Raw genomic sequence first — 57,259 nt, 5'->3', positions numbered from 1 at the left:
GGTCGACCCGTACACGTCTTTTGCGGTGTTGTGCTGTGACGGTCGCCGGACCTGGGATCTGCCGCCCGGCTCGCAGGTGACGGTCGAAAGGGGTCAGCTCCCGGTTCGTCTGGTCCGGCTGGCGCCGCGTCCGTTCACCGACACGCTGGTCGCGAAGTTCGGTCTGCCGGTCGTCGGATGGCGCGGGAATCGACGCTGATCAGACCTCCGCCGTTGGGCAATTGTCGGGGGCTCCCGATACTGTCTGGCTGTGCTGGAGGAACTGCGCATCACCGGGCTCGGCGTCATCGACGACACGACGCTGCGGCTCACGTCGGGAATGAATGTGATCACCGGCGAGACCGGCGCCGGTAAGACCATGGTGGTGACCGGTCTCGGGCTGCTCTTCGGTGGCCGGGCCGACGCCGGGCGGGTCCGCGCCGACCCGGGCCGGGCCGTGGTCGAGGGCCGGCTGAAACTGCGCGGCACCCTGGGTGACGCGGTGCGGACCCGGGTCACCGACGCCGGCGGTGAGGTCGACGACGACGGTTCGATCCTGCTGAGCCGCACGGTGACGGCCGAGGGCCGGTCCCGGGCACACGTCGGCGGCCGGAGCATGCCGGTGTCGACGCTGAGCGAGCTGGGCGAGCAGATCCTGGCCGTGCACGGCCAGTCCGACCAGCTGCGCCTGCTGCGCCCGTCGGAGCAACGGTCCGCGCTCGACCGGTTCGCCGGCCCACCGCACGAGAAGCTGATCGACTCCTACAAGGAGGCGTTCAGCCGGTGGCGGGCCGTGGTGGAGGACCTGGCCGATCGCCGGCGCAACGCGCGGCAGCGCTCGCAGGAGGCCGACCTGCTCAAACTCGGTCTCGACGAGATCACCCGGGTGGATCCGCAGCCCGGGGAGGACGACGATCTGCGTAACGAGGTGCAGCGGCTGGAGCACGCCGAGGGGCTGCGGGTCGCGGCCATCCTGGCGTCGCAGGCGCTGACCGGCGGCGTGGAGGCGGCCGACGACACCCCCGACGCGACCCAGCTGCTCGGTCTGGCCCGGCGGACCCTGGAGGGTCAGTCGGCGGTCGACTCGTCGCTCGGTGACCTGGCCGCCCGCCTGGAGGAGGCCGCCACCCTGGTCGGTGACGTCGCCTCGGAGCTGTCGGCCTACCTGGGCACGCTCGACGCCGATCCGGCCCGGCTGGAGGCGATCTACGAGCGGCGGGCCGCGCTGCGGGCCCTGACCCGCAAATATGCCGACGACATCGACGGCGTGATCGCCTGGGCGGAGAACGCGCGGACCAAGCTGAGCGTGCTGGACTCCTCCGACGAGCTGCTCGATGAGCTGGACAAGGAGCGGCAGCGGCTGGAGGCGACGGTCGGCGAGCTGGCCGGGCGGCTGACCGCGGCCCGTCGGGAGGCGGCCGGACGGTTCTCCGAGGCGGTCAGCGTCGAGCTGGCCGGGCTGGCGATGCCGCATTCGCGGGTCGAGGTGGCGGTGCTCACCCGGGCGCCGTCGCGGGACGAGCCGGCCGTCACCGTCGACGGCGAGACCCTGGCCGCCGGGCCGGACGGCGCCGACGAGGTGGAGCTGCGGCTGCACGCCCACCCGGGTGCCCCGGCCCTGCCCCTGCAGAAGGGTGCGTCCGGTGGTGAGCTCTCCCGGGTGATGCTGGCCATCGAGGTGGTGTTCGCCGGTGCCGGCGGGCCGCCGACGCTGGTGTTCGACGAGGTCGACTCGGGTGTCGGCGGGACGGCCGCGGTGGAGATCGGGCGGCGGCTGGCGCGGCTCGCACGTACCCATCAGGTGTTGGTCGTGACGCACCTGCCGCAGGTCGCGGCGTTCGCCGATCGTCACCTGGTGGTCGCGAAAGACACCGGTGGGGCGATCACGACGAGTGGTGTGCGCATTGTGGAAGAAACGGAACGAGCCCGGGAATTGTCCCGGATGCTAGCTGGTCTGCCCGATTCCGACCTGGGCATTGCGCATGCCGAGGAGCTACTCTCCGTGGCCGCACGGGAGAAACGCGCCTGATAAAGGTGAGCTGGCGCATGTCGCGGGGGCCCCGGGTGCGGGGGCATGTCAGGATGGCCGGGATGCGACTTCCCATTCCCACCCTCCGCCGGACTAGGAGCGTCGACCCTGGTCCGGTCTCCGGCGTGGTCCGGCTGGACCGGCGGACCAAGCGCCTGACCGGCCGGCTGCGCCCCGGTGAGATCGCCGTGATCGATCACGTCGACCTGGACCGGGTCGCCGCCGACTCGCTGGTCGCGTCCGGGGTCATGGCGGTGCTCAACGCGAAGCCGTCGATCTCCGGGCGGTATCCGAACCTGGGTCCCGAGGTGCTGATCCAGGGCGGGGTGATCCTGGTCGACGAGCTCGGCGAGGACGTCTTCGCCCGCCTCCGCGAGGGGCAGACGGTCAGCATCGAGGGCGATGTGGTGCTGCTCGACGGCGAGCCGGTCGCCACCGGTGTCCGGCAGGACGCGGAGACCGTCGCCAAGTCCATGGCCGACGCCCGCGAGGGCCTGTCGGTGCAGCTCGAGGCGTTCGCCGCGAACACCATGGACTACCTGAAGCAGGAACGTGATCTGCTGCTCGACGGTGTCGGCGTGCCCGATGTGCAGACCCGGATCGGCGGGCGGCACGTGCTGATCGTGGTGCGCGGCTACGACTACAAGGAGGACCTGGAGGTTCTCCGGCCGTACATCCGGGAGTACAAACCGGTCCTGATCGGTGTCGACGGCGGCGCGGACGCGCTGGTGGAGAACGGCCACACCCCCGACATGATCATCGGTGACATGGACTCGGTCACCGACGACGTGCTGCGCTGCGGCGCCGAGATCGTGGTGCACGCCTATCCCGACGGGCGGGCCCCCGGGCTCAAGCGGGTGGAGAATCTGGGTGTCGACGCGCTGACCTTCCCGGCCGCGGCGACCAGTGAGGATTTGGCGATGCTGCTCGCCGACGAGAAGGGCGCGTCCCTGATCGTGGCCGTCGGCACGCATGCCAACCTGGTCGAGTTCCTGGACAAGGGGCGCGGCGGCATGGCGTCGACGTTCCTGACCCGGCTCAAGGTGGGCGGCAAACTGGTCGACGCGAAAGGTGTGAGCCGGCTCTACCGGCAGAGCATCTCCGGGTCGGCGGTACTGCTGCTGGTGCTGTCCGCGATCGCGGCGATGGCGTCCGCGGTGGCGGTGTCCACGGTGGGGAAGGCATACCTCACCGTCGTGTCCGAGTGGTGGGACAATCTGCTCTTCCAGCTCGGCAATCTCTTCTGAGGGCGTTGTGATCAACTTCCGGTACCACGTGGTGTCGCTCACCGCGGTCTTCCTCGCGCTGGCGATCGGCCTGGTGGTCGGCACCGCCGCGCTCAACGGCCCGGTCTCGGAGAACCTCCGTAACAACCTGGAGGCTCTCAACAAGGACAACAATGTCCGCCGGGAGCAGGTCAACCAGCTCAACGAGTCGGTCAACCGCAGCCAGGAGTTCGCCAGTCAGATCGCGCCGGGCCTGCTCAGCGGCAAGCTGACCGGCCGCAAGATCGCCGTGGTGGCGCTGCCGGGCACCGAGGACCACACCGAGGGTGTCGTCAAGATGCTCACCGTGGCCGGTGCGACGATCACCGCCCGGGTGCGGGTGGAGGACAAGTTCTTCGACCCGAAGACGATCAACGATCTGCTGCTCCTGGTCGACGAGCTGTCCGAGCCGAGCATCTCGACGGCCAACCTGCCGCTCAACAGCGACGGTGTCGAGACGGCCAGCGCGATGCTCGCTCTCACCCTGTTCCAGGGGACACCCAGCACGCCGAGCACGCCCGCGCCCGGCACGCCCACGGCTGAGGACGTGACCGCGGTGCTGGCCGCCTTCGCTCAGTCCGGCTACCTCACCGCCGAGGACGGCGCGACCGGCGGCGCCGAGGCGATCGTCCTGATCGCCGGGGTGCCCGCCACCGACAACGAGGCGGAGAAGAAGAGCCGGTACGCGTTGACCATGGCCGAGCAACTCGGACTGACCCCCCGGATGCTGGTGGTCGCCGGGGACAACGCGGGAGAGGGAAATCTCGTCTCCGGGATCCGCAACGATCCGAAGCTGGTCCAGGAGATCTCCACGGTGGACAACGTGAACACCGTGCAGGGACAGGTCACGACCGCCCTGGTCACGGTCGAGCGGGTGGTGCAGAACAAGGTCGGGCAGTACGGTCTGGCCGCGGGCGCCACGTCGATCGTGCCTTCGGCCGCCCCCTAGCCGGTCCGGTCTAGACTCTGCGGCCATGGCCTACCTCCGTTCCTCCGCCCTCGGCGCCCTTGTCGCACGTAGCGTGCTCGGCTGGGTGCGCCGCGATCCGCAGGCCCGTGAGCTGGAGCGGACCAACTTCCACGGCCGTACCGTGACGCTCGCCGGCGGCCCGGCCCTCGCGGTGGGTGCCACCGTCGGCGCCGTTTCGGGCGCGGCCACCGGCCGGCTCGGCGCGGCGGCGGCCATCGCCGGAGCGGTCAGCGGCGCGGTCGGTTTCTACGACGACGTCGCCGGCAACCGGCCCGAGCAGAAAGCGGCCAAGGGCTTCGCCGGTCACCTGGGCGCGCTGCGCGAGGGCTTCGTCACCAGTGGTCTCGTCAAGATCGTCGGAGTGGGCGCGGCGGGTCTCGCGGCGTCCGCGCTGATCGGCAGCGGCCGCCGCACCGGGTTCGGCCGTGGTGTCGACGTGCTCCTCGGCGCCGGTGTGATCGCCGGCTCCGCCAACCTGATCAACCTGCTCGACCTGCGGCCGGGCCGGGCGCTCAAGGCCGGCGCGGTCCTCGGGGCGCCGCTCGCGGTGGGCCGTAACGCCTCGATGACCGCGGGCATGCTCGGCGCGGGTGCCGCCCTGCTGCCGGACGACCTCGGCGAGGAGATCATGCTCGGCGACGCCGGGGCGAACGCGTTCGGCGCGCTGCTCGGGGTGGCGTTCGTGGCCCGCAGCGGGACGGCCGGGCGGGCGGCGGCGCTCGCCGGACTGGCCGCGCTCACCGCGGCCAGCGAGAAGGTCAGCTTCACCAAGGTCATCCAGGACACCCCGTGGTTGCGCGCCCTCGACGATCTCGGCCGCCGTCCCCGGTGACGCGGCCCTCCGACACCGGCGCGGCTGCCGCGTCTCCGGCTTCGTCCGGGCCCCCGGTCACTTCCGGACCCTCCAGGGGTACGGCGGGCAGGCTCGCCGGTGCCGCCGCGCTGATCTCGATCCTCACCATCCTGGCCAGGCTCGCCGGCTTCGGCCGGACCACGGTGTTCCTCTACACGGTCGGCAACGGTGAGGTGGACGGCGGCCTCGCCAGCCTCTACCTGGCCGCCAACCTGATCCCGAACATCGTGTTCGAACTCGCCGCCGGCGGGGCCCTGGCCAGTCTCGTGGTGCCGCTGCTGGCCGGTGCGGTCGCGACCGGGGACCGGGACCGCGCCGACCGGATCACGTCCGCCCTGCTGACCTGGGTGCTGGTGCTGACCGTCCCGCTGACGGTGGTGCTGCTGCTCGTGGCGGGCCCGGTCGCCGGACTGCTCGGCGACGTGCCGCCGGAACAGCAGGAGGTCGCCGCGCGGATGCTGCGGATCTTCGCACCGCAGCTGCCGCTCTACGGCGTCGGGATCGTGCTGACCGGTGTCCTCCAGGCGCACCACCGCTTCGCCTGGCCGGTGATCGCGCCGCTGCTGTCGAGCCTGACGGTGATGACGGCCTACCTCACCTATGCCGGGATCGACGGGGCGCGGAGCGGGTTCGCCGGCCTGAGCCGGGCCGGTGAGCTGACGCTGTCGGTGGGCACCACCCTCGGGGTCGTGGCGCTCAGCCTCTGCCTGGTGATCCCGGTGAGCCGGCTCGGGCTGCGGCTGCGGCCGTCGTTCCGTTTCCCCGGCGAGGAGGGGCGGCAGGCGGTACGGCTCGGCTGGGCCGGTGCGGTGACGGTCGGAGCCCAGCAGGTGGTGGCCGCACTGATCGTCGGCCTGGCCGCGCTGCAGATGACGCCCTACAGCACGGCGCAGACCCTGTTCCTGCTGCCGTGGGCGGTGCTCGCGGTCCCGCTGGCGACCGCGGTCTATCCACGGTTGTCCGCGGCGGTCGCGCGGGGTGACGAGGCGGGTTATGCCACCTCGCTGGCCGGTACCGCCCGTTCCGTGGTGCTGCTGGCCGGCCTCGGCATCGCCGCGCTGGCCGGTCTCGCCGTCCCGATGACCGCACTGATGGGCGCACCGAACGCGGCACCCGGCGTGATCGGGTTCGCGCCCGGCCTGCTCGGCTACGCACTGTTCGCGCTGCTGTCCCGGGCCCTCTACGCGCGGGGGGCGACGGTGGCCGCCGCGGTGGCCTCGGCCGTGGGATGGCTCACCGCCGCTGCGGTCGTGATCGTCGTCACGGCGGCGCCGGTTCCGGGGGGCGAGGTGTTCGGTCTCGGGCTCGCCAACGCGATCGGCATGACCGTGACCGGACTGCTGCTGGTCCTGGCCGTCCGCCGCGCCGCCGGGCCCGCCGCGCTGGCCGGTCTCAGCCGGGCGCTGATCACCGCGGTACTCGCGGCAGCCGCCGCCGGCGCCGCCGGGTGGGGTGCGGTGGCCGGTCTGCGGGCGGCTTTCTGGCCCACCCCGGGCGTGCTGGGCAGCCTCGTTGAGGGCATGCTGGGCGGTGTGGCGGTCGCCGTGGTGTTCCTCGGCGTCGCCTTCGTGCTGGACCGGCGTGATCTCGGCCCACCGGCGGCGGCCCTGGCCGGACGGCTCCGCAGATAGGGGACGGACAGCCGGGTTCCCGGGCGGCACGCCGACCCGGATGCAGGATCCCGGCCGGCGGGGATGGGGATCCCAGCCGGTGCGGAGGCAAGATTCCGGCCGGTGGGGATCGGGATCTCGGCGGGTGCGGATGCAAGATTCCGGTCGCCGGGATCAGGATTCCCTGCGGTGCGGATGCAAGATCCTTGCCGGTACGGAGGGGGATTCCGGACGGTGCGGATGCAAGATCCTGGCCGGCGGTACCGGGGGGTGCGGGATCCTGCCCGATCCGGGTGCGAGATCCTGGCCGGGCCTTGGTAACGGACGAGAGGGGTTGGCGGGTCGTGAGCAGCGACGGGGAGTGGCGCGGCTCGGTCGTGCTGGTGGTGGCGTCCAGTACCGGCGGGATCGGCCAGCACGTCGCCTCCCTGGCCCGCGGTCTGGTCGCCACCGGCTGCCGGGTGCTGGTGTGCGGGCCGTCCGCGGTCGACCAGCACTTCGGGTTCACGGCGAGCGGCATCGACTTCGCGGTGGTGGAGATCCCGGCCGACCCCGGCCCGCAGGACTCCGGCGCGATCCGGCAGCTGCGCCGGGCGATCACGGGACGTGACGCCGAGGTGATCCACGCGCACGGGCTGCGGGCCGCTTTCGTGGCCTCGGTCGCGCGGACCGGCGTACCCCTGGTGGTCACCTGGCACAACGCGGTCCTCGCGCGTGGGCTGAAAGGCCAGGCCGGAGCCCTGCTGGAGCGGATCGTGGCGCGCAACGCCATGTTGACCCTCGGCGCCTCCGACGACCTGGTGCACCGGGCGGTGGCACTCGGCGCCCGCAACGCCCGGCTGGGCCCCGTCGCGACGTCCCAGCTGGCGCCGCCCAAGCGGACCCGGTCGGCGGTGCGTGCCGAGTTCGGGCTGCGCGGCGACACCCCGCTGATCCTGTCGGTCGGCCGGCTGCACCCGCAGAAACACCACGACCTGCTGATCGACGCCGCCGCCCGGTGGCGTGACCTCACCCCGGCCCCGGTCGTGGTGATCGCCGGCTCCGGGCCCAGCTACATGCCGCTGGCGCAGCGCGCGTCGATGCTGCACGCTCCGGTTCACCTGCTCGGGCACCGTACCGATGTGCCAGATCTGCTGCTCGGCGCCGACCTGGCGGTGATCACCAGCGACTGGGAGGCGCGGCAGCTGTTCGCGCAGGAGGCGCTGCACGCCGGGGTGCCGCTGGTCACCACGGCGGTCGGTGGGCTGCCCGGCCTGGTCGGCGACGCGGCGGTGCAGATCCCGCCGAATGATCTCGACGCGCTGGACGAGGCGGTCCGGCGGCTGCTCGGCGATCCGGCGTTGCGTGCCGACTACGCCGCCCGCGGGCCGCGACAGGCCGCCGGCTGGCCGACCGAGGAGGACGTGGTGGCGGACGTGCTGTCGGGCTACGCAGAGGTCGCGGCGGTCCGCCGGTGACCGTGAACCCGGACCCGAACGGAACAGACCCGAATCAGACTGAACCGAACAAATCGGATCCGAGTAAGCCGGAGCCGAGCAAAGCGGAGCCGACCGAAAATGATCCGGCCGCATCGGGGCCGGAAGGGTCGGGGCCGGACCGGCCGGATCCTGGGAAACGGGAACCCGGACCGGCGCGACCCGCGGAAGCCGTCCCGGCGGTGAAGGCGGAGACGCCAAGGACCCTGCTAGACCGGTTACGGCGCGTCCGGAAACCCGGCACACCGCGCCGGCCGTTGGTAGCGGCGTGGGTGCCGTACCTGATGGTGGCTCTGGTCGCGGCAGCCAGCCTCGCCGTGCTCGCACTCCGGCCGGCCGAGCGGCAGCACGGCGGCGACGCCGACTACGTGGTGGTCGCGGCCGCGGCCGGCCTGCGCTGGGAGGACCTGGACCCGCAGCGCACCCCGGCACTGTGGCAGGAGGCGTCGAAAGGCTCGGTGGGCTGGCTGTCGGTGCGGTCGGCGCACGCGGTGACCTGCCCGTCGGACGGCTGGCTGACGCTGGGCGCCGGCAACTACGCGGCCTGGGACACCCGGGCCGTCTCCGGCCGCTGTCCGGCCGCGGAGCCGAGACTCGTCCGGCCGGACGGGATCGGCGCCAACCTCACCGACCAGCCGACCGTGGTCCGGACCAACCAGGACCGGTTGCCGTACGGTACGACGCCCGGCGCGCTGGCCGAGTCGGTGCGCTGCACGGTCGCCGTCGGCCCGGGTGCGGCGATCGCCGCGGCCCGCCCGTTCGGCCGGGTCGACCGTTACGTCCCCGAGCTTCCGGCCGAACCGGCCAGGCTGCTGCGCGACTGTGTCCTGAGCATCGTGGACCTGGGCACGATCAACGGTGCCGGTGCGGAGCGCCGGGCCGCGGTGGAGGCCGCCGACCGTACCCTCGCCCGGGTCCTCGCCGCCCGCCCTCCGCACTCGCTGATGCTGATCGCCGGGCTCGCCGACACCGAGGCCACCTCCCGCCTGCACGTGGCGATCGCCGAGGGTCCGGGCTGGGAGACCGGCTGGCTGACCTCGGCCGGCACCGGCCGGGAGGGCTACCTCCAGCTGGTCGATCTGGCCCCGACGGTGCTGGCGGCGCTCGGCAGGCCGGTGCCGGAGAAGCTGTTCGCCGGTTACCCCGCGGCGGTCTCGCCGGGCCGTACCGTTGATCCGGCCGGGGCCATGCAGGGCGGGCAGGACGCCGACCGGCGGGCGATCGCCCAGCGTGGTGTCGCCGAGATCTTCTTCACCGTGCTGGCGATCCTTCAGGCGGTCCTCTTCGTGGCGGTGATCCCGGTTCTGGTCCGGGCCCGCCGGCACGCCGGTCCGCTGGGCCCGCCGCTGCCGCCGCGCCGCCTGGTCGACCTGGCCGAGGCGGCGTTGCTGGCGGGTGGGCTGGCGATCCCGGCGGCGCTGCTCGCCGACGTGGTCCCATGGTGGAGCAGCGCGCATCCGGCCTGGATGTTCGGGTCGGCGACGGCCGCGCTGATGATCCTGGGGACGCTGCTGATCCGGCTGGCGCCGCGGTATCCGCGCACGTTGTGGCCGATGGCCGCGGCCGCCGCGGTGGCGGTGCTGGTGGTGACGGTGGACCTGGCGACCGGGGCGCGGTTGCAGCTGAACGGGGTGGCCGGCTATTCGGCGGTGCACGGCGTTCGTTATGCCGGGCTCGGCGGTGTCGGGCTGGGTGTGTTCGTGGCCGGGTTGTTCCTGCTGGCCGGCTCGCTGGCGCAGTGGGTGACCCGGCGCTGGCGGCCGCTGGTCATGGTGATCTTCGGTGGCCTGGGTGTGGTGATGGTCGGCAGTGGCCACATGGGCGCGGATCCGGTGGGCGCGATCGCGGTGACCGCCGGGGCGTGTGTGGCGGCGGCGATCAGCACCGGTGGCTGGCTGACCTTCCCGCGGATCGCGTGGGCGGCGCTGACCGGTGTCGTGGTGACCATCACGTTCGCGGTGCTCGACCTGCGGCGGGCGCCGTTGGAGCAGGGCACGCTGGGCCGGTTCCTGACCTCGCTGGCCGACGGTACGGCCGGGCCGTCGGTGCAGCGGGCCGCGGCCGCGAACGGGCAGGCGCTGGTGGACAGTCCGCTGACCCTGCTGGCTCTGCTGGGCGCGGCGATGCTGGCGTTCTGCCAGTTCTCCCCGTGGGGCGGCCTGAACCGGGTCTACGGCCTGCATCCGGCGGTCCGGGGCGGGGTGGCCGGGACCGCGGTGGCGACGGTGATCGCCGGGGTGCTCGGTGGCACGGCTCTCGGATCGGCCGGTGCGGCGGCCGCCGCGGCGGTGCCGGTGGCGGTGCTGACGGCGCTGCGGGTGCTGTTGCACGCCGCCGACCGGACGCCGCCACCGGGTGAGACGGACGGGCCGGGCGGGCCGTTACTACGTAAATCCGACGATGATCCGGTAACCGTCTCATGACACGCACGCCCACCAGCCCGAACGTGGAGCTGCCGACAAACAGTGTTACGGTGAACTCCCGTGGATGGGGTCCTGCCCCGGCCGCAAGAACCGATGAAACGGCGACCACGGGAGCGGGCCTTGGCCTCAACAGTGCGCGACACGCGGCACATCTTCGTCACCGGGGGCGTCGCCTCCTCGCTGGGTAAGGGCCTCACCGCCTCCAGCCTCGGCAATCTGCTCACCGCCCGCGGTCTGCGCGTCGTGATGCAGAAGCTGGACCCCTACCTGAACGTCGACCCGGGGACGATGAACCCGTTCCAGCATGGTGAGGTCTTCGTCACCGAGGACGGGGCGGAGACCGACCTCGACGTCGGTCACTACGAGCGATTCCTGGACCGTGACCTCTCCGGCAAGGCGAACGTGACGACCGGCCAGGTCTACTCGGCGGTCATCGCCCGGGAGCGGCGTGGCGAGTATCTCGGTGACACCGTCCAGGTCATCCCGCACATCACGAACGAGATCAAGAGCCGGATCTTCGCGATGGCCGACCCGGACGAGAACGGCAACGTCCCGGACGTGGTGATCACCGAGGTCGGCGGCACGGTCGGCGACATGGAGTCCCTGCCGTTCCTGGAGGCGATCCGTCAGGTCCGCCACGAGGTCGGCCGGGACCACGTCTTCTACCTGCATGTGTCGCTGGTGCCCTACCTGGCCCCGTCGGGTGAGCTGAAGACCAAGCCCACCCAGCACTCGGTGGCCGCGCTGCGCAACATCGGTATCCAGCCGGACGCCCTGATCTGCCGCAGTGACCGGGAGATCCCGGAGAAGATGAAGCACAAGCTCGCGCTCTACTGCGACGTCGACGTCGAGGCCGTCATCGCCTGCCCGGACGCGCCGAGCATCTACGACATCCCGAAGGTGCTGCACGACGAGGGCCTGGACGCGTATGTGGTGCGCCGTCTGGGGCTGTCCTTCCGGGACGTCAACTGGAAGACGTGGAACGACCTGCTGGAGCGGGTGCACCACCCGAAGCGCACGATCACGATCGCGCTCGTCGGCAAGTACGTCGATCTGCCGGACGCGTACCTGTCGGTCAGCGAGGCGATCCGGGCGGCCGGCTTCGGTAACACCGTGAAGATCCAGCTGCGGTGGGTGCCGAGCGACGACTGTGTCACCCCGGCCGGCGCCGCGGCCGCTCTGAAGGGCGCCGACGGCATCGTCATCCCGGGCGGCTTCGGCGTGCGCGGCATCGAGGGCAAGGTCAACACGTCGCGGTACGCCCGGGAGAACCGGATCCCGATCCTCGGCCTGTGCCTGGGTCTCCAGTGCATGACCATCGACGCCGCCCGCAACCTGGCCGGGCTCGCCGGTGCCAACTCGGTCGAGTTCGACGAGAAGGCGTCCTACCCGGTCATCTCGACGATGGCCGACCAGGAGGACATCGTCGCGGGCAAGGGTGATCTGGGCGGCACGATGCGGCTCGGCGCCTACCCGGCGAAGCTGAAGGAGGGCTCGATCGTCGCCGAGGTGTACGGCGCGACGAGCATCTCCGAGCGGCACCGGCACCGCTACGAGGTGAACAACGACTTCCGCGACAAACTGGCGCAGTCCGGTCTGGTGTTCTCCGGCACGTCCCCGGACGGGCGGCTGGTCGAGTTCATCGAGCTGGACCGGGAGGTGCACCCGTACTTCGTGGCGACCCAGGCGCACCCGGAGCTGAAGAGCCGCCCGACCCGGCCGCACCCGCTCTTCGACGGCCTGGTCAAGGCGGCGATCGTGTATGCGGCGGCGGACGAGCTGCCGGTCGAGATCGACGTCCCCGAGGCCTCCTGAGATGGGTTTCGCCCACGAGACGGTGTCCCGGGCCGAGCGGTACCACGGCGCGATCTTCTCGGTCTACACCGACCAGGTCACCATGTCCGACGGCAGCACCGCGGCCCGCGACGTGGTGGAGAACCGCGGCGCCGTCGTCGTGGTCGCGCTCGACGAGCAGGACCGGGTGGTGCTGATCAAGCAGTACCGGCACCCGGTCGGCCGGCACCTGTGGGAGCTGCCGGCCGGGCTGCGTGACGTGGTCGGTGAGGACGAGACGCTCACCGCGGCCCGGGAGCTGGCCGAGGAGGTCGACCTCACGGCCGGCCGGATCGACCGGCTGATCGATCTGCACACCTCGCCCGGCTTCGCCGACGAGTCGGTCCGGGTCTTCCTCGCCCGCGACCTGGCTCCGGTGCCCCCAGCGGACCGGCACGAGCGGACCGCCGAGGAGGCCGACCTGGAGGTGCGCCGCGTCGACCTGGACGAGTGTGTCGCCATGGTCTTCCGCGGCGAGATCACCAACGCGGCCGCGGTCGCCGGCGTCCTGGCCGCGGCACGGGCCCGCGACACCGGCTGGACCGTCCTCCCGGCCGCCTGACGTCACGCCGCGGCGTTCCCGTACCGGCACCGCGCCGGCCTACCTGAGCGCCGCGGCGTTCTCCACGAGCGTCGCGGCGTACCCGGCTCCGCTGTTGGCTCGTAGTTCCCGGCTGATCCCGGCGCTCGCCCGGCGTACCTCCGGGTCGTTGATCAGGTCCTGGAACGTCTCCCGCAGCTGCGCCGCGCTGATCGCGGTGTCGATCTGCCGGGCCACCCCCAGTTCGACCAGTCGTTCGGCGTTGCCGAACTGATCGGCGGCCTGCGGCGCGACGAGCATCGGCGTGCCGCAGTACAGACCTTCGACCGAGCCGCCCATGCCGCCGTGGGTGAGGAACGCGTCGGCCTGGCGCAGGATCCGCAGCTGCGGCACCCAGCGGTGGACCTCGACGTTGGCCGGTACCTCACCGAGCACCGCCTCGTCGACGTGTCTGCCGATCTGGAGCACGATGTGCCAGCCGGGCAGGCCGGCGAACGCCGTCACACAGGTGCGGTAGAAGTCCGGGTGGTCGGTGAACGTGGAGCCGAGCGAGACGAGCAGCACGTTCTCCGCGTCCGCGGGCCGGGTCCAGTCGCCCTGGTCGGCGCGGTCGCCGAGGATCGGGCCGGCGAACCGGAAGACCTTCTCGTCGACGCGGTCGGCGTACGGCTGCATGGCCCGGGGGATCAGGACCAGCCCGCGGTCGGGGCGGCCCTGGAAGACGGCGCTGTCGGTGATCGTCGACTTCTGATCGGTCAGCCACCGCTCGAACCGCTCGTAGTAGGCGGCGCCGCGCGGGTCGGCCCGCATCTGCTCGATCATCGGTCCCATCTCCCGCTCGTAGCCGTCCCAGGCGACGAACGTGGGGGAGACCTGCATCGACGGGATGCCCCACTGCTCGGCCAGCAGGCGGGCCGGTGCTCCGGCGATGTCGTAGAGGAACAGGTCGGGCCGGTCGCCGGAGTAGGCGTCGCGCAGCTGCGGGAGCATCGCGATCGCGTCGTCCAGGAACAGTGTCAGGTGGTCGATCATGTCGCCGTCCCAGTCGTCGCCGGCGGGAAGCCTCGACCGGTACGGCTTGAGTTCGGCGCCCACCGCCTCGACGGCCGCGGCCCAGGACGGATCGTTGGCGTAGGTGACCCGATGGCCGCGGGCGACCAGCTCACGGATGACCTCGATGCTCGGGTTGACGTGGCCGGGGAACGGGATGCTGACCATGGCGATGTGCACGGGAACGGTTCCTTTCAATGAACGAGACGAGACGTAGCGTCTCGTTAAATCCCGCCACTGTCAAGACGAGACGTTGCGTCTCGTTCTGCGATACGCTCGGCGCCGTGCCCACTCCCGATCCCGGCCGTCGCAGCGAACGCGCCCGCAAGGCGATCCTCGACGCGACCCTCGCCCTGCTCCACGAGTCCGGCTATCCCGACCTCACGGTGGAGAAGATCGCCGCCCGCGCCGGTGTCGGCAAGCAGACCATCTACCGGTGGTGGTCCGGGCGCGGTGCGGTGGTCCTCGACGCCCTGGTCGAGGAGATCGGCGAGGCCGGGCCGCCGGCGCTGCCCGACACCGGCGACCTGGAAGCCGACCTGCGCCTCGTCGTCCGTGCCATCGTCGCCGAACTCGCCGACCCGCGGCTCTCGGTCACCACCCGGGCCCTGACCATCGAGACGCTGTCCAGCGAGACGTTCGCCACGACGATGCGCGACCGGCTTCTGCGGCCCCAGCTCGACACCATCAAGGACAGACTGCGCGGGCGGGTACGCGAGGACGTCGACCTGGACCAGGCCGTCGAGCTGCTAATCGGGCCGATGTACCACCGCTGGATGATGCGCACCGGCCCGCTCACCGAGGCGTACGCGGACGGGATCGTCGACCTGGCGCTGGCGGCACTGCGGCCCCGGTGAGTACGCATCAACATCCTGGCGGGTGGGTACGCCCGGAGGTATGACCGTGCCGAAGCTCCGGGCCTTCGTGCTCGACACCACCGACGCCCGCAGGCTCGCCGAGTTCTACCGCGAGCTGCTCGACCTGGAGTACCGCGAGGGCGACGAGCCGCCTCCCGCGGGCTCGGACGATCCGCGCGGCCGCGACTGGTTGCAGCTGCGGGCCCGCGACGGCGGCTTCCAGCTGTCCTTCCAGCAGACCACGGGGGTACGCCCGACGAGCTGGCCGGGCGACGAGATCCCCCAGCAGGCCCACCTGGACACGTCGGTGTCCTCCGTCGACGAGCTGAACGAACAGCACGGCCGCATCCTGTCGCTGGGTGCCACGCTCCGCTTCGACCGTTCCGACGACCCGGAAGAGCCCCTGCGCGCCTACGCCGACCCCGACGGGCACATCTTCTGCGTATTCGTCGGCTGACCCGTTGACCTCAACCTAGATCGAGGTTGCAGGCTGGGCGGATGACCTTCACCGCGCTGGAACTCGAATATCTCGCCGGGCAGGCGCTCGGCCGGCTGGCCACGGTGCAGCCGGACGGGACGCTGCAGGTGAGCCCGGTCGGGTTCGCCTGGAACCCGGACACCTCCACGATCGACATCCGCGGCTTCAACATGGCGGCGAGCCGCAAGTTCCGGAACGTGGCCGCCAACGGCCGGGTCGCCTTCGTCGTCGACGATCTGCCGTCGACCGACCCGTGGCGGGTCCGCTGCGTGGAGATCCGCGGCCACGGCGAGGCCGTCGACGGGCCGGACGCGATCATCCGCATCCACCCGCGGCGGGTGATCTCCTTCGGTGTCGGCGAGCCGGACACCGAACCGCACCGCCTGACCGTGCACAGGCGGGACGTCAGCGCTTGACGGCTATGCCCCCGGACATCTGGACGTGGAAGTCGTCGGGGGTGGGGCCGGTGGGGCGCCACCGGCTGACCAGGGTCACACCCGGGTCGACCAGGTCGAGGTCGCGGAACAGGCGGCGGACCTCGTCGTCGGTGCGGGGCCTGGCCGGGATGCCGCGGGCCGTGTAGGCCTTCGCGCCGAGGACGGCCTGCTCGTTGTGGGCGGTCACGGTGGAGATCGCGAGGGCGCTGCCGGGGGCGAGGGGCTCCAGGAGAGCGTCGATGATCCGGTACGCCTCCGCATCGTCGGTGATGAACTGCAGAATCGCCAGCAAGCTGATCGCTATCGGACGGCTGAAGTCGAAGGCGCGGACCTCGGGACAGGACAGGTCGGCGTCCAGATAGGCGGTGGAGCCGTGCGATGACGAGGTGAGCAGGGCGCGGGCGTGCACCAGGACGATCGGGTCGTTGTCGACGTAGACCACCCGTGAAGCCGGGTCGACGCCCTGCACCACCTCGTGCAGGTTCGGTGCGGTGGGCAGGCCGGTGCCGATGTCGAGGAACTGGCGGATGCCCAGGTCGGCGGCGATCGACCGCCATGGCAGAAATCTACCTGGCCCCCTGCGTTCCGGGCAAAATCGGTCAGCGCAGCTCTACGTCGACTCCGGAGTCGGCCAGGTAGACGAGCAGGTCGTCCATCGTGACGGCCGGGGTCCACCAGCGCCGGTCGTAGCCGGGCACCAGGTGCCTGCGCGCCACCTCGGAGTCGTGCCAGACCAGCCGGAACCCGGGGGCCGCACCCCAGCCGCCGTTGGCGCAGTCGTGCAGGGCGCCGAGGTTCCACCCGAAGTAGCCGCCGGGGCCGTTGACCGCCTCACCGATGGCGCAGAAGAACCCCTCGACGTCGGTGATGTGCCGCCCGGCCATGTGATAGCGGGTGCCCGCCGGCCGGTCGGGACGCTGCTCGTGATGGGCCAGGGCGACTCCGGCCCACTCGTGGCGCAGGTCCGCGTCGTACTCGGCCCACTCACCGTGCACGTCCGGGCGCCCGGCCCGCCAGCGCTGCCAGACGGTGCGCGCCCCGGCCGGGCGGGGACCACCGATCGCGTCGCCGTAGGTGGGCTGCAGGGTGACGTCGACCAGGCCGTCGCCCAGACGCGACGGCCGTACCTCCGCGACCTCGGCCCCCAGGCCCGCACCGACCATGCCGACCGCCGTACCGTCCCGGTCGACGCTGAAGATCGAACCCTGGATCCAGCGGCGCCGCGGGGCCGCGCCGCGGCGCAGCGCGTCGAGGGCGCGCTGCAACGGCGGCTCCGGCCGGCAGCCGATCAGGGAGGCACCGCGCGGCGCCGGTGCCGGACGGGACCGGAACACCCCGGCCACCTCACGGCACAGCCCGAAGTCCTCCTCGCCGTCACCGGTGACGCCGACCAGCAGATACCCGTCGGCGTCCGGTGCCTTGTCGGCGCCGCGGGCGAACCGGGCCAGTTCCTCGATCCGCAGCCGGCCCTCCAGCGTCACGTCGAGCAGCCCCCGGCCCAGGGCGGACGGGCGGGTGTCCAGGACCGTGATGTCCAGCAGCTCCTCGGCGCAGTGCCAGCAGTGGACCGGATGCTTGGACTGCGGCGGATGGATGGCGTCCAGGCCGACGTTGCCCAGCCAGGCGGGGCCGTCGCCGTCGCACGCCGCGGCCAGCCGGCCGGCCGGCTCGCAGCCCAGCAGGGTGTACCGCTCGACCGGTGGCCGGGGCACCTCGACGAACAGACCGTCGATGTCGGAGCAGGCGGCGATCACGAGTTCACCGTCGTCGGTGTTCTGGTCCACCAGAAGCCAGGGAAAGCCGCTCATCGGGTGGAACCGTACAGCCCGGACCGCCGACCGGGGGATACCGGTGCACGAAACCGCATGCAGCAGCAGGTCAGGGGTAACGTCCGGCAGATGAAGGTCGGCATTCCCTCCGAGGTCAAGAACAACGAGTTCCGGGTGGCGATCACCCCGGCGGGCGTCTACGAACTCACCCGTAACGGTCATGACGTGGCCGTCCAGTCCGGAGCCGGGGCCGGCTCCTCGATCAGCGACGCCGACTTCCGGGCGGCGGGGGCGGTGATCCTGCCGGACGCCGACGAGACGTGGGGTTTCGGCGATCTGATCCTCAAGGTCAAGGAACCGGTGGCCGAGGAGTACCACCGGATGCGCCCGGGCCAGGTGCTCTTCACCTACCTGCATCTGGCGGCCTCGAAGGAGTGCACGGACGCGCTCGTGGAACGCCGGGTGACCGGGGTGGCGTACGAGACGGTCGAACTGCCGGACCGCTCGCTGCCACTGCTCGCCCCGATGTCCGAGGTCGCCGGCCGGCTCGCCCCACAGGTCGGGGCCTATCACCTGATGCGGCAGGGCGGCGGGCGCGGCGTGCTGATGGGCGGCGTCCCCGGGGTGTACGCGGCGAAGGCCGTGGTGATCGGGGCGGGCGTGTCCGGGCTGAACGCGGCCGCGATCGCCCTCGGTATGCAGGCCGAGGTGCTGCTGCTGGACAAGAACGTGGCCCGGCTGCGGGCGGTCGACGCGGACTATCGCGGGCACATCCAGACGATCGCGTCGAACGCGTACGAGATCGAGAAGGCCGTGCTCGACGCCGACCTGGTGGTGGGCGCGGTGCTGGTGCCCGGCGCGAAGGCCCCGAAGCTGATCTCCAACGACCTGGTGTCGCGGATGAAGCCGGGCAGCGTGCTCGTGGACATCTCCATCGACCAGGGCGGCTGCTTCGAGGACTCACGGCCGACCACACACGACGACCCGACCTACCGGGTGCACGAGTCGATGTTCTACTGCGTCGCGAACATGCCCGGGGCGGTGCCGCACACCAGCACCTACGCGCTCACGAACGTCACTCTGCCGTACGCTCTGGAACTGGCCAACCGCGGCTGGCGCGGCGCCCTGCGCGCCGATCCCGCGCTCGCCGCCGGTCTGAACACGTTCGACGGCGAGGTGGTCTACGGGCCGGTCGCGGAGGCACACGGGATGCCCTCGATACCCCTGACGGAGGTGCTCCGCTGAGTCTCGAGCGGGCGATCAAGAGCTATCTGGACCACCTGACCGTGGAACGCGGGCTGTCCCGCAACACCCTCGCGTCCTACCGCCGAGACCTGGACCGTTACGCCGAAGGGCTGGCGGCCGAGGGGATCGGCGACCTCGCCGGCGTGCGGCCCGCGCACGTCGCCGGGCATCTGGCCCGCCTCCGCGAGGAGGGCCTGGCGTCGGCGTCGGCGGCGCGGGCCATCTCGGCGGTCCGCGGGCTGCACCGGTTCGCGGTCCGCGAACGGCTGGCGGCGACCGACCCGGCCGCGGAGGTACGGCCACCCGCCCCGCCCCGGCGGCTGCCCAAGGCCCTGGACGTCGACCAGATCGGCCGGCTGCTCGCGGTTCCCGACGCCGACTCACCGCTCGGCCTGCGCGACCGGGCGCTGCTGGAGTTCCTCTACGGCACCGGGGCGCGGATCTCCGAGGCGGTCGGCGCGGACATCGACGACCTCGACCTGGAGACCGATCCGGCGGTGATCCTGCGGGGCAAGGGCGGCCGCACCCGGGTGGTCCCGGTCGGCGGTTACGCGCGGGCCGCGGTGCAGGCCTATCTGGTACGGGCCAGGCCCTCGCTGGCCGAGTCGGGCCGGGGCACGCCCGCCGTGTTCCTGAACGCCCGCGGCGGACGGCTGTCCCGGCAGAGCGCGTGGACGGTCCTGCACCGCTGCGCCCTGGCCGTGGGTCTTCCGGTGGACGGCCCGTACGCGGTGAGCCCGCACACGCTGCGTCACTCCTACGCGACACATCTGCTCGACGGCGGCGCCGACGTACGGGTGGTGCAAGAACTGCTGGGACACGCCTCGGTCACCACGACGCAGGTGTATACCCTGGTGACCGTCGAACGCCTCCGCGAGGTGTACGCGACCGCACACCCGCGGGCTCGTTAGAGGCTATGGATGCGTGGGCGCGACACGCCGAACGGCTGAACCCTTTCGGGGCGGGGCGCGTGGCGTACAGTCGGGCATCGGCTCCGGCTGCGAGTCGAAGGGGGGCGAGGAACATGTCAGGGAACGGCCAGCGTGCGGAGGCCTGGACCTCCGCCCTCCGCGAACAGCAGAATTCCCTGGATCTCGGTGCCGACCTGGGTCCCGCCGACCCCACGGCCTACACCATGCGCCGCCCGATCCCCGAGCCGATGCCGAAGGACCGGCACGGCCCGGCCCGCATCATCGCCCTGGCGAACCAGAAGGGTGGTGTCGGTAAGACGACCACCACCATCAACCTGGGCGCGGCGCTCGCGGAGTACGGGCGCAAGGTCCTCCTCGTCGACTTCGACCCGCAGGGTGCCTGCTCGGTCGGCCTCGGTGTCAACCCGCACAACCTGGACCTGAGCGTCTACAACCTGCTCATGCAGGACGACGTCGCCACCGAGGACGTCATCATCAAGTCCGATGTGGCCGGGCTGCACCTGCTGCCCGCCAACATCGACCTGTCGGCGGCCGAGATCCAGCTGGTCAACGAGGTCGCCCGGGAGATGGCGCTGGCCCGCGCGCTGCGCTCGGTCCGTAAGGAGTACGACTTCATCCTGATCGACTGCCAGCCCTCCCTGGGCCTGCTGGCGATCAACGCGCTGACCATCGCGCACGGGGTGCTCATCCCCCTGGAGTGTGAATTCTTCTCCCTCCGTGGTGTGGCGCTGCTCCTCGACACCATCGACAAGGTGCGCGAGCGGCTCAACTTCGACCTCGAACTCGAGGGCATCCTCGCCACCATGTATGACTCCCGCACCACCCACTGCCGCCAGGTGCTCCAGCGTGTGGTGGAGGCGTTCGGCGACAAGGTGTACCAGACGGTCATCACCAAGACGGTCAAGTTCCCCGAGTCGACCGTGGCGGGCGCCCCGATCACTACGCTGGACCCGGCGTCGTCCGGCGCCCGTAACTACCGCCAACTCGCTCGCGAGGTCATTGCCGCCCAGGCAGATCGAGGCTAGGTCACGTACCGTGCTCTTCGCTCTCGGCGAACCCGTGGCGTTCGTCGCCCTGGTGTTCTCCTTCCTGCTCGGCCTGGCGCTGCGTGCCGTCGCCATGAGGTTCACGGCCCGCGTCGTCGGGCTCGGTGACGGCCGCCCACTGGTCCGGTTCAGCCCCCGCCACGACATCGACCCGTTCGGGGCGGTGGCGGCCGCGATCGGTGGCATGGGCTGGGGCCGCCAGCTGACGGTCGACGAGGTGCCCCGCTGGCGTGGCCGGGGCCGGGCCGCCGCGGTGTTCGCCGCCGGGCCGGTCGCGTGCATCCTCGCCGGTGAGCTGATCATCGCCGGGTTCGCCCTGGTCCACCCGACGTTGGCGCTGGCCGTGCTGAACCCGGGGGAGATCCTGCGCGGCTCCCCGATGCCGATCGCCGAGCAGGTGGCGCTGTCACTGGGCACCGGGTTGCTCGCGTTCGGCCTGCTGGCGCTCATCCCGATCCCGCCGCTGGACGGTTTCGGCATCCTGTGGAACGCGCTGCGTAAACCGGGCCCGAGCATGGCCTGGATGCGGCTGTGGTTCGAGGACAAGAACATCGGCGCGCTGATCCTGCTGGTGTGCGCGTTCTTCCCCACGATGTACCCGATGCTGATGAGGATCATCGATCTCCTCGGCATCCTCTTCCTGCGAATCTGGGCCTGAAACCGCCTCCGATCCGTGGTTTCCGTGCCGCACGGCCGATCGCTCTGCTGATTTCTCCGTCGCCGGGTTACTGTGTGAGCGATGTCGATGTCACTGGCTGTCGCTGTGCTGCTGCTCGGCGTGGCCGATTCGATGGTCGGCTCCTACTTCGTCCTGTTCGTGACCGAGGTCGTCGGCCTCACCCCGTTCCAGACCGGCGCCTTCGTGTCGGTGCACGGCGCCGGCGGCATCCTGCTCGCGTGGCTGGCCGGGCGCGGGTACGACCGGCGCCCCTCCCGTGGATACGCGGCCGCCTCCATGTTCTCCGGGGCGATCGCCCTGTGGCTGCTGACCGTCGTCCGGTCGTACGCCTGGCTGTTCGTGCTCGCCGTCACGCTCCTCGCCGCCCTGGCCGCCGCCTTCCCGCAGCTGTTCGCGCTGGGCCGGCACCTGCTCGGTGACACTCCCCAGGCCGGCCGCTCGGTGCCGCTGCTGCGCTCGGTGTGGTCGCTGGCCTGGGCAGCCGGCCCGTTGATCGGCGCCGTCGTCCGCACCGCCGCCGGGTTCGGCGCCATCATCCGCACCGCCGCCGTGGTCCTCGCCGTCGCCGCGATCTGGGTCCTGGTCGCCGTGCCCCGTCCCGGCCCGCACCACCCACCCGACCTGCCCGGCGGCGAACCCGTCCCCAAGGTCCCGCGGACCGTCACGGTCCTCCTCACCACCGGCATCACCCTGTTCTTCACCGCGATGTTCGCCGCCTCCGTCGCCATGCCGCTCTTCGTCACCAGGGAACTGGGCCAGAACGCCTCGGCCGTCGGCGTCCTGTTCAGCGTCTGCGCCGCCGCCGAGGTCATCGCCGCCCTGCTGCTGGCCGCGGTACCGGCCCGGATCAGCCAGCGCCTGATCATCCTCACCGGCATGGGCGGCTTCGTGTTCTTCTTCGCCCTCACCGTGCTCGCCGACGACATGGGCCTGCTGGTGGCCGGCCAGGTGGTCCGCGGCATCGCGATCGCCGTCGTCGGCGCCGCCGGCATCCGCTGGTTCCAGGACGTGATGGCCCCCGCCACCGGCCGCGCCACCACCCTGTTCGCCAACGCCACCACCGCCGGCATGGTCCTGGCCGGCATCGTCGGCGGCGGTGCCGTGGCCCTGCTCGGCTACACCGGCACCCTCCTGCTGTGCGGCGCCGTCACGGTGGCCGCGACCGTCGCCTTCACCCTCGGCACCGCCCCCCAAGCCGGCCGCCCACCCACACCCCCGGCCCGTCACCCGGTCCCGCCCGCACCCCCTGCCCCGGCCCGTCGTCCGGTACCGCCTCCACGCGGCCCGGCCGACAGCGAAACCCGATCCCGAGCCGATCGAGGCTAGCGAGCGCCCGCGGCCGGGCTCTGCCGCCCGGCGGCTCCGCCCGCCGGGCTGGCTGTCACCGCTGTCTCGCGGCGCTTGAGGCAGCGGTGAGGTCCAGCCCGAAAGGGGCGGCTGGTTGTCACCGCTGTCTCGCGGCGCTTGAGACAGCGGTGAGGTCCAGCCCGAAAGGGGCGGCTGGTTGTCACCGCTGTCTCGCGGCGCTTGAGACAGCGGTGGGGCCCAGCCCGAAAGGGGCGGCTGGCTGTCACCGCTGTCTCAGCGGGCTTGAGACAGCGGTGGGGACCAGCCCGGGTACGTCGGGGGCTGGGGCCGGGTTGTTGTGGAGCGCGTCGGGTGGAACCGGCCGACGGTCGCGTGGTGGTACCGGGCCTCGCGGGCGGAGGGAGAAACGGCGGTGGTGCTCCGGCGTGCGTCCTCGCACGCCGGAGCGGACCGGTCAGGCGGCGGTGGCCAGGGAGGTGCGCCGCAGGGTGGCGTCGGCGGTGGCGTCGTCGGGCTGTTGCTGGGCGGCGAGTTCGGCGATGACACGGGACTCGTAGGCGTCGGCCTCGCGGGAGGCGTCGGCGGCGGTCCAGCCGAGGACCGGCGCGATCAGGGCGGCGGCCGCGCGGGCTGCCGCGACGCCGCGGTCCGGGGTCTCGAAGGCGATCCGGGTACGCCGGGACAGCACGTCCTCGAGGTGCCGGGCGCCTTCGTGGCTGGCCGCGTAGCGGATCTCGGCGCGCAGGTGGCCGGCGGCGCCGTCCAGGGGCAGGCCGAGGGACGGGTCCTCCTCGATCAGTGTCAGCACCTCGTCGATCAGGGTGCCGTAGCGGTGCAGCAGCTGCTCGATCACGGTGACGGTGAGGCCGGACTCGCGGGCCAGGGCGGCGCGGCGGTTCCAGGCGGCGCGGTAGCCGTCGGCGCCGAGCAGCGGGACCTGGTCGGTGCAGGAGGCGGGGACGCGGGCGGCGAGTTCACCGACGGCGGCGTCGACGGCGTCCTTGGCCATCACCCGGTACGTCGTGTACTTGCCGCCGGCGACGACGATCATGCCGGGGACCGGGTTGCCGACCGCGTGCTCGCGGGACAGTTTCGCGGTGCTGGCCGCCTCGGCCGACAGCAGTGGGCGCAGACCGGCGTAGACGCCCTGTACGTCGTCGCGGGTCAGTGGCACGGCGAGAGCCTTGTTGACCTCGTCGAGCAGGTAGTCGACGTCCTTTCCGGACGCGGCCGGGTCGGACTTGTCCAGGTCCCATGCGGTGTCGGTGGTTCCGATGATCCAGTGCTGGTTCCAGGGGATCACGAACAGGACGCTGGTGGCCGTACGCAGGATAATGCCGGTGCGGCCGGCGATGCGGTCGCGCGGCACCACCAGGTGGATCCCCTTGCTCGCGGTGATCGTGAATTCGCCGCGTTCGCCGGTGAGCATCGCCTGGCTGTCGCCGGTCCACACGCCGGTCGCGTTGATCACCGTGCGGGCGCGGATCGTCAGTTCGGCGCCGGTCTCCAGGTCGCGGGCGGTGACGCCGACGACCCGGCGGCCCTCGCGGAGGAAGCCGGTGACCTCGGTGCGGGAGGCGACGTGCGCGCCGTTGGCGACCGCGGTGCGGACCAGGAACATGGTGTGCCGGGCGTCGTCGACCTGCGCGTCGTAGTAGCGGATCGCTCCGACCAGGGTCTCCGGGCGCAGCGACGGGAACGCCTTGAGCGCTTCGACGCGGCTCAGGTGCCGGTGCATCGGCACGCCGGCCCCGCCGCCGAGGGCGAGGATGTCGTAGAGGGCCACGCCGGCACCGACGTACAGGCGTTCCCAGGCGCGTTTCTGCAGCGGGTAGAGGAACGGCACCGGCCGGACCAGGTGCGGGGCGAGTTTCTGGATCAGCAGTCCGCGTTCCCGCAGCGCCTCCCGGACCAGGCTGAAGTCCAGCATCTCCAGGTAGCGCAGGCCGCCGTGGATGAGTTTGCTGGACCGGCTGGAGGTGCCACTGGCGAAGTCCCGGGCTTCGAGGAGGCCGACGGAGAGGCCGCGGGTGGCGGCGTCGAGTGCCGAGCCGGCGCCGACCACGCCGGCGCCCACGACCAGCACGTCCAACTCGGGGCCGGACGACATGGCGGCGAGGGCCTTCGTACGGGCCTGGGGCGAGATCACTCCGGTTTTCATCTCTGATCCTCTTTTCCGGCGGGTCAGCCGACGCTGACCCAGTCGAGGGTGCGGTCGATGGCCGCACTCCATCGGGTGATGCCTTCGCTGCGCCGGGCCGCCGACCAGGACGGCTGCCAGCGCCGGTCCTCGTGCCGGTTGGCGCGCAGATCGTCCAGGGAGTTCCAGAAGCCGACCGCGAGCCCGGCCGCGTAGGCGGCTCCGAGCGCGGTGGTCTCGGCGACGGCCGGCCGGCTGACCGGGACGCCGAGGATGTCGGCCTGCAACTGCATGCAGAGGGCGTTGGCGGTGACCCCGCCGTCGACCTGGAGACAGTCCAGGGCGGTCCCTGAGTCCTGGGCCATCGCCGCGACGACGTCCCGGGTCTGGTAGCAGATGGCTTCCAGGGCGGCCCGGGTGATGTGGGCGGCGGTGTGGAAGCGGGACAGGCCGACGATGGCGGCCCGGGCGTCCGGGCGCCAGTAGGGGGCGAACAGACCGGAGAACGCCGGTACGAAGCAGACGCCGGCGCTGTCCTCGACCTGCCCGGCCAGGGTTTCGCTGTCTCCGGCCGTCTCCAGGACACCGAGCTGATCACGCAGCCACTGGACGGCGGCGCCGCAGGCGGCGATCGACCCTTCCAGGGCGAAGACGGGGGCTTCGGTCCCGAAGCGGTAGCCGACCGTGGTGATCAGTCCGTGGCTGGAGCGGACCGGGGTGGTGCCGGTGTTCATCAGCAGGAAGCCACCGGTGCCGTAGGTGCACTTGGCCTCACCCGGCTCGAAACAGGTCTGCCCGAACAGGGCCGCCTGCTGGTCACCGATGGCGGCGGCGATCGGCACCCCGGGGAGTACGGCCTCCGCCGTGCCGTAGACCTCCGCCGACGACCGGATCCGCGGCAGCATCGTCCGGGGGATCCGGAAGAGGTCCAGCAGCTCGTCGTCCCAGTCGAGGGTCGCGAGGTTCATCAGCATCGTCCGGCTGGCGTTGGTGACGTCGGTGATGTGCAGGCCACCGGTGAGGTTCCAGATCAGCCAGGAGTCGATCGTGCCGAAGAGCACCTCGCCGCGTTCGGCGCGGTCCCGGAGTCCGTTGTCGAGCAGCCACTGGATCTTCGTGGCGGAGAAGTAGGTGGCCGGCGGAAGACCGGTGCGACTGCGGACGAGGTCGGCGTCGATCGACGGGATGAGGTAGTCCGTGCGGGTGTCCTGCCAGACGATCGCCGGGGCGACCGGCGCTCCGGTGGCACGGTCCCACAGCACCACGGTCTCCCGCTGGTTGGTGATCCCGACGGCGGCCAGGTCGGCGGGGGTGAGCCCGGTGTCGGCGAGCGCCACCGCGATGGTCTTGAGGGTGTTCTCCCAGATCTCCGCGGGATCGTGCTCGACCCAGCCGGACCGCGGCTGGATCTGCCGGTGTTCCAGCTGGTGACGGCCGATCTCGCGACCGGCCCGGTCGAAGATCATGAACCGTGTGCTGGTGGTGCCCTGATCGATCGCGCCCACGTACCGCGTCACTGAACCTCCCTGTCAAACCCGCGGCTGGTTCCCACCGCTGTCTCAGGCCTGCTGAGACAGCGGTGGGAACCAGCCGGGCCGTTGGACGCGACGCTAGGGAGCGTTCGGGGGTGCGGCAACGAGGTGCGTGCGACAATGTCGCACGTGCCTGGGCTGATCCAGTCGATCGAGCGGTCGTCGGCCGTGTTGCGCCTGCTGGCGGCCGGGCCGGACCGGCTGCGCGTCAAGGAGATCGCGGACGCGCTCGGCCTGCCCAAATCCACCGCGCACAGCATCCTGCGGACCCTGGAGCACGTCGGGTTCGTCGAGCAGGACACGCGGACCGCCCGGTACCGGCTCGGCCGGGGACTGCTCGATCTGGGCTCGACCGGCATCGACGCCAACGAGCTGCGCGGCCGGGCGCTCACCTGGGCCGACGCGCTGGCCGCCCGGAGCGGCGAGGAGGTGCGGCTGGGCGTGCTCGACGACGGCGCGGTCCTCGTCGTGCACCACGTCTTCCGGCCCGACGACTCGGCCCAGTCACTGGACACCGGGATCCGGCTTCCGCCGCACGCCACCGCGCTCGGCAAGGTCCTGCTCGCCTACTCGGCGCCGGCCGCGGCCTCGGTGATGGCGGGCGTGCTCAGCCCGTACACGCGAAGGACGGTGACCGACCGCGGTGATCTCGCCCGGATGCTGACCGGGACCCGCGCCCGCGGCTGGGCCCTGTCGGTGGAGGAGTGGCGGCCCGGACTCGCCGGGATCGCCGCGCCGGTCCGCACCTCCGGCGGTCTCGTGGTCGGTGCCGTCGGCATCGCCGGGCCGGTGGAGCGGCTGACCGACACCCGGCGGCAGGCGCGGCCGGCGCTTGTCGACCACGTGCTGGCGGCCGCCCGGTCGATCTCCAGAGATGTGGCCGGGTCATGAGTTACGTGCTGGCGGTGGATCAGGGGACGACGTCGACGCGGTGCATCCTGTTCGACCGGCGGGCGACGGTGGTGTCGGTGGTGCGGGCCGAGCATCCGCAGTCCTATCCACGGCCGGGGTGGGTGGAGCACGACGCCGCCCGGATCTGGCGTGACGTGCGGCGGCTGATCCCGCAGGCGCTGCGCGACGTGGATCCGCCGGAGGTGGCGGCGATCGGGATCGCGAATCAGCGGGAGACCGTGGTGCTGTGGGACCGTGCCACCGGCGTCCCGGTGGCACCGGCGATCGTCTGGCAGGACACCCGCACCGACGTCTCCACCATCGACGCCGACCTCGTGAAGAGCCGGACCGGTCTTCCGCCGGCCACCTACTTCTCCGCCACGAAGATCCAGTGGCTGCTCGACAACGGTATGCGGGACCGCGCCGAACGTGGCGAGGTGCTCTTCGGCACGATGGACAGCTGGCTGATCTGGAACCTCACCGGTGGCCTGCACATCACCGACGTGACCAACGCCAGCCGCACGATGCTGATGAACCTCGCCACCCTCGACTGGGACGACGAGCTGCTGGACCTCTTCCGGATCCCGCGGGCGATGCTGCCCGCGATCAGATCCTCCTCCGAGGTGTACGGAACAGCCGAGACCGTGCTGCCGGGGGTGCCGATCGCCGCCGCCATCGGTGATCAGCAGGCGGCCCTGTTCGGGCAGACCTGTTTCGAGCCGGGTGAGGCCAAGTGCACCTACGGCACCGGTGGTTTCCTGCTGATGAACACCGGCACCACCCCGGTCCGGTCGCGCCACGGACTTATCACCACGGTCGGCTACCGGATCGGTGGCGAGCCGCCGGTGTTCGCCCTGGAGGGTTCGATCGCGATCGCCGGCTCGCTGGTGCAGTGGGTCCGTGACGGGCTCGGGCTGATCGGCACCGCGTCGGAGATCGAGACGCTGGCCGGGACGGTGGACGACAACGGCGGCTGCTACATCGTGCCGGCGTTCTCCGGGCTCTACGCACCGTACTGGCACAGTGAGGCCCGGGGTGTGATCGTCGGTCTCACGTCGTACATCACCAAGGGGCATCTGGCCCGCGCGGTGCTGGAGGCGACCGGCTGGCAGACCCGCGATGTCGTGGACGCCATGAACGCCGACTCCGGGCTGGCCCTGACCGCGCTCAACGTGGACGGTGGGATGACCGCCGACAACCTGCTGATGCAGATCGTCGCCGACTTCCTCCAGGTGCCGGTGGTCCGCCCGCTGGTCGCCGAGACCGTGTCGCTGGGCGCCGCCTACGCGGCCGGGCTGGCCGTCGGCTATTGGTCGGACCTGCGGGACCTGCGCGCCAACCGGCACCGGGCCGGCCGGTGGCGGCCCACACTGGACTCCGGCCGGCGCGAGCGGGAGTACGCCCGGTGGCGCCGCGCGATCGACTGCGCCGTCCTCTTCAGCCGCGAGGACTGACCCGCACCGTCCACACCGGTCACCCGACGACGTGTGTCACCCGGAGTCGTAATTGTGTGCGGCTCCCGGCTTTCGGCGATGTGTGGATCGCTGCGTGAGATCAACCGGAAAACAGAATGGTGAACATCTCACTTCGGTCTCGCCAACCCCAGATTTCGCGGCGGTGTCTATAGTCGCGTCCACACACACGCGCGCCGGCCGGGTCGCGTGAGGTACATCTGTGAGAGGAGGCCGACGTGGCGAAGACCAAGGAAAAGGCCAAGAAGGCGGTAAAGGTCGAGGCTGCGCCGGTTGAGCCGGTGAAGGCCGAGAAGGCCAAGAAGGCCAAGAAGGTCGCGCCGGTCGTCGAGGCGCCGGTGGCCGTCGAGGCCCCCGCCAAGGCCGCGAAGAAGGCCAAGAAGACCGCGCCGGTGGCCGTCGAGGCTCCGGCCAAGGCCGCGAAGAAGGCCAAGAAGACCGCGCCGGTCGTCGAGGCGCCGGTGGCCGTCGAGGCCCCCGCCAAGGCCGCGAAGAAGGCCAAGAAGAAGTGATCTGCCGGGCCGTCGCGCTGTTCGGCTCGACGGCCCGTTTCACGGCGCGTTCGTGAACAGTTCGCAGGTCATGTTGTAGTACTCGTCGGTCTGGCCCAGGTGGCGCATGCCGAGTCGCCGGCACACCGCCTGTGACGCCGTGTTCTCCGGCCACGTCACGGCCAGCACCGGGGCGACGCCGGAACGGGCGGCGTACGCCATCACCGCGTTGGCCGCCTCCGTGGCGTACCCCTTGCCCCAGGCGTTGGGGTGCAGGTGCCAGCCGATCTCGGTCTCCCCGGCGGGGAGCAGTCTCTCGCCGGAGGCGAGGAGCGGGACCAGCAGCGCCGTCCCCAGCAGGTGGCCGGTCGCCCGGTCCTGGATCGCCCAGATCGTGTGTACGTCGTCCTGCCGCGCCCGCCAGCGGGTGAGCGTCGCGACCGCGTCCTCGTGCCCGGTCAGCACACGTGGTGCCGAGCCGAGGAATCGGACCACCTCCCATCGCGAATACATGTCGAGAAGGAAGTCGACGTCCTTCTCCTCCCACTCGCGAAGAAGCAGCCGAGGTGAGATCAGTGACCGCATCGCCGCAGCGTAACCGGGATCGCGAGGAAATGTAACCGGCCGGTAACCCGTGCGCGGAGCAACCCCGCCGGGATTATGACGTTGGAGAAGCGTGCACCCGGAGGAACTCGTCACAGGCATGGTCTACGGTCGGCACGTGCTTGAAGAGCCCGCCCCGTCGCCCCCGGACCACGGCGATGCCGCCCCGGCCGTCGCACCCGCCGGTGTGGAGATCGAGACCAGCGGATTCACCGTCCGGCTGGACAACTTCACCGGCCCGTTCGATCTGCTGTTGCAGCTCATCGGCAAGCACAAGCTGGACGTCACCGAGATCGCGCTGCATCAGGTCACCGACGACTTCATCGCCTACATCCGGGCCATGGGCGACGACTGGGACCTCGGCGAGACCAGTGAGTTCCTGCTCGTCGCGGCGACCCTGCTGGACCTCAAGGCGGCCCGGCTGCTGCCCGCCGCCGAGGTCGAGGACGAGGAGGACCTGGCGCTGCTGGAGGCGCGTGACCTGCTCTTCGCCCGGCTCCTGCAGTACAAGGCCTACAAGGAGGCCGCCGCGCACATCGCGGAACTCGAGGCCGCCGGGGCGCGTCGCTGGCCGCGGCTGGTCACCCTCGAGCAGCGGTACGCCGACGCGCTGCCCGAACTGGTGCTGGGCATCGGTCCGGAACGCCTGCTGAAGATGGCGCTGAAGAGTTTCCTGCCCAAACCGGGGCCGCCGCAGGTTTCCATCGCCCACATCCACCAGGTGCGGGTCAGTGTCCGTGAGCACGCCAACCTGCTGCGTGATCGGCTGCGGCGGGCCGGTGTCGCCACGTTCAGCCTGCTCATCGCCGACTGTGAGAACACCCTCGAGGTGGTCGCCCGGTTCCTGGCGTTGCTGGAGCTCTACCGCGAAGGGCTGATCGACTTCGAGCAGCCGGTCTCTCTCGACGAGCTGACCGTCCGGTGGATCGGCGGGGACGGCGAGGTCGAACTCGAGGTCGACGACTACGAGGGCAGCAAACCGGCAGAGGACGATACCGGTTCGGACGATCCCGCGGCCGCGCGGCTTGACTCGGACGCCCCGGATGGCGATCTTGGCACGGGTGACGACGAGACCGCGGACGGGCCGGCGGCTGTGGAGGAGACATCGTGAGCAGCGAGGAGCGTCCGGAGTCCCTGGCCGCGCAGGCGGCGGCGTGGGTGCCGCCGTGGGAGCGGCGGCGGGAGCCGGACCGCGAGTACCAGGCGGAAGCCGAAGCGGCCGCCGCACTCGAGCCGGCGCCCCCGCAGGAACCGGTCGCCGAGGCGGAGCCCCAGCCGGCCGCCGAGGCCGAGCCCGAGGTCGAGCTCGAGGTCGAGCCCCAGCCGGCCGCCGAGGCCGAGCCCGAGCCGGCCGCTGAGCCCGAGGTTCAGCCCGAGCCGGTCGCCGAGCTTGAGCCCGAGGTCGGGCCTGAGTTGGAGTCTGAGTCCGAGCCGGTCGCCGAGGTCGCTCCGGAGCCGGAGCGGGCGGCTGAAGTCGAGCCGGAGCCCGAGGCGGAGCCGGAAGTCACACGGCCGGAGCCGGAGCCCGTCGTGGTGGCCACGGTGCCGTCGCAGCCGCGGCGGCCCCGGAACGCCGTTCCCGCGGTGGCCGAGAGCATGTCCCGTACCGCCGTCGCGGTGATGATGGACGACGCCGAGCTGGCCGCCGCGCTGGAATCGATCATGCTGGTGGTCGACGAGCCGGTCGGTGAGCTCCAGCTGGCGCAGGTGCTGGAGCAGCCGGTGGAGCGGATCGCGCGGACGCTGGAGAACGTGTCGGCGCGGTACACGGCCGCCGGGCACGGGATCGACCTGCGGCGGGTGGCCGGCGGGTGGCGGCTCTACACCCGCCCGGAGTACGCGACGTACGTCGAACGGTTCGTGCTGGACGGTCAGTCGGTGCGGCTCACCCAGGCCGCCCTGGAGACACTCGCCGTGGTCGCCTACAAACAGCCGGTCACCAGATCCCGTATCTCGGCCATCCGCGGTGTGAACTGTGACGGGGTCATGCGTACGCTGGTCACTCGCGGCCTGATCGAGGAGGTCGGCACCGAGCCGGAGACCGGGGCATACCTGTACCGGACGACGCCGTTGTTCCTCGAGAAGCTGGGCCTCAACTCGGTCGACCAGCTGCCGCCGCTCGCCCCGTTCCTGCCCGACGATGTGGAAGAAGTGCTCGATGCCTCAGGCTGACACCGCCGAACGCCTCCAGAAAGTCCTGGCGGCGGCCGGTGTTGGATCCCGGCGCGCCTGCGAAGATCTGATCTTCCGGCGGCGCGTCACCGTCAACGGCCGGGTCGCCAAGCTCGGCGACAAGGTCGACCCCGCCACGGCGGAGATCCACGTCGACGGGCAGCGGGTGATCACCAACACCAAGCTCGTCTACGTGGCGCTGAACAAGCCGCGTGGCGTCGTCTCCAGCCTCGACGACGAGAAGGGCCGCACCGAGCTGGCCGACTTCCTCGGCGCGAACTTCGAGCAGCGGCTGTTCCACGTGGGCCGGCTCGACGCCGAGTCCGAGGGGCTGCTGCTGTTCACCAACGACGGCGGGCTGGCCCACAAGCTCATGCACCCGTCGTACGAGATCAACAAGACCTACCTGGCCGAGGTGGTCGGGCCGCTGCCGCGCACCGTCGGCCGTGCCCTGCAGAAGGGTATCGAGCTGGAGGACGGCCCGGCGAAGGTGGACTCGTTCCGCCTGGTCGACGCGATCGGCAAGACCGCGCAGGTGGAGATCGTCCTGCACGAGGGCCGCAAGCACATCGTCCGGCGGATGATGGACGCCGTCGGTCACCCGGTGACCCGGCTGATCCGTACCGCGGTCGGCCCGATCCGTCTCGGTGACCTGCGGCCCGGCGGTTTCCGTCACCTGTCGCCGGCCGAGGTCGCGGCGCTGTTCAAGGCTGTCGGCGACTGACCTGCGCGCGATGCCCTGCCGGCCGCTCTCAATAGGTGCGGTCGAGCAGGGCGTCACCGGCGGTCTCCATGTCGAAGACCGCCTTGTCCGACTCGATGCGCTTGGGCACCCGGCCGCCGTGGAACAGGTCGACGACCACCGACATGAGCGGTTCGCCGATTTCCGGGCTGCATTCGACGACGAAGGTGAGTTTGCGGTCGACGAGGCCCTGAAGGGCTGCTTTCGTGCCGTCGACGGTGACGATTTTCGGCGCTGTTCCCGGCTTCTTCCCGGCGGCTTCGAGAGCGATGACAGCGCCCAGGCCCATGTCGTCGTTCTGCGCGAAGACGGCGTCGATCCGCTTGTTGCGCCGCAGTAGTCTGCGCATCGCCGATTCGCCGCCGTCCTTGGTCCAGTCGCCGGTCTCCTCATCGATGATCTTGAGGCGGCCGGTCTTGGCGGCGGTGGCGGCGAAGCCCTGGGCCCGCAGTTTGGTCGGGGTGGCGCCGGTCACGCCGAGGATCTCCACGACGTTCACCGTCCCGGACGTGCCGGCGTAGTCGTTCTCCAGGTAGATGGCGGCCAGATTGCCCTCGGAGGCGAACTCGGCGCCGATCGAGCTGGCCCAGAGCGAGGTGTCCTTCTCGTCGATCAGGCGGTCGGTCAGCACCACCGGGATCCCCGCGCCCCGGGCCCGGCGCAGCACCTCGCCCCAGCCGGTCTCGACCACCGGGGCGAAGGCGATCACCGAGACCTTGGCGTCGATGAACGCATGCACGTCGGCGATCTGTTTCGCCGGGTCACCCTCGGCGTCCTTGAAGTTCAGGTCGATGCGGTTGCGCTCGGCCGCCTTCCTGATCGACGCGGTGTTCGCCCGCCGCCAGCCGCCCTCGGCGCCGACCTGGGAGAAGCCGAGGACGATCGGGCCCTTCGGGGCGTTCTGCAGGTCGATGCCGGTCGGCTCGTCCCTGCCGCAGCCCGCCAGCAGCGTGCCGACGCCCGCCGCGGTCAGGGTCACGAACGAGCGTCTGCGCATGGCGGGGCCTCCGTCGGTTTGAATTCAGAAGATCAATTCCGGAACGGATGTTGACGATAACAACGCGATTATCGTCGCTCTACCCCTCTTATTGAATTGTCGGCCTTCACTGTTTCACTAATGCTAAGTGATGATTTTTCGGGGTGATCCCGGCATCGGTGGCATACACCGATGCCGGAATACTCAGGCCCGCATCACCGTGGCGATCGGGATCCCGGCCGCACGGATGGCCGGGACGAAGCCGCCCAGCACGCCCGCGATCAGCCCGGCGATGACTCCGGCCACCCCGGCGTCCCAGGGGAACTCCATGCCCTGCAGGAACGGCTGCGATCCACCGGCCAGCGTCACCAGCGCCTTCATGCCCAGCACGCTCACGCCGATCGCCAGCGCCGCGGTGAGCAGGCCGGTGATCAGAGTCTCGGCCAGCACGATCCCGGCCAGCAGGGTCCGCGGCGTGCCGACCGCCCGGCGCAGCGCGAACTCCTCGACCCGCTCGCCGACCGTGGCCAGGCCGACGTTGAGGATGCCGGCCACGCCGATCAGCAGGACCAGCCCGGCCATCGCCAGGAAGACCAGCCGCATCAGGGCCAGTTGTTCCTCCTGGTCCTCGCGGGAGTTGACGGTACGCACCATCGGCTCCACACCGAGCGCCCGGAGTTTGGCCGACAGCACCTGCTCCACCGGGGTGCCCGCGGTCATCAGCACCCGGACCTCGCTCATGTTCGGATCGATGAGCCGGGCCGCCGGCACCCAGTGGCTCAGCTCGTCCAGCCGGACGTAGGCACGCGGCTGCTGGTCGCCGTCGTCGACCACGCCGATGAAGTGCGGCGTCATGTTCGCCGACGCACCCGTCACCCGCATCTCGGCGGGCACCTGGTACTGCTCGAAACCGACCGCGGCCGCCTTGTTGAGCACCAGGCGCGGGGCCAGCGACGGCATCGTGGAGAAGTCGAGCCACTCACCCGACTGCGGACGGTACGGCCGGTACTTCCGGACATCGCCGGTGAGCGCGGTCAGGCGTACCTCAATGGCCTGGCCCTTGGGTTGGATCTCGGCGGCCGGCAGTTCCCGGCAGCCTGTCTCGTCGCAGGTCATCGGCGGGCCGGGGTCGCCCCACGAACCGTCCAGCGGTACGCCGCCCTCGTTCACCGGCCGCACCCCGGGCTCGCCGATGATCGCCTGCATGCCGGTCATCGCCACCGCGTCGGACCGGCCGGCGACCGTGGTCGTGACGACCGGGCCCAGCTGCGGCGACGTGCCTCCGATGTCCATCACCACGGTGCCGTCCAGGCCCTCGAACAGCTCCATGTCGGCCAGCAGTGCCCGCTCGGCGATGCTGGCACCGGCCTGCACCACGACGACGGCGAGCACCCCGAGGAAGAGGCTCACCATGGACAGCAGGGTCCGCGTCTTCCGCGACCGGATGCCCTGGAGGCCGATGATCAGCGCCGACCGGGCCCGTCCCGAGAGCCGCATCATGCCGTGTCTCCGAGGTCCCGTGGCAGAACGCGCGCATGCCGTTCGTTGCGCCCGGTCATGACGTGACCAGCTGTTCGGTCAGCACGCCGGCGTCCAGGTGCAGGAGGCGGCCCATCCGGGCGGCGTGGTCACGGTCGTGGGTGACCAGGATCAGGGCGCAGCCGCGGGCGGTGACCGACTGGAGGGCGTCGATCACCAGCGTGCCGGTCTCGGTGTCCAGGGCGCCGGTCGGCTCGTCGGCCAGCAGGATCCGCGGCTCGCGGACGAGGGCGCGGGCGATCGCCACCCGCTGCTGCTCGCCGCCGGACATCCGGGCCGGCCGGTTCTTCGCCAGGTGCGCGATGCCGACCTCGTCGAGCGCCTGCATGACCCGGGCCCTGCGCTGCCGGCGAGGCAGCCAGCCCTGACCGTTGACCAGCGCCATCGCCACGTTCTGCGCGGCGGTCAGATGCTTGAGCAGGAAGAACCGCTGGAACACGAAACCGAAGTGCGAGCTGCGCAGCTTCGCCGCCCGACGCTCGGGCAGCCGGCTGATGTCGGTGCCGGACAACAGGTAGGTGCCCTGGTCCGGGCGGTCGAAGAGGCCGAGCACGCTGAGCAGGGTGCTCTTGCCGGACCCGGAACGGCCGACGATGGCCAGGCTCTCGCCGGGGTGCACGTCGAGGCTCACCCCGTCGAGGATGGTACGGGGCTGCTCCTGCCCCTTGAGCACCTTGGTGATCCCGGTGAGCTGGATCAGTGCGGTCATCCGGTCACCTCGCCGGCCTCCGGGGCGGGCAGGTTGGGCCCGGGGACCGCGATGGTCTCCTTGCCGGTCAGACCCTTCTTGATCTCGACGACCTTGCCGTCGGAGATGCCGAGGACCACGTCGACCGTCCTGCGCTGCTTGTCCTCGCCGACGATGTCGACCTTGCCCCGGCCCTGGAGCCCGGCGACCGCCTCGACCGGCAGCACCATGACGTTCTCGGCCCGCCCGGTGATCACGTCGAGTGTGACGTCGGAACCGTTGATCAGGCGGACCTTCTCCGGGGCCGTGCAGACCAGCCGCAGGCCGGTCGCCTCGGACCCCTCGGGAGCGGCCGGCCCCCCGGTATCGGACGACACCGGCGGCGCGGCCGACGGGTTGACCGCCGGCGGCGTGGTGGCGGCCGGCTCGGGCTCCGGGAAGGTGCCGGCCGGCAGTGCGGCGATGGTGCCGACCGGCTCACAGTCGAACGGGCCGGGACCGTTCTTGATCTGCGCCTTGATCTGCTTGACCGCGCCGGAGATCCGGTACGCCTGTGCGCTGTCGATGTCGGCGGTGATGCCGTAGCCGGCGTGCCGGGCGGACACCACCGGCATGCCCTTCGACACCGGGGAACGGTCGGCCATCAGCCGGCCGGCCATGGTCGCGCCCTCCGGCACGTACACCTTGCGCGGGGTGTCGCCGTCCCACACGGTCGCCACCCAGGTGTCCCGGCTGACCGCCACCGTGGTCGGCTGGCGCTCGGTGAACCGCAGCTCGCCCTCGGCGGGAGCCACGATGCCGAAGACCGGGTTGATGCCGACCTTGCCGGCCAGACTGATCTGGTTGGTCAGGTCCTGGCGGGTCGGCTGCACGGTGGTGAGCACGGTCCCTCTGGCCTCCAGCTGCGGCGTCGACGCCGTCTCGGCGTCGGACGTACAGCCACTGAGGACCAGCGCGGCGGCCGAGGCGGCCACCACACCCACACGTCTCTTCACTCGCTACCCCGTTCAGCGTCGATTCCGGACAGACCGGCATCGACGATGGTGTCTATGAGCCGGCGGGGCAGAACGGTACCGTATGGTCGCAACCATGGGGGAACGGCGGTCCACGACCGCCGGGTGAAGGCGCCTGTCGAGGGGGCCGGGTCTCAGTCCTGCGGGTAACCGTGCGCGACCAGCACCGCCAGCAACCGCTCGTCCCAGCCGATCTCGTCGGCGTCACGCCACTGGTGGCCGCGGGGACACTGCCAGTTGGGTGGCTGCGCCGGCATCATGCAGCCGCCCAGCGCCAGCTCCCCGTGGCTGGCGGCGGCCTGCGCCTCCGCGGCCGGCAGCCCGAAGATCAGCGGCACTCCGGCCGCACCGCACTCGGGACACGAACAGCTCATTCTCCGGACGGTACCCCTGTCCGGCGGGTCCACACCCGGGTAGCGCCCGACGAGATCAGAGCAGACGGGTGACGAGCAGGTCGCCGCCCTCGAAGACGCCGCCGTCGATGGCCAGGACACGGCCCCCGCCGTACCGGAAAGGTCGTCGCGCCTCGGCCCGGCTCAGGCCGAAGCAGCTGATCAGCGTGCTGTGACCGTGCACGATGAGCGAGCCGCCGAAGGCGGCGAGAAGGAAGTCGGCGGCCTCCGGCGAGTGCAGCTCGCCGCGACCGCTGATCAGGAAGCAGAAGGTCAGCCACTCGCCCGGGTCGGTGCTCGCCAGGTGCCCGGCGACCGCCTTGTTCACCGCCTCCACGGTGTCACCGAACTCCAGATAGCGGGTGCTGTCGCAGTGCATCAGCAGGTGACCGTCCACCAGCGCCATCGCCGGCAACCCCCGCAACCAGTCCAGATGCCCGGGCGTCAGGCGGCGCATGTCGTCCTCGCGCCCGCCGAGGGTCGTCCAGGCGCCCCGGTAGCCGTCCGCGCGCGCCGCCCAGCCGGGCACCGGCGCCGACCCGAACCGGTGGGCGGCCAGCAGATGCGCCTCGTGGTTGCCGAGCAGCGCACCCACCTCACCACCGGCCGCCGCGGCCTGCCCGGTGAGCCTGCGGATGTCGTCGACGACGCCGATGCCGTCCGGGCCCCGGTCGAAGTAGTCGCCGAGCACCCACAGGCGGGCGTCGGCGCCGCACCAGTCCCCGGCCGCGTCGATCAGGCCGGAGTCTCGCAGGGCGGCCCGGAACTCGGCACGATGGCCGTGCATGTCGCTGGCGGCAAAAAGGGGGCGCACGGGGCGGGACTATAACGCGTCGATGTGTCGATGAGGTGCAGAGTCACGGGGTGAGAGCCGGGGCGGTGAGCAGCGCTTCGATGTCGGCGGCCGGCACCGGGCGGGCGAAGTAGAAGCCCTGTGCGTATCGGTAGCCGAGCGCGTGCAGACGGTCAGCCTGATCGCGGGTCTCCACACCCTCGGCGACCGCCCGCAATCCGAGAGTGCTGGCGATCGTGCTCAGCGACGACGCGATCGCCTCCTGCTCGGCGGTGCCGTTGAGATCGTCGATGAACGACTTGTCGACCTTGAGCGTGGTGACCGGGCAGGTCCGCAGCAGGGTCAGTGAGCTGTGCCCGGTCCCGAAGTCGTCCAGGGCCAGGCCGACGCCGAGTTCGCGCAGCTCCCGTACCGTCTCGAGGGCCGCGCCACCGGCGAAGACGGCGGTCTCGGTGATCTCGATGGTGATCCGGTCCGGGGTGAGCCCGTGCCGGCGCAGAGCCTCCGCCACCAGGCCCGGCAGGTCCGGGTCGAGCAGCTGCCGGGCCGACACGTTGATGTTGACGCGCGGGCCGCCGGCACCGTGCCGGTGCTGCCAGGCCGCCGCGTCGGCGCAGGCCTGGTCGAGGATCCAGGCGCCCAGGTCGATGATCAGGCCGCTGTGCTCGGCGACCGGGATGAACTCGGCCGGAGAGATCACCGGCTGGTCGACGGGATGCCAGCGGACCAGCGCCTCGACCCCGGTGACCAGGCCGCTCGGCAGTTCCACGATGGGCTGGTAGAGCAGGCGGAACTCGCCGTTCTCGAGACCGCGGCGCAGGGCGGCGGCCAGCTCGGCGTGGTGCTGGGCGGTGGCGTCCAGGGCACTGCTGTGCTCGCGGGCCCGGTCGGCGCCGGTGTACTTGGCCGCCTGGAGCGCCAGCTCGGCCCGGCGCAGCAGGTCCGGCACCTCGTCGCCGGCGCCGGTGGCCACCCCGGCGGTCACCGTCACCAGCAGGTCGCGGGAGTCCACCCGCAGCGGGGTACGGAACGCGTCCACCAGCTTCTCGGCCAGTGCGGTGCCGCCACCGGGCATCAGCACGCCGAACTCGTCGCCGAGCAGCCGGGCCACCACCGCGGCGTCGCCGGTGACCGCGGTGACCCGTTCGGCGGCGGCGCGCAGCAGGGCGTCGCCGGTCTCGTCGCCGAGCCGGTCGTTGAGCGCCGCGAACCCGTCCAGGTCGCAGACCGCGACCGTGGTCCGCTCGGTCCGCCGGGCCAGCGTGGCGGTGAACAGGCGACGGTTCGGCAGCCCGGTCAGGTCGTCGAGGTGGACCTGGTCCTCCAGGCGGTCCAGGAGCACGGCGTTGTCCAGCAGCGCGAGCAGCTGCCGGGTCACGACGAGCACGGTGAGCACCACCGAGCCACCGGCCAGGCCGGGCGTCAGATAACCGAGCCGCAGGGTCACCACGATCAGCAGGGTGGCGACCGCGGCGACCGCGATGTACGGGACCAGGCCGATGTTGCGCCACGCACCGCGCCGCCGTCCGGCCGGGGAGGACTGCGCCGCGGCCGGGCGCCCGGAGGCGTTCACCCGGTCCTGGACCCACGCGGCGATCGCGACGATCAGGGCGGCCACCGGCAGCGACGCCACCGACATGTCGAGATGCGGCCACGGGGCCATGACCGGCGCCAGGATCCAGGAGACGGGCGAGATCAGCCCGATCGGCGCGAGCGTCCACAGCGCGGGCGCCAGCGCCGGGCCGGCCCCGGCGACCCCCGCCTTGATCACCGCCGCCACCGCCGCGGATCCGGTGATCATCACGATCAGCAGGAACGTCGCCGTGGCCGTGCCGCCGGTGGCTGGGTTCGCGGTGTACCAGAGGAAGTGGCTGAAGACGATCGCCGCCGCGGTCGTGACGATGGCCATGTCCAGGCCGAGCGCCAGCGAGGACCGCCAGGTGCGGCGCGGATGCGGCAGACGGATCACCGCGACCATGGCGAACCCCGCCGCGGCCGCGAAGCAGACCGCGGCCACCGGATGCAGCGCCTCGGAACGATCGATGAACAGCCGGCTGATCAGCTGCACGACGCCGCCGGCGGTGAGGAAGACCCAGGTCGACGTGAGCCGCCGCCAGAAGGCGTGCACCACGGCGTCTCCGGTGGCCGCGGCGATCCGGCAGGCCACCGTCGCGGTGACGGTCGCGCCGATCGCGGCCGGCCAGAGCAGCCACGGCGGCACCGGGCGCAGCGTCCCGGCCGCGCCGAACGCGACGGCGACCAGCAGCCAGACCGCCGCGAGGGCGAGCACGGCAGCGGCCGGGCGAAGGGAGGGTCTCGTCACGAGCACTGAGATCGGCAGCCGGGGGTACCGGGTTGAGTCAATCCGCGAGGAGCAAACTCTTCTGCACCTTTCCCATCGCGTTGCGGGGCAGGCTGTCGACCAGGTGCACGGCCCGGGGGCGTTTGTGCACGGCCAGCCGCCCGGCCACGAAGTCGATCAGATCGGCCGGCGCGACCGGGCCGGCGACCACGAACGCGGTGATCTGCTCGCCCAGGTCCGGATGCGGCATGCCGACCACGGCCGCCTCCCGGACGGCCGGGTGCAGCAGCAGGGTGTCCTCCACCTCACCGGCGCCGACCCGGTAGCCGCCCGTCTTGATCAGGTCGGTGGACGCGCGGCCGACGATCCGGTGCCATCCGTCCGGGCCGACGGTCGCGACGTCGCCGGTCGGGAACCAGCCGCCGGTCAGCTCGGGTGGGCGGACCCCGCCGGGCGACAGGTAGCCGTCGAGCAGGGTCGGGCCCCGTACCTGAAGGTGGCCGATGGTCTCACCGTCGGACGGCAGCGGCGCGCCCGACTCGTCGACCAGACGGGTGGTGACGCCGGGCAGGGGCCGGCCGACGTGGCCGGCCCGGCGCTCGCCGTCCGCGCGGGCACTGACCGTGATCAGGGTCTCGGTCATGCCGTAGCGCTCCACCGGGGCTCGTCCGGTCAGGGCGGCCAGATCGTCGAAGACCGGGACCGGGAGCGGGGCGCTGCCGGAGACCAGCAGGCGGGCCGGGGCGAGGGCGCGGGCGGCGGCCGGGTCGCCGGCGATCCGCGACCACACGGTGGGTACGCCGAAGTACATGCTGCCCGGGTTCGTGGCGTACGCCTGCGGGGTGGGCCGGCCGGTGTGGATCAGCCGGCAGCCGAGTCGCAGCGGGCCGAGCACGCCGAGGACCAGCCCGTGCACGTGGTAGAGGGGGAGCCCGTGGACGAGGGTGTCCCCGGCGGTCCACTGCCAGGCCGCGGCCAGGGCGTCCAGGTCGGCGGCGATGGCCCCGGGCGAGATGACGACGCCCTTGGGGGCGCCGGTGGTCCCGCTGGTGTAGAGGACGAGAGCGGCGTTCAGCGGTTTCCGTGCGACCGGCAGTTCGGCGAGGTGCCCTCCGGAGAGCAGCCCGGCGGCACCGGAGTCCCGCAGGATGTGCTCCCGCTCCAGGTCCCCGGCATCGGGCGGGATCGGCACGATCGGCACCCCGGCCAGCAGCGCCCCGGTCACCGCGACGACGGTCGGCAGATCGGGCGTCGCCTCCACCGCGATGATCGGCGCACCCTCGATCCGGTCGGCGACCCGGGAGGCCTCCTCCAGTAAGGCGTGCCGGGACAGCGAGCCCGACGGGGTGACCACCGCGTCCGGCAGGTCGGCGTCTTCGTACAGCGAGGCGAGCAGGCGCATGACCGGATCCTACGAAAGGACGACCGCCCGCCCCCTTGCCGCGCTGGCGTCCCCGAGCGGTCGTTGTCGCCGTCCGAGACGCCTGCCTACCGTCAGATCTCCTGGTGAGAGGGGACGGCATGGCCGGATGGCGGGACCTGGTCCGGCTGGCCCACGGCTACCGCGGCCCGATCGCCGGCGCCGCCGCCCTCAGTCTGCTCGGCACCCTGCTGGCGCTGACCCAGCCTCTGCTGGCGCGGGCGGCCGTCGACGGAGCCGCCGCCGGTCATCTGCGGTGGCCGGTGCTCGCCGCGCTGGCCGCTCTCTTCGCCGCGCAGGCGTCGGCTCTGGCCCTGGGCCGGTACGTGCAGGCGCACACCGGTGAGGCGATGACCCGTGACCTGCGCCGCACCCTGACCGGCCATCTGCTGCGAGTCCGGATCGCCGCCTTCGACGCCGGCCGGATCGGTGACCTGATCGCCCGGGCCTGCGGGGACACCGCCGTGGTGAAGACGCTCATCGCGCAGAGCCTCGGCACCGGCCTGGCCGGGCTGATCGGGCTGGCCGCCGCCGTGGCGCTGCTCGCCTGGCTGGACCCGTGGCTGCTGGCCGTGGTGGTCGTGCTGTTCGGCAGTTCGTTCGGGGCGCTGCTGGCCGTGGTGCGCCGGGTACGGATCGCGTCGCATACCGCCCAGAACGCCGAGGGCGCACTGCTCGCCGACCTGGAACGGGCGCTCGGCGGCATCCGGCTGGTCCGGGCCTGCCGGGCCGAACCCCTGGAAGCGGAACGGCTGGACACCTCGGCCGCCCGTGCCCAGCAGGCGAACCTGCGGATGGCCGGCATGGTCGCGCTCAGCGGCCCGGCCAACGACCTGGCGGTCAGCGGCGCGTTCCTGGCGGTGCTGCTCTCCGGCGCCACCCGGGTGTCGTCCGGCGCGATGACCCTCGGTGACCTGGTCGCGTTCACGCTGGCCATGACGTATCTGGCCGCGCCCGTCTACGAGATCTTCCAGGCGGTCAGCGCGGTCCAGCAGGGGTCGGGGGCGCTGCACCGGATCAACGAGGTGCTCGCGCTGCCGGTCGAACGGGACCGGCCGGTCGCGGTCGCCGTGGTCGGCGGCGGCACCCGGCGGGCCCGGCCGGTGCTGGAGTTCCGGGACGTCTGGTTCGGCTACCGGTCCGCCTCACCGGTGTTGCGCGGCGTCGGATTCACGGTGCCGGCCCGGGGGCAGGTCGCCCTGGTCGGCCCGTCCGGCGCCGGCAAGTCGACGATCTTCGCCTTGGCGGAACGCTTCTACGAACCGGATCGCGGGTCGGTGCTGCTGCACGGGCGGGATGCGCGGTTCACCTCGTACGCCCGGCATCGCGCCGCCGTCGGTCTCGTCGAACAGGACAGCCCCCTGCTCGCCGGCACGCTGCGCGACAACCTGCTCTACGGTGCCGGGCCGGTCACCGACCGGGACCTGCGCCGCGTGCTGGCCATGACCGGCCTCGCGCGGGTCGCCGCCGACCTCCCGGCCGGTCTGGACACCCCGGTCGGCGACCACGGCCGGCGTCTCTCCGGGGGCCAGCGCCAGCGTGTCGCGATCGCCCGGTGCCTGCTCGCCCGCCCCGCCCTGATCCTGCTCGACGAGCCGACCGCCCACCTCGACCCGGACAGCGAACACGCCCTCACCGCCACCCTGAACGAGGTCGCCGAGGAGTGCGCCCTGATGGTCATCGCGCACCGTTTCTCCACCGTCCGCTCGGCCGCCCGCATCCTGGTCGTCGACGGCGGCGTCATCGCGGCCGCGGGCACCCACGGCGAGCTCCAGCTCTCCAGCCCCTACTACCGCCGCCTGACGGCGCGGACCGAGACCCTCCAGCGGTACGCGTGACGCCGCCGGCGACCGCGCTGTCAGCCGGGGAAGGTGGCGAGTTCCTTCACGGCGGTGGCCAGGCGCAGGTCGAGGCCGGAGTGGATGAGCTCGCGGCAGTCGTGGTCGCCGTCGGTGGCGAGACGGCGGATGTCGTGGATGGCGGCGCTGATCCGGTCGCGTACCTCGCGGATCATGTCGGCGGCGCTGCCGCGCCAGCCGTACGCGTCGAGCAGCATCCGCAGGCGGCGGGGACGGTCGGTGAAGTCGGTCCAGCCGTCGGCGTCGGCGTCGCTGCGGGCGGTGAGCGGCACCCAGGCGAAGGCGGTGAACGCCAGGTCGGCTTCGCGGCTGACCGGGCCGGCGAAGTCCCAGCCGACGAACCCGGTCAGGCGGCGGCCGGCGCGGGTCGCGTTGTACGGCGCCGCGTCGTTGTGCCCGATGATGAGGCCCGGTTCCCAGATCCCGCCCTTGCGCCAGACCGCCCCGGCCGGGGGCACGAAGTCGGCGACCGCTTCGTGGTACTCGCGCAGCCATTGGGCGACCTGCCAGAGAGTGTCGTCCTCCCGGGCCCACTCGGGCCAGGGCAGGGCGGCAGCGGCCGGGTCGCCGTCGACCGGTGGGGCGCCGTCGAATCCGGAGTCCTCGAGATGGCGCAGCAGGGCCCGTACCGCGGGGGCCCAGGGTTCCTCGACCGGGACGCCGGGTAACTCCGCGTCGATGTTCATGATCAACCTCCGGGATGGACGGTAGCCCGGAGATCATCGATCATGCATCGGCCTGTTGTCCGACCGGAATCTGCCGGATGAAGGAATCCATGCAGGTCCGTGTCTCGCAGCTCACAGCGCGGCCACGAGACACGGATCACGATGTCACCGCGTCAGGCGAAGATCTCGCCGGCTTCCGCCTTGGCCACCAGCAGCGGCGGCGGGGTGAACCGGGCACCGTAGCGGTCGGCCAGTTCCCGGGCGCGGGCCGTGAAACCGGGCAGACCGCCGTCGTACTGGTTGATGTACTGCAGGACGCCACCGGTCCAGCCGGGGTAGCCGATGCCGAGGATCGAGCCGATGTTGGCCTCGGCGACCGACAGCAGCACCCCCTCGTCGAGGCACTTCACCGTCTCGATCGCCTCGATGAAGAGCAGCCGCTCCTTGAGGTCCTCGAACGGGATCGCGACGTCCGGTTTCGCGAAGGCCGACAGGCCCGGCCACAGTCCGGTGCGCCGGCCGTCGGTGTACTCGTAGAAGCCGGCTCCACCCGAGCGGCCGGGCCGCCCGAACTCGTCGATCATCCGGTCGATGACCTCGTCGGCCGGGTGGATCGCGAACTCCCGGCCGGCCGCCGTGGCGGCGGCACGGTACTCGTTGCGGATCCGGCGCGGCAGGGTGAGGGTCAGCTCGTCCATCAGCTGCAGCACCGGGGCCGGGTAGCCGGCCTGGCTGCTCGCCTGCTCGATGCTGGCCGGCGGCACACCCTCGGCGAGCATCGCGATGCCCTCGGTGGTGAAGGTGCCGATGACCCGGCTGGTGAAGAAGCCGCGGCTGTCGTTCACCACGATCGGCGTCTTGCGCAGGCGCCGGACCACGTCGAGCGCACGGCGTACCGCCAGGTCTCCGGTCTTCTCGCCCTTGATCACCTCGACCAGCGGCATCTTGTCGACCGGGGAGAAGAAGTGCAGCCCGATGAAGTCGGCCTCGCGGCTGACCCCCTGGGCGAGCAGGGTGATCGGCAGGGTGGAGGTGTTGGAGCAGAGCAGCGCGTCCGGCGCGACGACACCCTCGATCTCGGCGAACACCTGGTGCTTGAGCGCCGGGTCCTCGAAGACGGCCTCGATGACCAGGTCGGCGCCGGCCAGGTCGGCGATCCGGTCGGTCGCGGTGATCAGATCCAGGAGCGCCCGGCCCTTCTCCTCGGTGATCCGGCCGCGGGCGACGTCCTTGGCGACCAGCTTCTCCGAGTAGCCCTTGCCGCGCTGCGCACCCTCCAGGGAGACGTCGCGCAGCACCACCGGCAGGCCGGAGCGGGCCGACACGTACGCGATCGCGGCGCCCATCATGCCGGCGCCGAGGACGGCCACCTTGGTGATCGGCGGGACCTCGCCGATGTCGCGCCGGCTCACCTCGTTCAGATCGAAGAAGAACGCCTTGATCATGTTCTTGGCGACCGGCCCGGTGACCAGTTCGACGAAGTACCGGGTCTCGATGATGAACGCGGTGTCGACGTCGACCTGGGCGCCCTCGACGGCGGCCGACAGGATGTTGCGCGGCGCCGGATAGTTCGCCCCCTTGAGCTGCTTGCGCAGGTTGGCCGGGAAGGCCGGGAGCATCGCGGCGAGCGCCGGCGTGGACGGGGTGCCACCGGGGATCCGGTAGCCCTTGGTGTCCCAGGGCTGGGCGGCGTCCGGGTTGGCCGCGATCCACTCGCGGGCCGCGGTGATCAGCTGCTCCGGGGTGTCCACGATCTCGTCGACCAGGCCGAGCTGCCGGGCCTTGGCGAGGCGGTGGCGGGTGCCCTTGAGCAGCACCTCCATCAGGGCGGTGGCCAGGCCGAGCAGCCGGACGGTACGGACCACGCCGCCCCCGGCCGGCAGCAGGCCGAGGGTGACCTCGGGCAGGCCGATCTCGGTCTTCGGATTGTTCAGCGCGATCCGCCGGTGGGTGGCGAGTGCGAGTTCGAGGCCGCCGCCGAGGGCCGACCCGTTGATCGCCGCGACCACCGGTCTGCCGAGCGTCTCGAGCCGGCGCAGCTGGCCCTTGACCTTGGTGGACAGGTCGAACACGTCCTGCCCGCGGTCGGCCGGGACGGAGCCGAGCTGGTCCAGGTCGCCGCCGGCGAACCAGGAGGTCTTCGCCGACGTGATGATGACGCCGGTGATCTGGTCGCGCTCGGCCTCCAGCCGGGAGACGGTCGCCTCCATACTGGACACGTACGCGTCGTTCATGGTGTTGGCGCCGCGGCCCGGGTCGTCGAGGGTGAGCACGACGATGCCGTCGTCACCGCGGTCGTAGCGGATGGTCTCGGTCATGGAAGTGGTCCCCTCAGAGCCGTTCGACGATGGTGGCGATGCCCATGCCGCCGCCGATGCAGAGCGTGGCCAGGCCGTACCGGCCGCCGCGCCGCTCCAGTTCGTCGACGAGGGTGCCGAGGATCATGGCGCCGGTGGCGCCCAGCGGGTGGCCCATGGCGATCGCGCCGCCGTTGACGTTGACCTTCTCCGGGTCGAGTTTGAGGTCGTCGATGAAGTGCAGCACGACGGCCGCGAACGCCTCGTTGATCTCGACCAGGTCGAGGTCGTCGACGGTGAGGCCGGCCTTGTCGAGCGCCTTGCGGGCGGCCGGGGCCGGGCCGGTCAGCATGATCGTCGGGTCGGCGCCGCTGAGGGCGGCCGACACGATCCGGGCGCGCGGGGTGAGACCGGCACGCTGCCCGGCCCGCTCCGAGCCGATCAGGACCAGGGCCGCGCCGTCCACGATGCCGGACGAGTTGCCCGCACTGTGCACGTGCTCGATCTTCTCGACCCAGTGGTATTTCTGGAGCGCCACGGCGTCGAAGCCGCCCTGGTCACCGATGGTGGCGAAGGAGGCCGGCAGCCGGCCCAGGCTCTCCACCGTGCTGTCGGCGCGGATGTGCTCGTCGCGGTCGAGGATCAGCAGGCCGTTGCGGTCGCGGACCGGCACGACCGAGCGGTCGAACCAGCCGTTCTGCCAGGCCCGTGCCGCCTTCTGCTGGGAGCCGACGGCGAACGCGTCGACGTCCTCCCGGCTGAGGCCGTCCATCGTGGCGATCAGGTCGGCGCTGATGCCCTGCGGGATGAAGTCGGTGTCGAGTGCGGTCTCCGGGTCCATCGCCCAGGCGCCGCCGTCGGATCCCATCGGCACCCGCGACATCGACTCGACGCCACCGGCGAGGACCAGGTCCTCCCAGCCGGAGCGCACCTTCTGCGCGGCGATGTTGACCGCCTCCAGGCCCGAGCCGCAGAAGCGGTTGAGCTGGACGCCGGCCGTCTGGTAGGGCAGCCCGGCCGCGAGCGCCGCGGTCTTGGCGATGTCCGAACCCTGGTCGCCGAGCGGGGACACCACGCCGAGTACGACGTCCTCGATGTCGGCCGGGTCCACCGACGGGAAACGGCGGCGCAGCTCGTGGATCAGCCCCACCACCAGTGAGATGGGTTTGACCCCGTGCAGGGCTCCGTTCTTCTTTCCCCGGCCGCGCGGTGTGCGCACGGCGTCGTACAGATAGGCCTCGGTCGTCATCGACTGCTCCCCTGCATGCGAATTGCGGCTAACTTTTGCCGATGTTTCCGCTAGGTGTCAAGGATACGAAGCCAAAGGTCGGGCGAACCACAGAGCACCGTTAGGCTGTGCCCCATGAGCGTCGCCGCGGCCGGCGAACCGGCCCCGTCAGCGGTTCGGAAACGGCCCAAGAACCGTCGGTCGCAGCTGGCCCTGGCCGCGGCCGAGATGTTCTGCGACCGCGGTTACCACGGCGTGAGCCTCGACGAGATCGCCACCGCGGTCGGCATCAGCGGCCCGGCCATCTACCGGCACTTCCCCAACAAGTACGCGATGCTCGTGCACGCCACCCGCCAGCTGGTCGAGGCGGTGCTGGCCGCGACCGACCTGCCCGCCGACGGCGACCCGGAGCAGCGCCTCGACCGGCTGCTCGCGGTGCTGGCCCGGCTCGCCGTCGACCACCGCCGGATGTCCGGGCTCTACCAGTGGGAGTGGCGCTATCTCGAGCCGGAGCACCGCGACGAGTTCCGTACCGGTCTGGGCACGCTCGCCGCACGGCTGGCCGGCCCGCTGCGCGCGATGCGGCCGGAGCTGACCGGCCGGGACACCTACGCGCTGGTCCGTGCCGCGCTGAGTGTGTTCGGCAGTCTGGGCACGCACCGGGCGGCGATCGCGCGCGGCCGGGCCGAGGCGGTGCTGCGCCGGGTGGCGTGGGCGGTGCTGCGCGACGAGCCGGCCACGCCGGTGTCGCCGCTGCCGGAGTCCCCACCGCCCGAGCCCACGACGGGGCCGGCCGCGCGGCGGGAGATCCTGCTGGCCGAGTCGATCAGACTGTTCCACCGGCACGGTTACCACGCGGTCGGGGTGGAGGACATCGGCCGGGCCGCGGGGATCAACGCGTCAAGTGTCTATCGTTACTTTCCCGGCAAGGCAGACATCCTGGCTGCCGCTTTCTACCGGGCGTCCGAGCGGGTCGCCGAGTCGACGGCGGCCGCCCTGACCGGCGCGGCCGACGACGCCGACGCGCTGCACCGGATGGCCGGGTCGTATGTGGATCTGACGTTCGAGCGCAGTGCCCTGGTCTCGGTCTACCTCGCCGAGAACAACAATCTGCCCCGCGCCGACCGGCATGAGCTGCGCAAGATGCAGCGGATGCACGTCGAGGAGTGGGTGCGGCTGCTCGGCCGGGTGCGGCCCGGACTGGCCGCCCCCGAAGCCCGGGTGCTCGTGCACGCCGCTCTCAACCTGGTCACCGATCTGAGCCGGCTGGTCCGCTTCGACCGTCGCTCAGGCATGGACCGGCACCTCACCCGCCTGACGCTGACCGTGTTGAGAGCCTGATGAAACCCGAAGAAAGTTAATCCGGATTCGCATGCTGCCTTTCCTGGAAGTTAGTGCGCGTTTACAGTCGCGCCATAGCCGTCCGTCCTCGGCTCTCCAGGAGGCAGCTCATGGATCCCGCCCTCAAGCAGCGGTGCGCCGACATGGCCCGCGACCTGACGATTCCCGCCCTGCTGCACCGCAACGCCACCGAGTTCCCCGATCTGCCCGCGCTCACCCTGCTCGGCTCGTCCGGCACGCTGACCTGGCGGCAGGTCCGTGACGAGGCCGCCGTGCTCTCCCGCGGCCTCGCCGACCTCGGCCTCGGCTCCGGCGACCGCCTGCTGATCATGATGTCCAGCCGGCCCGAGCACTGGCTCGTCGATCTGGCCGCCGCCTCGCTGGGGGCGATCCCGTCCACCGTCTACGCCACCCTCTCCACCGACCAGCTGCGCTACCTCGCCCGGCACTCGAAGGCCGGGATCGTCGTGCTGGAGGACGACGCGGCGCTGGACCGCTGGCGCCCGATCCTCGACGACGTCCCGGAGATCCGCCGGGTGGTCGTGGTCGACCGGGCCGCCGACGACCCGGACGGCCGCGTCATCTCGCTGCGGCACGTCAGCGTGCGCGGGGCGGCCGCCCACCAGTCCGACCCGGAGGCCTTCGAGAAGACCTGGCGGGAGGTACGCCCGGAGCAGCCGGTCACCCTGCTCTACACCTCGGGCACCACCGGCGACCCCAAGGGTGTCGTGCTCACCCACCACAACGTGGTCTACCAGTGCGTCGTCATGGAGAACACGATCGAGACGCCGGACCACGCCGCCTCCCTGGCGTACCTTCCGCTCGCCCACATCGCCGAACGGATGCTCGGCGTCTACAACGCGGTCTACCGGGCCGGGCACGTCACCATCTGCCCCGACCCCGCGCAGCTGCTCGCGGCCCTGGTGCGGGTGCGCCCGGTGTCGTTCTTCGGCGTGCCCCGGATCTGGGAGAAGATGGTCGCCGGCGTGCAGGGGCGACTCGCCGCCGCCGACCCGCCGGTGCGGGCCGCGGTCGAGGCCGCCCGCGCGGTCGCCACCGAGGTGTACCGGTTGCGCGAGGCCGGCGAGCCGGTCCCGGACGAGCTGGCCGCCCGGCACGCCGCCCTGGACGCGCAGGTGCTCCGGCCGTTGCGCGCCGCACTCGGCATGGACAACGTGCTGTGGGCCGGCAGCGGTGCCGCGCCGATCCCGGTCGCGGTGCTGCTCTACCTGGCGAGCATCGGGATCGACGTGCTCGAGGTGTGGGGCATGACCGAGACGACCGGCACGGCGACGATCAACACGCCGACGAGTTTCCGTACCGGGTCGGTCGGGCGCCCCAACGGCGCGATGGAGGTCAGGCTGGCCACCGACGGCGAGATCCTGGTGCGCGGGCCGCTGGTCGGCGCCGGATACCTGCGCGCCGACGGCACGGTCGAGCCGATCACCGACGCCGACGGCTGGCTGGCCACCGGCGATGTCGGGGTGCTCGACGAGGCCGGCTTCCTGACCATCACCGACCGCAAGAAGGAACTGATCATCAATTCCAGCGGGAAGAACATCTCGCCCGCCCAGATCGAGAACCTGCTGCGGGCGCACCCGCTGATCGCCCAGGCCGTGGCGGTGGGGGACCGGAGGCCGTACGTCACCGCCCTGATCGTCCTGGACGAGGAGGTCGCGCCGGTCTGGGCCCGCTCGCGGGGCCTGCCCGCCACGACGCTCGCCGAACTCGCCGGCGACCCGGTGCTGCGGGCCGAGATCGACGCCGCGGTGGCCGCCGCCAACGCGCGACTGTCCCGTCCCGAGCAGGTCAAGACGTACCGGGTGCTGGCACGTGGCTGGAGTCCCGAATCCGGTGAGCTGACCCCGACGCTGAAGCTGCGGCGCCGGATCATCCAGGAGCGCTACGCCGACGAGATCGGCGCGCTCTACGGCTGAACCGGCTCGATACGGGCACCGGCCGGAACCCCTGGTGGGGTTCCGGCCGGTCCGGTCGGCGTCAGTAGCAGAACTCTTCGAAGCCCGCGGCGTAGCCGCGCTTCCAGCCTTCCTCGTAGCCGCGCAGGTACTCCGACTCGCCGTAGGTGCGCATCCTGAGCATCGCCTTGGCGGGACTGTCACACTCTTCCCTGGCCTCACGCCAGCCGTCCCTGCGACCGTCCCGAACGCCCTTGCGGAAGGCCTTGCTCGGCCACGGGTCGCTCGCGGTCACGGTCTGGGTGCCGGGTGTCGGCGATGCGACGGCCGGAGCGGTCACGCCGATGATTCCGGTGCTTGCCAGGAAGAGCGTTCCGGCAGCCATGACGCAGCTCTTGCGAAGGTTCATCGTTCTTTCCTCCCCCGTAGTCCCGGGGCGCCGGTATGGCGTCCCGGCAAGGGAAAACCTACGCGCCGGCCGGTGGCGGGGAGGGCGAACCGGGGCCGGTAGACCATTCGGCCCAGTACTTCGCACCGTTCAGACGACTATGTCTGACATGTCGCCAACGGCTACGTGCCCGCCTCCGAGCCGACGCCGCGGACCGCAGTCGGTTCGGTGGCTGAAAATGACAGGCGCCGTGGCCGGGTCGGGCGGCAGACTGCCGGACATGCCTTTCGACGACGTCGCGAGCCTCGCCTCCGCCTGGGCCGCGGGGCGGCGGGTCAAGTTCCTGTATTTCTGGAAGCACGAGCCCGAACGCGACGGCAGCGTCGGCGCCGGCTGCCTGAGCCAGTGGTGGCCGGGCCGCTTCGAGGCGGACGGGCACACGTTCGCATCGGCTGAGCACTACATGATGTGGCGTAAGGCGGTGCTCTTCTCCGACGAGGTGGCGGCGGAGCGGATCCTGGCCGCGTCGCATCCGCATCAGGCGAAACGGCTGGGCGGGCTGGTGTCCGGCTTTGATCAGGCCGTTTGGAACGAGCACCGTAGCCCGATCGTCGTCGCCGGCAACCTCGCGAAGTTCGGTCAGGATCCGGCGCTGCGGGAGTATCTGCTGACCACCGGGCAGCGGGTCCTGGTGGAGGCGAGCCCACTCGACCGGATCTGGGGCATCGGGCTGGCCGCTGACGATCCGCGCGCGGGTGACCCGTACCGCTGGCGGGGTCTGAATCTGCTGGGGTTCGCCCTGATGCGGGTCCGCGAGGAGCTGGCCGGGCGGTGACCGTCGCCGGCCGCCCGGCGGATCGGTGGACCTGCCGGCCGGCGACGGCCGTGCCGCGTCACGGTCTGAGGGTCTGCCGTGGGGCGTATCCGTCGCGGCGCAGCCAGTGCTCGGTGTAGACGATGCGGTCCGGGGTGATGACGACGATCGTGCCCAGCGGCGGCTCGTCGAGGGAGCGGGACCGTTCGACGTGGTCGGACTGCCAGCGCACGACCGGCCAGTAGTCGCCGAAGCCCGGGTCGTCCGGGTCGAGCACGCGGGCCGTGCCGAAGAACTGGGCGCCCCGGCTGCTGGCCTGACCGACGAGCGGGGCGAAGACGCCGGCCGAGACGCGGGGGTCGGCGCGCAGGTTGCGGATCTTCGGGGAGGTGTCGAGGGCGGTGAAGACCAGCTCGAATCCGAGGTGGAAGTAGCGGACCGGGGTGGCGTGCGGGCCGCCGTCCGCGGCGGTGGTCGCGATGACGCACATGTTCTGCGAGGACAGCAGGTTGAGGATGCGCTCCTCGAGGCGGTCACGTTCCAGCCGGCGGGTGGGGGACGGGCCGGCGAGCCACGGGTTCGTCGTCATCGGGATATGAAACACCGGGCGTCCTCGCGGGAGGACGCCCGGTGTGTGCGCGGTGCGTCAGCCGCCCAGCGAGGTGGCCGCCGAGCGGATCGCCGAGGAGTAGTAGCTGACCTGGGTGTAGACGCCCGGCTTGTTCGGGCGGGCGCAGCCGTCACCCCAGCTGACGATGCCGACCTGGACCCAGCCGGACGCGCCCTGGCGGAACATCGGGCCACCGGAGTCGCCCTGGCAGGTGTCGACGCCGCCGGAGGTGTAGCCGGCGCAGATCTCCTCCGCGGCGATCACGCCGCCGGCGTACATGCTGCTGGAGTTGCAGGTGGCGTCGCTGACGAACGGGACGGTGGCCTTGAGCAGGTAGCGCTGCTGTGCGCCGCTCTCCCGGGCGGCACCCCAGCCGGCGATGGTGAACGTGCCGGTGTCGTAGGCCGTGGAGGTGGTGATCGGCAGGGTGGCGATGTTGGCGCCGCTGACCGGGCTGGCCAGGCGGATGAACGCCCAGTCGTCGCCGTTGCCGTTGTAGCCGGGCGCCCGGTAGACGTAGTTCGACTTACGCGTGACCCGGCTGCTCGACTGCAGGTCGATCGCGCCGAAGGTGGCGGTGATCGAGCTGTTGGCGCCGGTCCGGCTCACGCAGTGCGCGGCGGTCAGGACCAGGGTCGGGCTGTAGAGGGCGCCGCCGCAGCCCATCGAGAGCCGCACCATGAACGGGAACTCGCCGAGTGCCGCGCGGCTGCCTCCGACGACGTACGGGACGACCGGGTCGTCGGCTGCTGCCGCCTGCACCGGGTTGGGGGACATCGTGGCGGCGGTGACGACCGCGGCCAGCATCGCCAGAAGGGTTCGCCATCTGCGCATCTCGGTACTCCTCAATCTGGGGTGCACCGAGCATTGCATCGACGTTCATATATATAAACATCCCGAGTCGCTTATATCGTGTGCGAGGGATCCGCTCTCGGGTGGCCGCACGAGCACGACGGCCCGGCGGCGACGACGACCCGGAGTGGATCGTCGGCACCGCGCGGGCCGGAGTGCGGTTCATCGGAGGAAAGACCGCCTACCCTCCTACGAGCAGTAGGTCGCCTGCTTGCCGATCACCTTGTAGGGGCAGTCCGCGGCCTCGGCCAGCATCAGTGCCGCCGTCCGGTTGCGGGCCGTCTCGGCCGGGATGACGCTGGCCGGCGGGTAGAAACCGCCGCCGCCCGAGCTGCCCGGGTAGAGCTCGAAGGTGTAGGCGAAGATCTTGTGCGTGCCCCACAGCCAGTCGAGCGAGTCGCCGTCGGTGATGTAGAGGTCGCTGGACTGCTGCGGGGTGTAGCCGTTGGTCGCCGCCAGCTGCCGGCCCAGGGTGGCGAACGTGTTGGCCTGGTCGGCGTTCATGCCGGTGGCCGTGTTCGCGGTGGTGTGCCCGTACGGCCACAGCACCAGCTTCGAGTACGAGTGGAAGTCGATCGCCGCCTTGATCTGCTGGACGCCGCCGACCACCCGGCTGTTCACGAAGTCCCGGATGGCCCGGACCTCCGGCGTGGAGAACGCCGACGGCCCGCGGTAGGTGGCCGACGACGTGCTGCCCGACGAGCCGCCGCAGCAGCCCCACTGGTAGCCGTAGTTACGGTTCGGGTCGGTGCCGATGTAGCTGGATCCGCTGTTCGGCTGCCGGTTCTTGCGCCAGGACCGGTAGCTGCCGCTGGCGATGTCGTACTCGACGCCGTCCGGGTTCACCATCGGGATGATCCAGAGCTCGCGGGTGTCGACGATGTTGCGCACCCGGGTGTCGGTCGCGTAGGTCCTGGTGAACTGCCCGAGCAGGTACAGCGCCTGCTCCACGGTCAGGTGCTCGCGGGCGTGGTGGTTGGCGTCGTAGAGCACCTCGGGCTCGGACTCGTCGGTGCCGACGTTGTCGGAGATCTTGACGGCGACGATGTCGCGGCCCTCGTACGACTTACCGATCACCCGCTTGCTCGCGATCGCCGGGAAGGCGGCCACCACGGCGTTGATCTCGGCGACCGTCTCGGCGTAGTTGTGATAGGCCGAGTCGGCGGGCGGGAAGTCGAGGGTCCGCAGCACCGGCTCGACGGTGAACCCCAGGCGCTGCAGTTTGGCGACCTCACCGGCGGTGGCGGTCACCGTCGCGACGCCGTGCTCGAAGTCCTCGATGGCGGCACCGGTCCGGGAGATGGTGTTGCGCTGGTTCAACGTGCGCACGTCGTAGATCTCGTACTCACCCGGCGGGGTGGGCTCGGCGACGGACTCCGCGCCCGCGGGGGAGGAGGCGGAGATGGCCGCGGCAGCGCAGAGCGTGACCGCGGCGAGCGCCGCGAAGGATCGTCGTCTCATGAACGACCTCCGGATCTGGGGAATGGTGCTCACAGCAAACCCCCAGGCATCGATTGCCAGCAATGCATCAGGTCATGTCAATATGCCCCTGACCCTGACGTGATGACCGCCGGAACTCGGCCGGAAGGTCGGCAGGCGGAAGCGGGGCGCCCAGGTCGGACGGCTGATAGCCGGAAGGGTATCCGGGGTAGGTGCGGTTGCGCTGGGATTTGCCCAGTACCGATTCCCGGCGCGAGGGGAAGAACCGCAGCGCCCGCGCGCGGGCCCACAGGCCGGCCGAGGCGAGGGCACCCACCCAGCGCGGTGCCGGATCGAAGCCGAAGGCGCGCAGCATCCGGTCGTCGAGCATGCCCCGGATCCCCAGCCGCACGGCCGGGCGCAGCGGGCGCGGAAACCATCCGGCGAAGAGTTCGACGGTGTAGCGCCCGATCTCCCGGTTGGTGGCGGAATAGACGAAATGGCGCTCCTCGAAATCGCGCTTGAACGCGTGGAACGCCTCGTACCCGTCGGGGATGTCGCGGATGCCCATCCGGGTGCCGACCGCCCGGTAGTAGTGGAACGCCGCCAGCCTCTCGTGCTCGTGGAGGGGCCGCCAGCCGTACCGCGTGAGCCAGTCGATCGGGTCGTAGACGAAAGTGGACAGGACGTAGAGCATGTCGTCGTTGGTGATCGCGTAGCGGCCGTGCGCCCGGTTCACCACCTTCAGCGCCTCCCGGCCCCGCGCCGAGTCGTACCCGTGGGCGGCCATCTCCGCCATCAGCAGCGCGGTGTCGTCGTACCGCCGCTGGGGCCGGTCCCGGAACTCGCCGGTCGCCGCCAGCAGCTTCGAGATGCTCGGTACGCAGTAGGTCCGGAACAGCGCGAACTCCAGCGCCCGCGTGTAGTCCCAGGGGAACTCCCGTCCCGAGGAGAGCTGGTAGATCTCCAGGTGGTCCTTCTCCGGATCCAGTGCCGCGATCCGGTCCCGCAGCCGGTAGCGCCCCATCTCAGCTGATCAGCTCCTTCACCCTGGGCAGCAGCCGCCGCGGATCGGCGTCGCCGGTCGCCTTTCCTCTTTTTGATATTTGATACGGTGTCGGCCCGTAAAGCGAGAGGTGAGGGCTGTGCTGTCCGAGGAGGTCGCCGGCGCCCTGCGTGCCCGGATCATGTCCGGTGAGCTCCGCCCGGGGGCGCGGATCCGCCTCGAGGAGGTCGCCGCCGGCCTCGGCGTGAGCATCACCCCGGTCCGCGAGGCGCTGCTCACCCTGCGCGGCGAGGACATGGTCGAGCTGGAGCCGCGCAAGGGCTACGTGGTGGCGCCGCTCTCCCGGCAGGACATCCTCGACGTCTTCCAGTTGCAGGGCGACATCGCCGGGGAGCTGGCCGCCCGGGTCGCCACCGGGATCGGTGCGGCCCAGCTCGCCGAGCTGCGGGTGGCGCACAGCAAGGTGGCCCGCGCCCGCCGGGCCGCCGACGTGGAGACGTACGAGTACGAGTTCCACCGCGCGGTCAACCGGATGTCCCGTTCGCGCAAGCTCAGCTGGTTCCTGCACACGGCCACCCGCTACACCCCGGCCCGGGTCTACTCGGCCGACCCGGCCTGGCGTGAGGGCATGCGCGCCGATCACGAGGCCGTGCTCGCCGCCTTCGCCGGGGCCGACGCGGAGTCCGCCCGCACGGCGATGACCAGACACTTCACCGACGGTGCGCAGCGCCTGGTCAAACACCTGGACGACCTGGGCATCTGGGACTCTTGACATCCTCTCCGCCCGAAGGGACGGAGATTCCCTCCACGCTGCGCAGGGAACACGCGGCGTCCGGGTGGGTTACCGCTTCGCCGCGCGGTGCCGGGACGGATCCCGGTCTTACCTGCGCTCCACGGTCGTTTCGACTCTCCGCCCGTC

The 57,259-nt window shown here is 71.5% G+C and carries 50 protein-coding genes and 1 pseudogene (1 of these 51 cut by a window edge); 29 read left to right on the top strand and 22 right to left on the bottom strand.

Annotated features, from left to right (window positions below):
* The 10 genes and pseudogenes from BC793_RS44955 to BC793_RS44910 form a co-directional block, all read left to right on the top strand.
* A protein-coding gene (locus BC793_RS44955; RefSeq protein ID WP_109602764.1) for an NAD kinase crosses the window boundary here: on the top strand, window positions 1–199 show its 3' portion. It extends 689 nt beyond the left edge of the window; the window shows 199 of its 888 coding nt (coding positions 690–888); the start codon falls outside the window, past its left edge; the stop codon is at window positions 197–199.
* Window positions 200–250: 51 nt separating this feature from the next.
* A complete protein-coding gene (recN, locus tag BC793_RS44950) occupies window positions 251–2,008 on the top strand; it encodes a DNA repair protein RecN (RefSeq protein ID WP_109602763.1) in 1,758 nt (585 codons plus the stop codon).
* A 53-nt stretch (window positions 2,009–2,061) separates the two neighbouring features.
* Entirely contained in the window at window positions 2,062–3,255 is a 1,194-nt protein-coding gene (steA, locus tag BC793_RS44945) for a putative cytokinetic ring protein SteA (protein ID WP_203896626.1), read from the top strand.
* Between the two features lie 7 nt (window positions 3,256–3,262).
* On the top strand, window positions 3,263–4,222 hold the full coding sequence (locus tag BC793_RS44940) for a copper transporter (protein ID WP_109602762.1): 960 nt from the start codon (window positions 3,263–3,265) through the stop codon (window positions 4,220–4,222).
* A gap of 25 nt (window positions 4,223–4,247) precedes the next feature.
* Window positions 4,248–5,075: a hypothetical protein gene (locus tag BC793_RS44935; RefSeq protein ID WP_109602761.1), complete on the top strand. Its 828-nt coding sequence runs from the start codon at window positions 4,248–4,250 to the stop codon at window positions 5,073–5,075.
* Window positions 5,072–6,815, top strand: a pseudogene (gene murJ / locus BC793_RS44930) (murein biosynthesis integral membrane protein MurJ); the annotation flags it as partial. The gene BC793_RS44935 and the pseudogene murJ, both read left to right, overlap by 4 nt.
* 235 nt (window positions 6,816–7,050) lie before the next feature.
* On the top strand, window positions 7,051–8,163 hold the full coding sequence (locus BC793_RS44925; protein ID WP_109602759.1) for a glycosyltransferase family 4 protein: 1,113 nt from the start codon (window positions 7,051–7,053) through the stop codon (window positions 8,161–8,163).
* 290 nt (window positions 8,164–8,453) lie between these two features.
* Window positions 8,454–10,604 carry a hypothetical protein gene (locus tag BC793_RS44920; RefSeq protein ID WP_307784600.1) on the top strand — a complete coding sequence of 717 codons (2,151 nt, stop codon included), beginning with the start codon at window positions 8,454–8,456 and terminating at the stop codon, window positions 10,602–10,604.
* A gap of 93 nt (window positions 10,605–10,697) precedes the next feature.
* Window positions 10,698–12,419, top strand: coding sequence for a CTP synthase (pyrG, locus tag BC793_RS44915; RefSeq protein ID WP_428839542.1), 1,722 nt, complete (start codon window positions 10,698–10,700; stop codon window positions 12,417–12,419).
* Window position 12,420: 1 nt separating this feature from the next.
* A complete protein-coding gene (locus BC793_RS44910) occupies window positions 12,421–12,999 on the top strand; it encodes an NUDIX domain-containing protein (protein ID WP_109602757.1) in 579 nt (192 codons plus the stop codon).
* 39 nt (window positions 13,000–13,038) lie between these two features.
* On the opposite strand, the gene BC793_RS44905 is transcribed toward BC793_RS44910, so the two are convergent.
* The gene (locus tag BC793_RS44905; RefSeq protein WP_109602778.1) at window positions 13,039–14,196 is read right to left on the bottom strand and encodes a macrolide family glycosyltransferase; all 1,158 of its coding nucleotides are present in this window, start codon (window positions 14,194–14,196) and stop codon (window positions 13,039–13,041) included.
* A gap of 116 nt (window positions 14,197–14,312) precedes the next feature.
* Here BC793_RS44905 and BC793_RS44900 point away from each other — a divergent pair, with 116 nt between their 5' ends.
* The 3 genes from BC793_RS44900 to BC793_RS44890 are packed head-to-tail and all read left to right on the top strand — an operon-like array spanning window position 14,313 to window position 15,779.
* The gene (locus BC793_RS44900; RefSeq protein ID WP_239170681.1) at window positions 14,313–14,885 is read left to right on the top strand and encodes a TetR/AcrR family transcriptional regulator; all 573 of its coding nucleotides are present in this window, start codon (window positions 14,313–14,315) and stop codon (window positions 14,883–14,885) included.
* A 40-nt stretch (window positions 14,886–14,925) separates the two neighbouring features.
* A complete protein-coding gene (locus BC793_RS44895) occupies window positions 14,926–15,342 on the top strand; it encodes a VOC family protein (protein ID WP_109602755.1) in 417 nt (138 codons plus the stop codon).
* A gap of 41 nt (window positions 15,343–15,383) precedes the next feature.
* Window positions 15,384–15,779 (top strand): PPOX class F420-dependent oxidoreductase, encoded by a 396-nt coding sequence (locus BC793_RS44890; RefSeq protein WP_109602754.1) that lies wholly within the window; start codon window positions 15,384–15,386, stop codon window positions 15,777–15,779.
* On the opposite strand, the gene BC793_RS44885 is transcribed toward BC793_RS44890, so the two are convergent.
* Window positions 15,769–16,299 carry an SAM-dependent methyltransferase gene (locus BC793_RS44885; RefSeq protein ID WP_239170683.1) on the bottom strand — a complete coding sequence of 177 codons (531 nt, stop codon included), beginning with the start codon at window positions 16,297–16,299 and terminating at the stop codon, window positions 15,769–15,771. The genes BC793_RS44890 and BC793_RS44885 overlap by 11 nt on opposite strands.
* Before the next feature lie 100 nt (window positions 16,300–16,399).
* The gene (locus tag BC793_RS44880) at window positions 16,400–17,608 is read right to left on the bottom strand and encodes a barstar family protein (protein WP_109602752.1); all 1,209 of its coding nucleotides are present in this window, start codon (window positions 17,606–17,608) and stop codon (window positions 16,400–16,402) included.
* Between the two features lie 90 nt (window positions 17,609–17,698).
* On the opposite strand from BC793_RS44880, the gene ald reads away from it, so the two are divergent.
* From ald to BC793_RS44855, 5 genes are all read left to right on the top strand, one after another.
* On the top strand, window positions 17,699–18,814 hold the full coding sequence (gene ald, locus BC793_RS44875; protein ID WP_109602776.1) for an alanine dehydrogenase: 1,116 nt from the start codon (window positions 17,699–17,701) through the stop codon (window positions 18,812–18,814).
* The gene (locus tag BC793_RS44870) at window positions 18,811–19,725 is read left to right on the top strand and encodes a site-specific tyrosine recombinase XerD (protein ID WP_109602777.1); all 915 of its coding nucleotides are present in this window, start codon (window positions 18,811–18,813) and stop codon (window positions 19,723–19,725) included. Before ald ends, BC793_RS44870 begins: the two co-directional genes overlap by 4 nt.
* A 113-nt stretch (window positions 19,726–19,838) precedes the next feature.
* Window positions 19,839–20,771: a ParA family protein gene (locus BC793_RS44865; RefSeq protein WP_109602751.1), complete on the top strand. Its 933-nt coding sequence runs from the start codon at window positions 19,839–19,841 to the stop codon at window positions 20,769–20,771.
* A 10-nt stretch (window positions 20,772–20,781) separates the two neighbouring features.
* Window positions 20,782–21,450, top strand: coding sequence for a zinc metalloprotease (locus BC793_RS44860; protein ID WP_109602750.1), 669 nt, complete (start codon window positions 20,782–20,784; stop codon window positions 21,448–21,450).
* Window positions 21,451–21,531: 81 nt separating this feature from the next.
* Entirely contained in the window at window positions 21,532–22,797 is a 1,266-nt protein-coding gene (locus BC793_RS44855; RefSeq protein WP_109602749.1) for an MFS transporter, read from the top strand.
* 436 nt (window positions 22,798–23,233) lie between these two features.
* On the opposite strand, the gene BC793_RS44850 is transcribed toward BC793_RS44855, so the two are convergent.
* Both BC793_RS44850 and glpK (BC793_RS44845) read right to left on the bottom strand, forming a co-directional pair.
* Complete coding sequence (locus tag BC793_RS44850; RefSeq protein WP_109602748.1) at window positions 23,234–24,940, bottom strand: glycerol-3-phosphate dehydrogenase/oxidase; 1,707 nt, start codon at window positions 24,938–24,940, stop codon at window positions 23,234–23,236.
* Between the two features lie 23 nt (window positions 24,941–24,963).
* A complete protein-coding gene (glpK, locus tag BC793_RS44845; protein ID WP_109602747.1) occupies window positions 24,964–26,436 on the bottom strand; it encodes a glycerol kinase GlpK in 1,473 nt (490 codons plus the stop codon).
* A 144-nt stretch (window positions 26,437–26,580) separates the two neighbouring features.
* Between glpK (BC793_RS44845) and BC793_RS44840 the strand changes: the two genes are divergently transcribed.
* The 3 genes from BC793_RS44840 to BC793_RS44830 all read left to right on the top strand — a co-directional run bounded on the left by BC793_RS44840 (window position 26,581) and on the right by BC793_RS44830 (window position 29,326).
* The gene (locus BC793_RS44840) at window positions 26,581–27,342 is read left to right on the top strand and encodes an IclR family transcriptional regulator (RefSeq protein WP_109602775.1); all 762 of its coding nucleotides are present in this window, start codon (window positions 26,581–26,583) and stop codon (window positions 27,340–27,342) included.
* Window positions 27,339–28,796, top strand: coding sequence for a glycerol kinase GlpK (glpK, locus tag BC793_RS44835; RefSeq protein WP_109602746.1), 1,458 nt, complete (start codon window positions 27,339–27,341; stop codon window positions 28,794–28,796). The genes BC793_RS44840 and glpK (BC793_RS44835) overlap by 4 nt, the downstream gene beginning before the upstream one ends.
* A gap of 236 nt (window positions 28,797–29,032) precedes the next feature.
* Window positions 29,033–29,326 (top strand): hypothetical protein, encoded by a 294-nt coding sequence (locus BC793_RS44830; protein ID WP_109602745.1) that lies wholly within the window; start codon window positions 29,033–29,035, stop codon window positions 29,324–29,326.
* Between the two features lie 39 nt (window positions 29,327–29,365).
* Here the strand turns inward: BC793_RS44830 and BC793_RS44825 are convergent, their stop codons facing one another.
* Window positions 29,366–29,890: a GNAT family N-acetyltransferase gene (locus tag BC793_RS44825; RefSeq protein ID WP_109602744.1), complete on the bottom strand. Its 525-nt coding sequence runs from the start codon at window positions 29,888–29,890 to the stop codon at window positions 29,366–29,368.
* Window positions 29,891–30,008: 118 nt separating this feature from the next.
* Between BC793_RS44825 and BC793_RS44820 the strand changes: the two genes are divergently transcribed.
* Genes BC793_RS44820 through BC793_RS44810 form a run of 3 tightly spaced genes read left to right on the top strand, consistent with a single transcriptional unit; the run spans window position 30,009 to window position 32,804 of the window.
* Window positions 30,009–31,019, top strand: a complete 1,011-nt coding sequence (locus BC793_RS44820; RefSeq protein WP_109602774.1) for a segregation and condensation protein A — start codon at window positions 30,009–30,011, stop codon at window positions 31,017–31,019.
* Entirely contained in the window at window positions 31,016–32,080 is a 1,065-nt protein-coding gene (scpB, locus tag BC793_RS44815) for an SMC-Scp complex subunit ScpB (protein ID WP_170167356.1), read from the top strand. Before BC793_RS44820 ends, scpB begins: the two co-directional genes overlap by 4 nt.
* Complete coding sequence (locus BC793_RS44810) at window positions 32,049–32,804, top strand: pseudouridine synthase (protein ID WP_109602742.1); 756 nt, start codon at window positions 32,049–32,051, stop codon at window positions 32,802–32,804. Before scpB ends, BC793_RS44810 begins: the two co-directional genes overlap by 32 nt.
* A 28-nt stretch (window positions 32,805–32,832) precedes the next feature.
* Here the strand turns inward: BC793_RS44810 and BC793_RS44805 are convergent, their stop codons facing one another.
* From BC793_RS44805 to BC793_RS44770, 8 genes are all read right to left on the bottom strand, one after another.
* Window positions 32,833–33,819 carry an ABC transporter substrate-binding protein gene (locus BC793_RS44805; protein ID WP_109602741.1) on the bottom strand — a complete coding sequence of 329 codons (987 nt, stop codon included), beginning with the start codon at window positions 33,817–33,819 and terminating at the stop codon, window positions 32,833–32,835.
* 183 nt (window positions 33,820–34,002) lie between these two features.
* Entirely contained in the window at window positions 34,003–35,298 is a 1,296-nt protein-coding gene (locus BC793_RS44800; RefSeq protein WP_109602740.1) for an ABC transporter permease, read from the bottom strand.
* 55 nt (window positions 35,299–35,353) lie between these two features.
* Window positions 35,354–36,046, bottom strand: a complete 693-nt coding sequence (locus BC793_RS44795; RefSeq protein WP_109602739.1) for an ABC transporter ATP-binding protein — start codon at window positions 36,044–36,046, stop codon at window positions 35,354–35,356.
* Entirely contained in the window at window positions 36,043–37,020 is a 978-nt protein-coding gene (locus tag BC793_RS44790; protein WP_239170684.1) for an efflux RND transporter periplasmic adaptor subunit, read from the bottom strand. The genes BC793_RS44795 and BC793_RS44790 overlap by 4 nt, the downstream gene beginning before the upstream one ends.
* Window positions 37,021–37,172: 152 nt before the next feature.
* Window positions 37,173–37,412 carry a hypothetical protein gene (locus BC793_RS44785; RefSeq protein WP_109602737.1) on the bottom strand — a complete coding sequence of 80 codons (240 nt, stop codon included), beginning with the start codon at window positions 37,410–37,412 and terminating at the stop codon, window positions 37,173–37,175.
* A gap of 55 nt (window positions 37,413–37,467) precedes the next feature.
* On the bottom strand, window positions 37,468–38,244 hold the full coding sequence (locus BC793_RS44780) for a metallophosphoesterase (RefSeq protein WP_239170685.1): 777 nt from the start codon (window positions 38,242–38,244) through the stop codon (window positions 37,468–37,470).
* Window positions 38,245–38,287: 43 nt separating this feature from the next.
* Window positions 38,288–40,546 carry a putative bifunctional diguanylate cyclase/phosphodiesterase gene (locus BC793_RS44775; RefSeq protein ID WP_239170686.1) on the bottom strand — a complete coding sequence of 753 codons (2,259 nt, stop codon included), beginning with the start codon at window positions 40,544–40,546 and terminating at the stop codon, window positions 38,288–38,290.
* Between the two features lie 37 nt (window positions 40,547–40,583).
* Window positions 40,584–41,927, bottom strand: coding sequence for an AMP-binding protein (locus BC793_RS44770; RefSeq protein WP_109602734.1), 1,344 nt, complete (start codon window positions 41,925–41,927; stop codon window positions 40,584–40,586).
* Between the two features lie 119 nt (window positions 41,928–42,046).
* Here BC793_RS44770 and BC793_RS44765 point away from each other — a divergent pair, with 119 nt between their 5' ends.
* Window positions 42,047–43,783, top strand: a complete 1,737-nt coding sequence (locus BC793_RS44765; RefSeq protein ID WP_109602733.1) for an ABC transporter ATP-binding protein — start codon at window positions 42,047–42,049, stop codon at window positions 43,781–43,783.
* A gap of 20 nt (window positions 43,784–43,803) precedes the next feature.
* On the opposite strand, the gene BC793_RS44760 is transcribed toward BC793_RS44765, so the two are convergent.
* The 3 genes from BC793_RS44760 to BC793_RS44750 form a co-directional block, all read right to left on the bottom strand.
* Complete coding sequence (locus BC793_RS44760) at window positions 43,804–44,490, bottom strand: aminoglycoside phosphotransferase/kinase family protein (RefSeq protein ID WP_203896628.1); 687 nt, start codon at window positions 44,488–44,490, stop codon at window positions 43,804–43,806.
* A gap of 152 nt (window positions 44,491–44,642) precedes the next feature.
* Entirely contained in the window at window positions 44,643–46,787 is a 2,145-nt protein-coding gene (locus tag BC793_RS44755; protein WP_109602732.1) for a 3-hydroxyacyl-CoA dehydrogenase NAD-binding domain-containing protein, read from the bottom strand.
* A 13-nt stretch (window positions 46,788–46,800) separates the two neighbouring features.
* Window positions 46,801–48,015 carry an acetyl-CoA C-acetyltransferase gene (locus BC793_RS44750; protein WP_109602731.1) on the bottom strand — a complete coding sequence of 405 codons (1,215 nt, stop codon included), beginning with the start codon at window positions 48,013–48,015 and terminating at the stop codon, window positions 46,801–46,803.
* 114 nt (window positions 48,016–48,129) lie between these two features.
* Between BC793_RS44750 and BC793_RS44745 the strand changes: the two genes are divergently transcribed.
* Window positions 48,130–49,335, top strand: coding sequence for a TetR/AcrR family transcriptional regulator (locus tag BC793_RS44745; RefSeq protein WP_109602730.1), 1,206 nt, complete (start codon window positions 48,130–48,132; stop codon window positions 49,333–49,335).
* Between the two features lie 110 nt (window positions 49,336–49,445).
* Window positions 49,446–51,272: an AMP-dependent synthetase/ligase gene (locus tag BC793_RS44740; protein ID WP_109602729.1), complete on the top strand. Its 1,827-nt coding sequence runs from the start codon at window positions 49,446–49,448 to the stop codon at window positions 51,270–51,272.
* A gap of 61 nt (window positions 51,273–51,333) precedes the next feature.
* Here the strand turns inward: BC793_RS44740 and BC793_RS44735 are convergent, their stop codons facing one another.
* Window positions 51,334–51,660 (bottom strand): hypothetical protein, encoded by a 327-nt coding sequence (locus BC793_RS44735; RefSeq protein ID WP_146246749.1) that lies wholly within the window; start codon window positions 51,658–51,660, stop codon window positions 51,334–51,336.
* Window positions 51,661–51,919: 259 nt separating this feature from the next.
* Here BC793_RS44735 and ybiA point away from each other — a divergent pair, with 259 nt between their 5' ends.
* Window positions 51,920–52,474, top strand: coding sequence for a riboflavin biosynthesis intermediates N-glycosidase (ybiA, locus tag BC793_RS44730; RefSeq protein WP_109602773.1), 555 nt, complete (start codon window positions 51,920–51,922; stop codon window positions 52,472–52,474).
* A 58-nt stretch (window positions 52,475–52,532) separates the two neighbouring features.
* Here ybiA and BC793_RS44725 read toward each other — a convergent pair whose 3' ends face one another.
* From BC793_RS44725 to BC793_RS44710, 4 genes are all read right to left on the bottom strand, one after another.
* The gene (locus tag BC793_RS44725) at window positions 52,533–53,048 is read right to left on the bottom strand and encodes a pyridoxamine 5'-phosphate oxidase family protein (RefSeq protein WP_109602772.1); all 516 of its coding nucleotides are present in this window, start codon (window positions 53,046–53,048) and stop codon (window positions 52,533–52,535) included.
* A 51-nt stretch (window positions 53,049–53,099) separates the two neighbouring features.
* Window positions 53,100–53,897, bottom strand: coding sequence for a S1 family peptidase (locus BC793_RS44720; RefSeq protein WP_109602727.1), 798 nt, complete (start codon window positions 53,895–53,897; stop codon window positions 53,100–53,102).
* A 207-nt stretch (window positions 53,898–54,104) separates the two neighbouring features.
* Window positions 54,105–55,376 carry a M14 family metallopeptidase gene (locus BC793_RS44715; RefSeq protein WP_109602771.1) on the bottom strand — a complete coding sequence of 424 codons (1,272 nt, stop codon included), beginning with the start codon at window positions 55,374–55,376 and terminating at the stop codon, window positions 54,105–54,107.
* 67 nt (window positions 55,377–55,443) lie between these two features.
* Window positions 55,444–56,361, bottom strand: a complete 918-nt coding sequence (locus BC793_RS44710) for an oxygenase MpaB family protein (RefSeq protein ID WP_109602726.1) — start codon at window positions 56,359–56,361, stop codon at window positions 55,444–55,446.
* Window positions 56,362–56,479: 118 nt separating this feature from the next.
* Between BC793_RS44710 and BC793_RS44705 the strand changes: the two genes are divergently transcribed.
* Window positions 56,480–57,112 (top strand): GntR family transcriptional regulator, encoded by a 633-nt coding sequence (locus BC793_RS44705; protein ID WP_239170687.1) that lies wholly within the window; start codon window positions 56,480–56,482, stop codon window positions 57,110–57,112.
* Window positions 57,113–57,259 lie beyond the last annotated feature (147 nt).

The sequence above is a fragment of the Actinoplanes xinjiangensis genome, from assembly GCF_003148685.1.
GTDB classification, from domain to species: Bacteria; Actinomycetota; Actinomycetes; order Mycobacteriales; family Micromonosporaceae; genus Actinoplanes; species Actinoplanes xinjiangensis.
This window is presented reverse-complemented; position numbering and strand designations above follow the sequence as displayed.

Coding starts and splice junctions, on each gene's coding strand:
- BC793_RS44720 (WP_109602727.1), bottom strand. CDS start 53,897: ATGCGCAGATGGCGAACCCTTCTGGCGATGCTGGCCGCGGTCGTCACC.
- BC793_RS44805 (WP_109602741.1), bottom strand. CDS start 33,819: ATGCGCAGACGCTCGTTCGTGACCCTGACCGCGGCGGGCGTCGGCACG.
- BC793_RS44905 (WP_109602778.1), bottom strand. CDS start 14,196: ATGGTCAGCATCCCGTTCCCCGGCCACGTCAACCCGAGCATCGAGGTC.
- pyrG (WP_428839542.1), top strand. CDS start 10,698: ATGAAACGGCGACCACGGGAGCGGGCCTTGGCCTCAACAGTGCGCGAC.
- BC793_RS44765 (WP_109602733.1), top strand. CDS start 42,047: ATGGCCGGATGGCGGGACCTGGTCCGGCTGGCCCACGGCTACCGCGGC.
- BC793_RS44825 (WP_109602744.1), bottom strand. CDS start 29,890: ATGCGGTCACTGATCTCACCTCGGCTGCTTCTTCGCGAGTGGGAGGAG.
- BC793_RS44710 (WP_109602726.1), bottom strand. CDS start 56,361: ATGGGGCGCTACCGGCTGCGGGACCGGATCGCGGCACTGGATCCGGAG.
- ald (WP_109602776.1), top strand. CDS start 17,699: ATGAAGGTCGGCATTCCCTCCGAGGTCAAGAACAACGAGTTCCGGGTG.
- glpK (WP_109602746.1), top strand. CDS start 27,339: ATGAGTTACGTGCTGGCGGTGGATCAGGGGACGACGTCGACGCGGTGC.
- BC793_RS44795 (WP_109602739.1), bottom strand. CDS start 36,046: ATGACCGCACTGATCCAGCTCACCGGGATCACCAAGGTGCTCAAGGGG.
- BC793_RS44855 (WP_109602749.1), top strand. CDS start 21,532: ATGTCGATGTCACTGGCTGTCGCTGTGCTGCTGCTCGGCGTGGCCGAT.
- BC793_RS44740 (WP_109602729.1), top strand. CDS start 49,446: ATGGATCCCGCCCTCAAGCAGCGGTGCGCCGACATGGCCCGCGACCTG.
- BC793_RS44810 (WP_109602742.1), top strand. CDS start 32,049: ATGTGGAAGAAGTGCTCGATGCCTCAGGCTGACACCGCCGAACGCCTC.
- BC793_RS44890 (WP_109602754.1), top strand. CDS start 15,384: ATGACCTTCACCGCGCTGGAACTCGAATATCTCGCCGGGCAGGCGCTC.
- BC793_RS44850 (WP_109602748.1), bottom strand. CDS start 24,940: ATGAAAACCGGAGTGATCTCGCCCCAGGCCCGTACGAAGGCCCTCGCC.
- steA (WP_203896626.1), top strand. CDS start 2,062: ATGGCCGGGATGCGACTTCCCATTCCCACCCTCCGCCGGACTAGGAGC.
- BC793_RS44820 (WP_109602774.1), top strand. CDS start 30,009: ATGGTCTACGGTCGGCACGTGCTTGAAGAGCCCGCCCCGTCGCCCCCG.
- BC793_RS44865 (WP_109602751.1), top strand. CDS start 19,839: ATGTCAGGGAACGGCCAGCGTGCGGAGGCCTGGACCTCCGCCCTCCGC.
- BC793_RS44760 (WP_203896628.1), bottom strand. CDS start 44,490: ATGAACATCGACGCGGAGTTACCCGGCGTCCCGGTCGAGGAACCCTGG.
- BC793_RS44935 (WP_109602761.1), top strand. CDS start 4,248: ATGGCCTACCTCCGTTCCTCCGCCCTCGGCGCCCTTGTCGCACGTAGC.
- BC793_RS44785 (WP_109602737.1), bottom strand. CDS start 37,412: ATGAGCTGTTCGTGTCCCGAGTGCGGTGCGGCCGGAGTGCCGCTGATC.
- BC793_RS44745 (WP_109602730.1), top strand. CDS start 48,130: ATGAGCGTCGCCGCGGCCGGCGAACCGGCCCCGTCAGCGGTTCGGAAA.
- BC793_RS44735 (WP_146246749.1), bottom strand. CDS start 51,660: ATGAACCTTCGCAAGAGCTGCGTCATGGCTGCCGGAACGCTCTTCCTG.
- BC793_RS44755 (WP_109602732.1), bottom strand. CDS start 46,787: ATGACCGAGACCATCCGCTACGACCGCGGTGACGACGGCATCGTCGTG.
- ybiA (WP_109602773.1), top strand. CDS start 51,920: ATGCCTTTCGACGACGTCGCGAGCCTCGCCTCCGCCTGGGCCGCGGGG.
- BC793_RS44910 (WP_109602757.1), top strand. CDS start 12,421: ATGGGTTTCGCCCACGAGACGGTGTCCCGGGCCGAGCGGTACCACGGC.
- BC793_RS44715 (WP_109602771.1), bottom strand. CDS start 55,376: ATGAGACGACGATCCTTCGCGGCGCTCGCCGCGGTCACGCTCTGCGCT.
- BC793_RS44895 (WP_109602755.1), top strand. CDS start 14,926: ATGACCGTGCCGAAGCTCCGGGCCTTCGTGCTCGACACCACCGACGCC.
- BC793_RS44880 (WP_109602752.1), bottom strand. CDS start 17,608: ATGAGCGGCTTTCCCTGGCTTCTGGTGGACCAGAACACCGACGACGGT.
- BC793_RS44800 (WP_109602740.1), bottom strand. CDS start 35,298: ATGATGCGGCTCTCGGGACGGGCCCGGTCGGCGCTGATCATCGGCCTC.
- BC793_RS44770 (WP_109602734.1), bottom strand. CDS start 41,927: ATGCGCCTGCTCGCCTCGCTGTACGAAGACGCCGACCTGCCGGACGCG.
- BC793_RS44750 (WP_109602731.1), bottom strand. CDS start 48,015: ATGACGACCGAGGCCTATCTGTACGACGCCGTGCGCACACCGCGCGGC.